The sequence below is a fragment of the Saccharopolyspora oryzae genome (assembly GCF_027853915.1).
Lineage (GTDB): Bacteria > Actinomycetota > Actinomycetes > Mycobacteriales > Pseudonocardiaceae > Saccharopolyspora > Saccharopolyspora oryzae.
This window is the reverse complement of sequence record NZ_JAQGLA010000015.1, coordinates 56362-112136: the sequence shown is the minus strand read 5'-3', so window position 1 is coordinate 112136 and position 55775 is coordinate 56362. Positions and strand designations below refer to the sequence as shown.

53 protein-coding genes (2 of these 53 only partly in view) are annotated in these 55775 nt (G+C 69.6%); 25 read left to right on the top strand and 28 right to left on the bottom strand.

Translation table 11 applies throughout. The features are described 5' to 3' along the window. Positions 1-31, bottom strand: partial view of an LVIVD repeat-containing protein gene (locus OU415_RS13375; RefSeq protein WP_270949029.1) — the 5' end (the start) only. 1409 nt of this gene lie to the left of the window's left edge; only the first 31 of its 1440 coding nucleotides appear in the window; its start codon is at positions 29-31; its stop codon lies beyond the left edge, outside the window. Between the two features lie 236 nt (positions 32-267). Between OU415_RS13375 and OU415_RS13370 the strand changes: the two genes are divergently transcribed. Continuing rightward, positions 268-915: a DUF305 domain-containing protein gene (locus OU415_RS13370; RefSeq protein WP_270949027.1), complete on the top strand. Its 648-nt coding sequence runs from the start codon at positions 268-270 to the stop codon at positions 913-915. Positions 916-924: 9 nt separating this feature from the next. Here the strand turns inward: OU415_RS13370 and OU415_RS13365 are convergent, their stop codons facing one another. Further along, on the bottom strand, positions 925-2085 hold the full coding sequence (locus tag OU415_RS13365) for a Cmx/CmrA family chloramphenicol efflux MFS transporter (RefSeq protein WP_270949026.1): 1161 nt from the start codon (positions 2083-2085) through the stop codon (positions 925-927). A 327-nt stretch (positions 2086-2412) separates the two neighbouring features. On the opposite strand from OU415_RS13365, the gene OU415_RS13360 reads away from it, so the two are divergent. Further along, a complete protein-coding gene (locus OU415_RS13360; protein ID WP_270949025.1) occupies positions 2413-3228 on the top strand; it encodes a maleylpyruvate isomerase family mycothiol-dependent enzyme in 816 nt (271 codons plus the stop codon). 2 nt (positions 3229-3230) lie between these two features. On the opposite strand, the gene OU415_RS13355 is transcribed toward OU415_RS13360, so the two are convergent. From OU415_RS13355 to OU415_RS13345, 3 genes are all read right to left on the bottom strand, one after another. Next, the gene (locus tag OU415_RS13355; protein WP_270949024.1) at positions 3231-3587 is read right to left on the bottom strand and encodes a GntR family transcriptional regulator; all 357 of its coding nucleotides are present in this window, start codon (positions 3585-3587) and stop codon (positions 3231-3233) included. A gap of 72 nt (positions 3588-3659) precedes the next feature. Beyond that, the gene (locus tag OU415_RS13350) at positions 3660-4295 is read right to left on the bottom strand and encodes a DUF4232 domain-containing protein (protein ID WP_270949023.1); all 636 of its coding nucleotides are present in this window, start codon (positions 4293-4295) and stop codon (positions 3660-3662) included. A 64-nt stretch (positions 4296-4359) separates the two neighbouring features. Next, a complete protein-coding gene (locus tag OU415_RS13345; protein ID WP_270949022.1) occupies positions 4360-4725 on the bottom strand; it encodes an STAS domain-containing protein in 366 nt (121 codons plus the stop codon). A 68-nt stretch (positions 4726-4793) separates the two neighbouring features. Between OU415_RS13345 and OU415_RS13340 the strand changes: the two genes are divergently transcribed. Then, positions 4794-6146 carry a pentapeptide repeat-containing protein gene (locus OU415_RS13340; protein ID WP_270949021.1) on the top strand — a complete coding sequence of 451 codons (1353 nt, stop codon included), beginning with the start codon at positions 4794-4796 and terminating at the stop codon, positions 6144-6146. Here OU415_RS13340 and meaB read toward each other — a convergent pair. Genes meaB through OU415_RS13325 form a run of 3 tightly spaced genes read right to left on the bottom strand, consistent with a single transcriptional unit; the run spans position 6143 to position 11186 of the window. Further along, on the bottom strand, positions 6143-7132 hold the full coding sequence (meaB, locus tag OU415_RS13335; RefSeq protein ID WP_270949020.1) for a methylmalonyl Co-A mutase-associated GTPase MeaB: 990 nt from the start codon (positions 7130-7132) through the stop codon (positions 6143-6145). The two genes, OU415_RS13340 and meaB, sit on opposite strands and share 4 nt — an antisense overlap. Positions 7133-7134: 2 nt before the next feature. After that, positions 7135-9339: a methylmalonyl-CoA mutase gene (scpA, locus tag OU415_RS13330; protein WP_270949019.1), complete on the bottom strand. Its 2205-nt coding sequence runs from the start codon at positions 9337-9339 to the stop codon at positions 7135-7137. Next, positions 9336-11186 carry a methylmalonyl-CoA mutase family protein gene (locus OU415_RS13325; RefSeq protein WP_270949017.1) on the bottom strand — a complete coding sequence of 617 codons (1851 nt, stop codon included), beginning with the start codon at positions 11184-11186 and terminating at the stop codon, positions 9336-9338. Before OU415_RS13325 ends, scpA begins: the two co-directional genes overlap by 4 nt. Positions 11187-11424: 238 nt before the next feature. Between OU415_RS13325 and OU415_RS13320 the strand changes: the two genes are divergently transcribed. Beyond that, on the top strand, positions 11425-11856 hold the full coding sequence (locus OU415_RS13320; protein ID WP_270949016.1) for a hypothetical protein: 432 nt from the start codon (positions 11425-11427) through the stop codon (positions 11854-11856). A 28-nt stretch (positions 11857-11884) separates the two neighbouring features. On the opposite strand, the gene OU415_RS13315 is transcribed toward OU415_RS13320, so the two are convergent. Beyond that, positions 11885-12082, bottom strand: coding sequence for a hypothetical protein (locus tag OU415_RS13315; RefSeq protein ID WP_270949015.1), 198 nt, complete (start codon positions 12080-12082; stop codon positions 11885-11887). Positions 12083-12359: 277 nt separating this feature from the next. Further along, entirely contained in the window at positions 12360-13847 is a 1488-nt protein-coding gene (locus tag OU415_RS13310) for a PucR family transcriptional regulator (RefSeq protein ID WP_270949014.1), read from the bottom strand. Between the two features lie 150 nt (positions 13848-13997). Between OU415_RS13310 and OU415_RS13305 the strand changes: the two genes are divergently transcribed. From OU415_RS13305 to OU415_RS13295, 3 genes are all read left to right on the top strand, one after another. Then, positions 13998-15431, top strand: coding sequence for a sodium:solute symporter (locus OU415_RS13305; RefSeq protein ID WP_270949036.1), 1434 nt, complete (start codon positions 13998-14000; stop codon positions 15429-15431). A 68-nt stretch (positions 15432-15499) separates the two neighbouring features. Continuing rightward, positions 15500-17149 (top strand): thiamine pyrophosphate-binding protein, encoded by a 1650-nt coding sequence (locus OU415_RS13300; protein ID WP_270949013.1) that lies wholly within the window; start codon positions 15500-15502, stop codon positions 17147-17149. Positions 17150-17231: 82 nt separating this feature from the next. After that, the gene (locus tag OU415_RS13295; protein ID WP_270949012.1) at positions 17232-17798 is read left to right on the top strand and encodes a GNAT family N-acetyltransferase; all 567 of its coding nucleotides are present in this window, start codon (positions 17232-17234) and stop codon (positions 17796-17798) included. On the opposite strand, the gene OU415_RS13290 is transcribed toward OU415_RS13295, so the two are convergent. Next, positions 17799-18452 carry a TetR/AcrR family transcriptional regulator gene (locus OU415_RS13290; protein WP_270949011.1) on the bottom strand — a complete coding sequence of 218 codons (654 nt, stop codon included), beginning with the start codon at positions 18450-18452 and terminating at the stop codon, positions 17799-17801. Between the two features lie 123 nt (positions 18453-18575). Here OU415_RS13290 and OU415_RS13285 point away from each other — a divergent pair, with 123 nt between their 5' ends. The 3 genes from OU415_RS13285 (at position 18576) to OU415_RS13275 (ending at position 22808) form a co-directional block, all read left to right on the top strand. After that, a complete protein-coding gene (locus OU415_RS13285) occupies positions 18576-19697 on the top strand; it encodes a serine hydrolase domain-containing protein (protein WP_270949010.1) in 1122 nt (373 codons plus the stop codon). Between the two features lie 86 nt (positions 19698-19783). Further along, the gene (locus OU415_RS13280; protein WP_270949009.1) at positions 19784-22294 is read left to right on the top strand and encodes a DEAD/DEAH box helicase; all 2511 of its coding nucleotides are present in this window, start codon (positions 19784-19786) and stop codon (positions 22292-22294) included. 100 nt (positions 22295-22394) lie between these two features. After that, on the top strand, positions 22395-22808 hold the full coding sequence (locus tag OU415_RS13275) for a universal stress protein (RefSeq protein WP_270949008.1): 414 nt from the start codon (positions 22395-22397) through the stop codon (positions 22806-22808). Between the two features lie 6 nt (positions 22809-22814). On the opposite strand, the gene OU415_RS13270 is transcribed toward OU415_RS13275, so the two are convergent. From OU415_RS13270 to OU415_RS13260, 3 genes are all read right to left on the bottom strand, one after another. Then, positions 22815-23666 (bottom strand): SAM-dependent methyltransferase, encoded by an 852-nt coding sequence (locus OU415_RS13270; RefSeq protein ID WP_270949007.1) that lies wholly within the window; start codon positions 23664-23666, stop codon positions 22815-22817. 449 nt (positions 23667-24115) lie between these two features. After that, positions 24116-24511, bottom strand: coding sequence for an MmcQ/YjbR family DNA-binding protein (locus OU415_RS13265; protein ID WP_270949006.1), 396 nt, complete (start codon positions 24509-24511; stop codon positions 24116-24118). 16 nt (positions 24512-24527) lie between these two features. Then, complete coding sequence (locus OU415_RS13260; protein ID WP_270949005.1) at positions 24528-26420, bottom strand: heavy metal translocating P-type ATPase; 1893 nt, start codon at positions 26418-26420, stop codon at positions 24528-24530. A gap of 106 nt (positions 26421-26526) precedes the next feature. Here OU415_RS13260 and OU415_RS13255 point away from each other — a divergent pair, with 106 nt between their 5' ends. Beyond that, positions 26527-26871, top strand: a complete 345-nt coding sequence (locus OU415_RS13255; RefSeq protein WP_270949004.1) for an ArsR/SmtB family transcription factor — start codon at positions 26527-26529, stop codon at positions 26869-26871. 58 nt (positions 26872-26929) lie between these two features. Then, the gene (locus OU415_RS13250; protein WP_270949003.1) at positions 26930-28366 is read left to right on the top strand and encodes a glycoside hydrolase family 76 protein; all 1437 of its coding nucleotides are present in this window, start codon (positions 26930-26932) and stop codon (positions 28364-28366) included. 22 nt (positions 28367-28388) lie between these two features. On the opposite strand, the gene OU415_RS13245 is transcribed toward OU415_RS13250, so the two are convergent. Then, on the bottom strand, positions 28389-29462 hold the full coding sequence (locus OU415_RS13245) for an alpha/beta hydrolase (protein ID WP_270949002.1): 1074 nt from the start codon (positions 29460-29462) through the stop codon (positions 28389-28391). Positions 29463-30097: 635 nt separating this feature from the next. Between OU415_RS13245 and OU415_RS13240 the strand changes: the two genes are divergently transcribed. Next, on the top strand, positions 30098-30538 hold the full coding sequence (locus OU415_RS13240) for a hypothetical protein (RefSeq protein ID WP_270949001.1): 441 nt from the start codon (positions 30098-30100) through the stop codon (positions 30536-30538). 131 nt (positions 30539-30669) lie between these two features. Here OU415_RS13240 and OU415_RS13235 read toward each other — a convergent pair whose 3' ends face one another. Together OU415_RS13235 and OU415_RS13230 are read right to left on the bottom strand one after the other, a co-directional pair. Then, positions 30670-30960 (bottom strand): hypothetical protein, encoded by a 291-nt coding sequence (locus tag OU415_RS13235; RefSeq protein WP_270949000.1) that lies wholly within the window; start codon positions 30958-30960, stop codon positions 30670-30672. 903 nt (positions 30961-31863) lie between these two features. Then, complete coding sequence (locus OU415_RS13230; RefSeq protein ID WP_270948999.1) at positions 31864-32163, bottom strand: hypothetical protein; 300 nt, start codon at positions 32161-32163, stop codon at positions 31864-31866. A 377-nt stretch (positions 32164-32540) separates the two neighbouring features. On the opposite strand from OU415_RS13230, the gene OU415_RS13225 reads away from it, so the two are divergent. The 3 genes from OU415_RS13225 to OU415_RS13215 are packed head-to-tail and all read left to right on the top strand — an operon-like array spanning position 32541 to position 33857. After that, positions 32541-33395 (top strand): helix-turn-helix domain-containing protein, encoded by an 855-nt coding sequence (locus tag OU415_RS13225; RefSeq protein ID WP_270948998.1) that lies wholly within the window; start codon positions 32541-32543, stop codon positions 33393-33395. A gap of 4 nt (positions 33396-33399) precedes the next feature. Continuing rightward, complete coding sequence (locus OU415_RS13220; RefSeq protein ID WP_270948997.1) at positions 33400-33597, top strand: DUF397 domain-containing protein; 198 nt, start codon at positions 33400-33402, stop codon at positions 33595-33597. A gap of 44 nt (positions 33598-33641) precedes the next feature. Further along, positions 33642-33857 carry a DUF397 domain-containing protein gene (locus OU415_RS13215; protein WP_270948995.1) on the top strand — a complete coding sequence of 72 codons (216 nt, stop codon included), beginning with the start codon at positions 33642-33644 and terminating at the stop codon, positions 33855-33857. Between the two features lie 67 nt (positions 33858-33924). On the opposite strand, the gene OU415_RS13210 is transcribed toward OU415_RS13215, so the two are convergent. From OU415_RS13210 to OU415_RS13190, 5 genes are all read right to left on the bottom strand, one after another. Continuing rightward, positions 33925-35622 (bottom strand): formate--tetrahydrofolate ligase, encoded by a 1698-nt coding sequence (locus OU415_RS13210; RefSeq protein ID WP_270948993.1) that lies wholly within the window; start codon positions 35620-35622, stop codon positions 33925-33927. Then, positions 35619-36461: a methylenetetrahydrofolate reductase gene (locus tag OU415_RS13205; protein ID WP_270948992.1), complete on the bottom strand. Its 843-nt coding sequence runs from the start codon at positions 36459-36461 to the stop codon at positions 35619-35621. Before OU415_RS13205 ends, OU415_RS13210 begins: the two co-directional genes overlap by 4 nt. Positions 36462-36591: 130 nt before the next feature. Then, complete coding sequence (locus OU415_RS13200; protein ID WP_270948991.1) at positions 36592-37794, bottom strand: glycine cleavage T C-terminal barrel domain-containing protein; 1203 nt, start codon at positions 37792-37794, stop codon at positions 36592-36594. Between the two features lie 99 nt (positions 37795-37893). Then, a complete protein-coding gene (locus OU415_RS13195; RefSeq protein ID WP_270948990.1) occupies positions 37894-38811 on the bottom strand; it encodes a glycine cleavage T C-terminal barrel domain-containing protein in 918 nt (305 codons plus the stop codon). A 428-nt stretch (positions 38812-39239) separates the two neighbouring features. Next, complete coding sequence (locus OU415_RS13190) at positions 39240-39896, bottom strand: GntR family transcriptional regulator (RefSeq protein ID WP_270948988.1); 657 nt, start codon at positions 39894-39896, stop codon at positions 39240-39242. Positions 39897-39995: 99 nt separating this feature from the next. Here OU415_RS13190 and OU415_RS13185 point away from each other — a divergent pair, with 99 nt between their 5' ends. The 4 genes from OU415_RS13185 to OU415_RS13170 all read left to right on the top strand — a co-directional run bounded on the left by OU415_RS13185 (position 39996) and on the right by OU415_RS13170 (position 44980). Beyond that, positions 39996-41216, top strand: coding sequence for a sarcosine oxidase subunit beta family protein (locus OU415_RS13185; RefSeq protein ID WP_270948987.1), 1221 nt, complete (start codon positions 39996-39998; stop codon positions 41214-41216). A gap of 89 nt (positions 41217-41305) precedes the next feature. Beyond that, positions 41306-41563, top strand: a complete 258-nt coding sequence (locus OU415_RS13180) for a sarcosine oxidase subunit delta (protein WP_270948986.1) — start codon at positions 41306-41308, stop codon at positions 41561-41563. Then, complete coding sequence (locus tag OU415_RS13175) at positions 41560-44376, top strand: 2Fe-2S iron-sulfur cluster-binding protein (protein WP_270948985.1); 2817 nt, start codon at positions 41560-41562, stop codon at positions 44374-44376. Before OU415_RS13180 ends, OU415_RS13175 begins: the two co-directional genes overlap by 4 nt. Then, positions 44363-44980, top strand: a complete 618-nt coding sequence (locus OU415_RS13170; RefSeq protein WP_270948983.1) for a sarcosine oxidase subunit gamma — start codon at positions 44363-44365, stop codon at positions 44978-44980. Before OU415_RS13175 ends, OU415_RS13170 begins: the two co-directional genes overlap by 14 nt. Before the next feature lie 50 nt (positions 44981-45030). On the opposite strand, the gene OU415_RS13165 is transcribed toward OU415_RS13170, so the two are convergent. Beyond that, on the bottom strand, positions 45031-46215 hold the full coding sequence (locus tag OU415_RS13165) for an NAD(P)/FAD-dependent oxidoreductase (protein WP_270948982.1): 1185 nt from the start codon (positions 46213-46215) through the stop codon (positions 45031-45033). Positions 46216-46431: 216 nt separating this feature from the next. Between OU415_RS13165 and OU415_RS13160 the strand changes: the two genes are divergently transcribed. Further along, on the top strand, positions 46432-47175 hold the full coding sequence (locus tag OU415_RS13160) for an IclR family transcriptional regulator (RefSeq protein ID WP_270948981.1): 744 nt from the start codon (positions 46432-46434) through the stop codon (positions 47173-47175). A gap of 52 nt (positions 47176-47227) precedes the next feature. Here OU415_RS13160 and OU415_RS13155 read toward each other — a convergent pair whose 3' ends face one another. Then, positions 47228-48793: a Na+/H+ antiporter gene (locus OU415_RS13155; protein ID WP_270948980.1), complete on the bottom strand. Its 1566-nt coding sequence runs from the start codon at positions 48791-48793 to the stop codon at positions 47228-47230. A 91-nt stretch (positions 48794-48884) separates the two neighbouring features. Here OU415_RS13155 and OU415_RS13150 point away from each other — a divergent pair, with 91 nt between their 5' ends. Further along, positions 48885-49157, top strand: a complete 273-nt coding sequence (locus OU415_RS13150) for a UBP-type zinc finger domain-containing protein (protein WP_270948979.1) — start codon at positions 48885-48887, stop codon at positions 49155-49157. 457 nt (positions 49158-49614) lie between these two features. Here the strand turns inward: OU415_RS13150 and OU415_RS13145 are convergent, their stop codons facing one another. Next, on the bottom strand, positions 49615-51114 hold the full coding sequence (locus OU415_RS13145) for an amino acid permease (RefSeq protein ID WP_270948978.1): 1500 nt from the start codon (positions 51112-51114) through the stop codon (positions 49615-49617). 97 nt (positions 51115-51211) lie between these two features. Next, positions 51212-51766: a TetR/AcrR family transcriptional regulator gene (locus tag OU415_RS13140; protein ID WP_270948977.1), complete on the bottom strand. Its 555-nt coding sequence runs from the start codon at positions 51764-51766 to the stop codon at positions 51212-51214. Positions 51767-51850: 84 nt separating this feature from the next. On the opposite strand from OU415_RS13140, the gene OU415_RS13135 reads away from it, so the two are divergent. Further along, positions 51851-52306: a nuclear transport factor 2 family protein gene (locus OU415_RS13135; RefSeq protein WP_270948976.1), complete on the top strand. Its 456-nt coding sequence runs from the start codon at positions 51851-51853 to the stop codon at positions 52304-52306. Between the two features lie 85 nt (positions 52307-52391). On the opposite strand, the gene OU415_RS13130 is transcribed toward OU415_RS13135, so the two are convergent. Both OU415_RS13130 and OU415_RS13125 read right to left on the bottom strand, forming a co-directional pair. After that, positions 52392-53165: an HAD-IIA family hydrolase gene (locus OU415_RS13130; RefSeq protein WP_270948975.1), complete on the bottom strand. Its 774-nt coding sequence runs from the start codon at positions 53163-53165 to the stop codon at positions 52392-52394. Between the two features lie 31 nt (positions 53166-53196). Then, entirely contained in the window at positions 53197-53985 is a 789-nt protein-coding gene (locus OU415_RS13125; RefSeq protein ID WP_270948974.1) for an IclR family transcriptional regulator, read from the bottom strand. A gap of 120 nt (positions 53986-54105) precedes the next feature. Between OU415_RS13125 and OU415_RS13120 the strand changes: the two genes are divergently transcribed. Continuing rightward, a complete protein-coding gene (locus tag OU415_RS13120) occupies positions 54106-54639 on the top strand; it encodes a thioesterase family protein (RefSeq protein WP_270948973.1) in 534 nt (177 codons plus the stop codon). Between the two features lie 9 nt (positions 54640-54648). Beyond that, positions 54649-55775, top strand: partial view of an acyl-CoA dehydrogenase family protein gene (locus OU415_RS13115; RefSeq protein WP_270948972.1) — the 5' portion only. 34 nt of this gene lie beyond the right edge of the window; 1127 of the gene's 1161 nt are visible here — the first part of the coding sequence; it begins with the start codon at positions 54649-54651; its stop codon lies beyond the right edge, outside the window.

The following is a 55775-nucleotide window of genomic DNA, read 5'->3' as shown; positions in this document are numbered from 1 at the left end:
TGCGCCACCTGGGAGTACGTCTCAAAACCATCCACCCCTGCTGCTCGGGTCGGTCACCGCCCCTGGTGAGGGCAGCTGCGACCAGCGGCGCATCGAAACCGCCGCCGGAGATCAGTATTGTTTTGCCCGGTTCTGGACCCAATAGGCCAGTTGGCCGCTTTTGCCGCCGGATCCCATCTGGCGGACTCGTTTTGCGCGACGGCGCCGCTGGGCTAAACGCCTTCGGTGCTGGAAGGTGGACGAGATCGTGGAACTGAGGAGGACTGGATGCGCCGGTTGACCGCCGCGTTGCTGATCGCGGTTGCTGGACTCGCCGGATGTTCGGCCGAGCAGCCGGAATCGCCGAAGGTGGTGCTGCCGGGCGCACCGGGGGACCAGCCGCGGGTGGTGTCGAGCGTCGAGCCGGAGGCCGGCGTCCCGGTCGACGCGGAGGCGGACTACCTGCGCATGATGATCGCGCACCACCAGCAGGCGCTGGAGATGACAGCGCTGGCACCGGATCGCGCCCAGCACCCGAAGGTCCGGGCGCTGGCGGAGCGCATCGGTGGCTCGCAGGGGCCGGAGATCGGTGCCATGCAGGGCTGGCTGGCCAGCCGCGGTCTCGACGAGCAGCCCGGCCATGACGAGCACAGCGGCCACGGCCAGCACGGCCAGCCGACCGGGCACGACCACTCGACGATGCCGGGCATGGCGACGCCGGAACAGCTCGCCCAGCTGGGCAATTCCACCGGCGCCGACTTCGACCGGCTCTTCCTGCAGCTGATGATCGCCCACCACGAAGGCGCCCTGACGATGGCCACCGACATCATGACCAAGGGCCGCGAGGAACAGGTCCACGCGATGGCCCAAGACGTCCTGGTGACCCAACAAGACGAGATCAACACCATGCGAGGGCTGCAGGAAGAGGTCGGCTGACCAGTCGGCTCACCGCTCGACGAGCGCGTGTCCCGACAGGAGCGTGATGACGAGAGCTACCGCCGTCAGAACGGAAGCGACCCACACAGGAGCGAGCGTTCCCAGCCCGGTTGCGAGACCGAACGCACCGAGAGCAGGCCCAGCAGCGGCTCCGATGTTCAGCGCGGCGGTCGCGTACGAACCACCCATCGTCGGCGCGCCCGAGGCGGCGTAGAGGACCCGTGTGATCAGGGTGCTGCCGACACCGAACGACAGCATTCCCTGAACGAGAACCAGAACGATGAGGAGCACGGGATGCGACGCGAACAACGCCAGCACGACCCACCCCGCCAGCAGCAGCGGTCCACCGACAGCGAGCACGAGGCCAGGCCGTTGATCCGACAGCCGCCCTGCGATCGTGACACCGAGGAACGATCCGACGCCGAACATCACCAGCGCGATGGAGATCCACCCATCAGCCAGCCCCGCAATCCCGGTCACGACGGGTGCTAGGAAGGTGAAGGCTGCGAAGGTGCCGCCGTTGACCAGTGCGCCGAGCGTCATCGCGAGGACGAGCCGAGGCGAGCCCAACTGGCCGAGCTCGGCCAGGAGCTTCGGCGAGACGGCCTTGGTCGCCATCTGGCCGGGCTTGTTCGCGACTTCTCGAAGAATCCCGATGGCCGCAGGAATGCAGATGAGGGCAATTGCCCAGAACGTCGTGCGCCATCCCATCGCGATGCCGAGCAGCGCCCCGGCAGGCACGCCCGCGACATTCGCGAGCGTCGTGCCGGACAGCAGGATCGACAGGGCTCGCCCTTTGCGATTTCCGGGCACGAGAGCGGTTGCGGTGCTCAGCGCGACGGCGAGGAATCCGGCGTTCGCGAGCGCACTGATCACACGGGTGACGAGGAGGAGCGGGAACACAGGTGTGATCGCTCCAACGACGTGGCAGCTCGAGAACACGAGCAGGCAGACGAGCAACGTGAGCCGTGGCGGCCACCGACGAGCGAACGCGGCCATCATCGGCGCGCCGACGACCATTCCGATGGCGAATGCGGAGGTCAGCAGACCTGCTGTGCCGACGGTGACGTCGAGATCGGTTGCAATCGCGGGGAGCAATCCCGCGAGCATGAACTCCGAGGTGCCCATGACGAAGACCGCTAGGGCAAGCACGTGGAGAGCGAAGGGCATCGAGTGCTCCGAGGTGAGAGATCGAACGTGGTCTTCTCGTCACCACGGCCAGCGGCCCGGAGTACGCCAGACACCCCCGTGCGGGGCTGGGGCGCTTAGCAGTTCACGGGGCTGACGGTGTGACCGGCAGCCCCAGACGTGTCTGACTCGGGACTCGACATGGCGTGGACTCTACATGGGCTGGATGGCGATGTGCCTGGACGGTTGCCTGTGCGTCAGCGCGATGTCATTGCGCGCGGAGGAACGAAGTCCCTGGACACCACAGCTAATTCGATGGCTGTTGCGGGGCGGGGGTGGGAGCATCCCGGCATGACGAGATTCGGGCCCGTGCTGGATGTTCGTCGCTTGTTCGTCCGGGAGCGGGCGGAGCTGCTCGCGCTGCTGAGGTCGCTGAGTGCCGAGGACTGGGCGAGGGAGACGGTGTGCCCGGGTTGGGACGTGCACGACGTGGTCGGGCATGTCCTGAACGACTACGTGCGGCGGATTTCCGGGAGCCGGGACGGGTTCGCCGGGGCGACGTTCGCCAACGACGAGACCCTGCCGTCCTACTTGGCCCGCACCAACGACGAATTCGTCCGGGCCGCGCGCCAGTGCAGTCCCGAGTTGATGATCGAGCTGCTGGGGCACCTCGGCCCGGAGCTGGACCGGCTCTGGGCGGGCTTCGACCTCACCGCACCTGCTCCGCTGGACGTGTCCTGGGCGGGTCCGGGCCGGAGCCCGGCCTGGTTGGACATCGCCCGCGAGTACACCGAGTTCTGGGTGCACCAGCAGCAGATCCGGGACGCGGTGGGACGACCGGGCGCCGATCAGCCGGAGCTCGTGCACCCCGTGCTGGACACGTTCTTGCGAGGGTTGCCGCACGCGCTGCGCGAAGTCGAACGACCGCACGGCACGGCGGTCCGAGTCGTCGTCACCGGTCCGTCAGGAGGAACCTGGCACGCGGTGTCCGACGAGGGGCGCTGGCGGATGGCCGGTGACGAGACTGAGCTCAGCGCCGGGGCGACGGTCACCATGCGGCCGGACGATCTGTGGCGGCTCGGGACCAGGGGAATCACCGTTGCCGAAGCCCGCCGACGAGCAGACGCGGAGGGCGATCCCGCCCTGGTCGAGGCGGTGACGGCGCTGCTCGCGGTCGTTGCCTGAGCTCAGGCCTTCAACGCTGCTCGGACGATCGCGAGGGCTTCGTCGGCGGGGATTCCCAGGGCGTGGGTGATCTGGGCGTAGGTGGCTGCTGCTTCGGCCGCTCGGGCCGCTGACTGGTCGCCCGCGTCGGAGACGAAAGTGCCTGCGCGGCCCCGGGTTTCGATCAGGCCGACCTGCTCCAGCTCGCGGTAGGCCTTGGCCGCCGTGTTGGCCGCGATGCCCAGGTCCGCGGCGAGGGCTCGGACGGTCGGGAGCTTGGTGCCCACCGCCAGCTCGCCGCTGCGGATCTGCTCGGCGATGGTCGACCGCACCTGCTCGAAGGGCGGCACGTCGGAGTTGGCGTCAACGCTGATCCGCATGGTCCATCGCTTCCGGTCGAGGTCAGTGCGGTCCCAGTATCCGCTCCGGTCCCGAGTGGACTCCAGCCGGGATCACGCCCGCCCGTACGGGGAGATCGACACACCCTTGGCGCACACGCTGCCGCCGGTCCACGGGGTTTCCTTGGCGTCGGAGGTGTTCGGCGGGTACACGGCGACGGTCTTCGGCTCCAGGCAGGGCGAGGACTCCGGGCTCGACGACCAGCCCAGCGGTGCGGTGAACCGCTCACCGGGCTTGATCTCCAGCAGCTCCTGCGTCGAACCGCTCTGGCTGGTGGGGATGCTGAGCTGCTGGTGGCCCGCGTCGTAGAACGTCAGCTCCGGGAATCCGCCCAGGCTGCAGGCCTCGGTGCCGACGTTGGCGATGAACAGGTCGGCCTCGCGGGCCACGTCCTCGTCACCGCGGTGCTCGACGCGCACCGACAGCGCGTCGGCCGTGCACTTGCCGAAACCCGTTCCCTCACCGGGGTGTTCCTCGGGCTGCCCGTTGCCCGACTGCTCGGAGGATTCAGCGGACTCCGAGGTTTCCCGTTCCGGCTGGTTCGGGTTCGGCTCGCCGACGGCGATGCCCTGCTGCCCGTCGTTGGTCGGGGTGGGGGCCGAAGCGCCCGACGCGCAGGAGCTGAGACCGACGCTGAGCGCGACGGCGGAGAGCACGGCGATGGTGGTTCGCTGGTGGCGCACTTTCACCCTTCCGGACGTTCGAGCAGTCCACCGTGGGACGTGCGCCGGGGCACCGGGGTTGCTTCGGATCTCAGGATTTCCGGAACGCGTCGGGCGCGCGCCAAGAGCGCGCCGAGGGGAGATCGGGCACGATGGGGAGCACTTCGTTCAGGCGGGTGATCCGGAAGAGCCTGAGCAGCCGCTCAGCGGTGCACACCAGAACCAGATCGCCGTCGTTGGTGCGCATCCGCTTCAGGCCGCCGACCAGCACGCCGAGCGCGGTGCTGTCCATGAAGTCGACCCGGGTGAGGTCCACGATCAACCGGGTGGCACCGTCGTTCGCCGCGTCGATCAACCGTTCCCGCAGCGCGGGCGCGGTGTAGACGTCGATCTCGCCGCTGACGGAGATCAGCGCGACGTCGTCGGGCAGCCGCGTGCTGGTTGCGCTGAAGTCCATGTCGTCCACGGTATCGGCCGAACCCGATCCGGCGCCGTGCTCGCGCGGTCGGTGGCATGCTCATCGGCATGATCGGTTCGTGGTGGAAGTGGCCGGGGCGGGAAGTCGGGCGCGTTTCCGTGATGCCCGCCCGGTCGATCTGGATCGGGGCGCTGGTGCTGCTGGTGGTGGCGGCGGTCTCGATGTGGACGCTGCTCGCCCTGTTCGGAGCCGGAAGCCCGCAGGACAAGGTCCGCCTGGAGATCATCAAGCTGGCCGGCGGCATCGTGGTCGGCACCGGCGGCGCGGCAGCGCTGCTGCTCGCGGCACGGCGGCAACGCGCCACCGAACTGCAGCTGGCCCAGAACGAGCGGGATCTCGCGCAGAAGGAACGCGCCGCTGACGACGCCCGCCACGATGCCGTGGAAAGGCGGATCACCGAGCTCTACTCCTCCGCCGCGGAGCAACTGGGATCGGACAAGGCCCCGGTGCGCCTGGCGGCGCTCCACGCCCTCGAACGGCTCGCCCAGGACAATCCCGGCCACCGGCAGACGGTCGTGGACCTCCTGTGCGCCTACCTGCGCATGCCGTTCGCCAATCCCGACACGACCCGCGCGGAGGAACGGGACGAACAACGTCAGGAACTCCAGGTGCGGCTCACCGCACAACGCCTGCTCACCGCTCACCTCCGTCCCGGAGCGGATTCGAAGTTCTGGGCCGATATGGATCTGGACCTGACCGGAGCCATGCTCGTCACGTGGGGCATGGAGGCCTGCCGCATCCGCAGCGCTTTGTTCGACGGGGCGGTGTTCAGCCGCGACGCTTCCTTCCGGCAAGTGGAGTTCGGGGGTGCGGCTTCGTTCCGCAAAGCCAGGTTTCGCGGTGCGGCTTCGTTCGACGGAGCTCGGTTCCATGAGAGGGCCGGGTTCGGCGAGGTGGAGTTCCTCGGTGAGGTTTCATGCCGCACGGCGGAGTTCGACGGCGCGGTTTCCTTCGACGAGAGCGTTTTCCACGATCCGGCCTCCTTCTCCGAGGGGAAGTTCAGCGGTACGTGTTCGTTCCGGCAGGTTGACTTCCGAGACGTGATTTCGTTCCGGGAGGTGGAGTTCGGCGACGCGGCATCGTTCGGTGATGCGGAGTTCCGCTGCGGGGCGTCCTTCGCGGGAGCGCACTTCCAGGACACCGCCTCGTTCGGTCTGGCGCGGTTCCAGGGCACGACTTCGTTCTGCGAGGCGGAGTTCTGGGACGTGCCGTGGTTCGACCAAGCCCAGCTGGAGGAGCTGGACCTCTCCGAGGCCTGGACCCTCGCACCTGACCGTGCGACCGATCAGGATTGGCTGCGGAGATTTCCCAGGTGGCGGCTCGTCGACGGAGAAGTGCCGGATGAGCAGCAGCGCCGTTGGTGGCGATTCGTACCGGACACCCGGGAAGTCGCCGACTAGGAACTGCTCCGGAACGCGTCGAGCAGCCGCTCGGCGGCCAGGCCTGCGGTCAGTTCTCCCGCCCGCACCTGGGATTCCACCTCGCCGAGGATCTCGCGGACACCCGGGTGGTGCGTCAGCTCCGACATGAGCTGGTCGCGCACCAGCGCCCAGGTCCACTCGACCTGCTGGCGGCTGCGCTTGTCCGCGAACTCGCCGGTCTCGGTCAGCGCTTCCCGGTGCTGCTCGACCTGTTCCCACAGCGAGTCCAGGCCGAGGCCCTGCAGACCGCTGCAGGTCAGCACCGGCGGCGTCCAGCTGGCGCTGATCGGGGTGAGCAGGCGCAGGGCGCCGCGGAGTTCGCGGGCGGCCTTGCGGGCTTCGGCCGCGTGATCGCCGTCGGCCTTGTTGACCGCGATGATGTCGGCCAGCTCCAGGACGCCCTTCTTGATGCCCTGCAGCTGATCGCCGGTGCGCGCCAGGGACAGCAGCAGGAAGCAGTCCACCATGCCCGCCACCGTCACCTCGGACTGGCCGACACCGACGGTTTCCACCAGCACCACGTCGAAACCGGCGGCCTCCATCAGCACGATGGTCTCCCGCGTCGCGCGCGCGACCCCGCCGAGCGTGCCCGCCGACGGCGACGGCCGCACGAACGCGGCCGGGTCGCTGGCGAGCTTGCCCATCCGGGTCTTGTCGCCGAGGATGCTGCCGCCGCTGCGGGTGGACGACGGGTCGACGGCCAGCACCGCCACCCGGTGCCCGTTGCCGGTCAGCATCGAGCCGAGCGATTCGATGAACGTCGACTTGCCCACGCCGGGCACGCCGGTGATGCCGACCCGGTGCGCGCCGCCGCTGTGCGGCAGCAGCTCGACCAGCAGTTCCTGGGCCAGCGCGCGGTGGTCGGCGCGGGTGGACTCCACCAGCGTGATCGCCTGCGCCAGCTTGGTGCGGGAGCCGGCGAGCACGCCCTTGGCGTAGTCTTGGACGTCGATCTTGCGCGGCATGATCAGTGGCCGAGCCGGGTGCGGAGTTCGTCGAGCAGGCCCAGCGCGGCCTCGGCGATGACGGTGCCCGGCGGGAAGATCGCCGAGGCGCCGGCCTGCCGCAGCGCGTCGAAGTCGGCGGGCGGGATGACCCCGCCGACGACGATCATGATGTCCTCCCGGTCGATCGCGGCCAGCTCGTCGCGCAGCGCGGGCACCAGCGTGAGGTGCCCGGCGGCGAGGCTGGAGACGCCGACGACGTGCACGTCGGATTCGGCGGCCTGGCGGGCCACCTCGGCCGGGGTCTGGAACAGCGGGCCCACGTCCACGTCGAAGCCGAGGTCGGCGAAGGCGGTGGCGATCACCTTCTGGCCGCGGTCGTGGCCGTCCTGGCCCATCTTGGCGACCAGGATGCGCGGGCGGCGGCCTTCGGCCTCGGCGAAGTCCTCGACCTGCTGGCGCGCGGTCTCCAGCTGCTCCGACGGCCCCGATTCGTCCCGGTACACGCCGGTGATCGTACGGATCTGGCCGGAGTGGCGGCCGAACACCTTCTCCAGCGCGTCGGAGATCTCGCCGACGGTGGCCTTCGCCCGGGCCGCGTCCACGGCCAGCGAGAGCAGGTTGTGCGCGAGGTCGTTCGGGCGGTCGTCGGACATCGACGCCTCGGCCGCCGCGGTCAACCGCCGCAGCGCGTCCTCGCACTCCTGGCTGTCGCGTTCTTCCCGCAGCCGCCGCAACTTCTCCAGCTGCTGGGCGCGGACTCCGGCGTTGTCGACCTTGAGCACGTCGATCTGCTCGTCGCCGTCGTAGCGGTACTTGTTGACGCCGATCAGCGGCTGGCGGCCGGAGTCGATGCGGGCCTGGGTGCGGGCGGCGGCCTCCTCGATGCGCAGCTTCGGGATGCCCGCGTCGATGGCCTGGGCCATGCCGCCGGCGTCCTCGACCTCGGTGATGTGCGCCCACGCGCGTTCGGCGAGGTCCTGGGTGAGCCGTTCCAGGTAGTAGCTGCCGCCCCACGGGTCGATCACCCGCGTGGTGCCGGACTCCTGCTGCAGCACCAGCTGCGTGTTGCGGGCGATGCGCGCGGAGAAGTCGGTGGGCAGCGCCAGCGCCTCGTCGAGCGCGTTGGTGTGCAGCGACTGGGTGTGGCCCTGGGTGGCGGCCATCGCCTCGACGCAGGTGCGCACCACGTTGTTGTAGACGTCCTGGGCGGTCAGCGACCAGCCGGAGGTCTGCGAATGGGTGCGTAGCGACAGCGATTTCGGGTTCTGCGGGTCGAACTGCTTGACCAGCTTCGCCCACAGCAGCCGCGCCGCGCGCAGTTTGGCGACCTCCATCGCGAAGTTCATCCCGATGCCCCAGAAGAACGACAGCCGGGGCGCGAACGCGTCGGTGTCCAGCCCGGCCTGCCGCCCGGCGCGCAGGTACTCGACACCGTCGGCGAGGGTGTAGGCCAGCTCCAGGTCGGCGGTCGCCCCGGCCTCCTGGATGTGGTAGCCGGAGATCGAGATGGAGTTGAACTTCGGCATCCGCTGCGAGGTGTAGGCGAAGATGTCGGAGATGATCCGCATCGACGGCTGCGGCGGGTAGATGTAGGTGTTGCGGACCATGAACTCCTTGAGGATGTCGTTCTGGATGGTCCCGGCCAGCTTCTCCGGCGCGACGCCCTGCTCCTCGGCGGCGACGATGTAGAGCGCCATCACCGGCAGCACCGCGCCGTTCATGGTCATCGACACGCTCATCCGGTCCAGCGGGATGCCGTCGAAGAGCTGCCGCATGTCGTAGATCGAGTCGATGGCCACCCCGGCCATGCCGACGTCACCGGCCACGCGCGGGTGGTCGGAGTCGTAGCCGCGGTGGGTGGCCAGGTCGAAGGCCACCGACAGGCCCTTCTGCCCGGCGGCGAGGTTGCGGCGGTAGAAGGCGTTGGACTCCTCGGCGGTGGAGAACCCGGCGTACTGCCGGACGGTCCACGGCTGGTTGACGTACATCGTCGGGTAGGGGCCGCGCAGGAACGGCGCCAGACCGGGGTAGGTGTTCAGGAAGTCCAGGCCCTCGGTGTCGGACGAGGTGTAGAGCGGTTTGACGCCGATGCCCTCGGGCGCCTCCCACACCAGCGCGTCGGACTCCTTGCCGGTGGCGGCGAGCAGTTCTTCCTGCCAGCGCTGGGGGTCTGCGGGCTGCGGCGCGTCCAGCGGGATGTCGGCGAAGTTCGGGATCTGCGTCATCGTCGGACTCCCAACTGGTCGTGGACGTCGGTGAGGACGGCCAGCGCATCGCACCCGGCGAAGACGAACCCGTCCACCCCGGCCAGGTCGCTCGGCTTGCCGGCCAGCAGCACGTGCTGGGCCCCGGCCCGCTTCAGCGCTTCAGCTGTTTCCGCCGCGCGTTCGGCGTAAACCTTGTCGTTGGAGCACAAGCACACCACCGCGGCGCCGTCGTAGGCCTCGACGATGTCCTCAGTGGACTCGGTGGGGCCCGCTTCGGTGCAGTCGATGCCGCCTGCGGCGAAGAGGTTCCGCGCGAACGAGGCGCGCGCGTTGTAGGCAGCCAGCGGGCCGAGCGTCGCGAGGAACACCGCCGGTCGCGTGGGCTGCGCGTCTGCGGCGTCGCGCAGGCGCTCGAAGTCCTCGGCGTAGCGGTGGACGGGGAGGCCGCCCGCGGGCTGTTCGGGAGCGGGTTCGCGCTCCAGCGACGGCTCGTCGAGGTTCGGGAACTCGCTGACACCGGTGATCGCGTCCTCGCGGTGGGCGATCGCGGTGCGGCGCTGCTCCCAGGTGGCGGCCAGCTCGTCGCCGATCAGGCCGGACTCCAGCGCGGCCGGCAACCCGCCGGCGGCCTCGATCCGCTGGAACCAGGCCCAGGCCGACTTCGCCAGCTCATCGGTCAGCGACTCGACGTAGTAGGAGCCGCCCGCCGGGTCGATGACCTGCGCGAGGTGCGATTCCTCCAGCAGCAGCGACTGGGTGTTGCGGGCGATGCGCCGGGAGAAGTCGTCCGGCAGGCCGATCGCGGCGTCGAACGGCAGCGTGGTCACCGCCTGCGCCCCGCCGATCCCGGCGGCGAAGGACGCGATCGTGGTGCGCAGCATGTTCACCCACGGGTCGCGGCGGGTGAGCATCGCTTCGGAGGTCACCGCGTGCTGCGCCTGGCCCCGCGCGTGCTCGGACGCGCCGCTGGAGCGGGTCACCTGCTCCCACAGGCGCCGCGCGGCGCGCAGCTTGGCGATGGTGAGGAACTGGTCGGCGGTGGCGGCGTAGCGGAACTCCAGCAGCCCGGCGGCCGCGTCGACGTCCAGCCCGGCTTCGGTCAGCCACCGCAGGTAGGTGGTCGCGGCGGCCAGCGAGCAGCCGAGCTCCTGCGCGTCCGAGCCGCCCGCTTCGTGGTACGGCAGACCGTCCACGACCAGCGCCTTGAGCTCCGGGAACGCCGTGCAGCGCTCGGCGAGCGCGACCGCGGCCTCCCGGTCCCCGGGCTCACCGGTCCTGGCCTGCCAGCCCAGCGGGTCGGCGCCGAGGTTGCCGCGCAGCGCGCTGCCGCGCACGCCCTGCTCGTCGGCCAGCGCGAGGAAGGCGTCAGCGGCGGCGGCGAAGTCCGCGCCGGCGTCCAGCGTCACGCCGATCATGTCCAGGTGGACGCCTTCCAGTGCGTCCGCGAGGTCGTCGACGGCCAGGCCGCCGCGGCCCAGCCGCAGCCAGAGCGAGGACACGCCGTTGTAGAGGTCCGCCAAGACCTCGCGGTTGGTCTCGGCTGCGTCCGGGTGCTCGTGGCGCTGCCGCACGTCCCAGCCCTCGGCGACGCTGCCCTGCGCGCGGCTGCCCCGGACGAACGGCGTCAGCCCCGGCACGCCCTGCTCACCCGGGGAGCCGGTGTAGAGCGGGTGCACGGTGATGCCGTCGTAGGTGGTGGTGGCCAGCACGTCCTCGACCGGCCCGGTCGTGTTCTCGTCGACCAGGCCCGAGCGCTGCAGGACCTTCTGCACCTGGGCCTGCCACTGCTCGCGGGTCGGTTCCGGGAATTCGGCAGCCAAGGCCAACTCCGGCCCGACGCTGCTCGACTTCGAGTGCGCCACCATGGGAACAGATGGTAGGCCGGTGTCCGGATTTCGAACCCGATCAGATCTGTGACGCGCATCGCAAGCCGCAGGCGCCGCGGCGCGGTTGTGGGGTTCGGCGCTGCTGGCGCCCCGTTTTTGGCGACCGCCGACAATTGCGCTTCCGGGTTCGCGCGGCGGTGCTGATCGACGACTGCCGTCGGCCCGGTACGTTCGAACGGGTGAGCTGCGGTTACCGGGTTTCGGAGGGGGAGTGGAGATGCGGCTGGTCCTGCTGGTTCTCGCGGTCTTCGGCGTGATCGGGCTCAGCGGTTGCAGCGGATCTGGGGAGGCCGAACCGTCGGTGGACGAGGCCCTGGCGTTCACCGGGCTGGTCGTCCCGCAGGGTTCGGAAGTGGTCGCGTTCGACGCCGAGCACGGCATCGACTCCCGCTACCGGCTAGCGGTCGCCGTCAACGCCGACGCGGTGGATCGCCTGCTCGCGGATTCGCAGTTCAGCGCCCCGCTGGAACAAGGACGAGCAGCAATCCAGGCCTCGCTGCCGCAGGTCTCGATCGGCACCGACATCGCCTCGGCCACCGACGAACTCCCGCCGGGCCCAGGCCGACCGACCGAAGCGCACCGCGAACTCCTCCTGGACCGCTCGAACCCGGCCCGCCCGGTGATCCACGTCTGGGCCTTCACAACCTGACAGCATTGCTGTGCGGGCTTTGCCCGGGTCATGGTTCGCGACCGCAGAGGTGGTAGACCCAGCCCGCTTCGGGGGAGTAGTGGAGCTCGTAGTGGGTCTCGATCTTGGGGCCGTCGTGCAGGTGGATGTGCCGCAGCAGCCGGCCCGCGACGGCTTCCGAATCCCGGAGATCCTGCATCCGCCCGTCCAGCGGCCCGCCGATGAACCGCACGTTCCGGCTCGACATGGCACCCCTCCTCCCGCGCTGCTTCACCTTCGGCCCCAATCGTCCCCGATCCCAACCCCCCAACACCAGCGCGCGAACCGGTGGGTCGACCGATCCACCCCGTTCCGCCGTCCGCGTTCCGGCGGTCCGCAAATTCAATGGAAATCAGAGGTCCGATTTCCATTGAAATTGCGGAAGTTCTCCCCAGTCCGGGCCACTTGTCCACCCCCCCCCCCCACGCCCGGGGGGCCGCAGTTTCAATTGAAACTGCAGATCCCAGGCACGGCGGATCACAGTTTCAATTGAAACTGCGGGGTGGTTCCCAGCGGAGGGCGAACCAGAGCTCCATGCGGGTTTCCGGGTCGGCGAGGTCCGCGCCGAGGGCTCGTTCGGCCTGGCCGATGCGGTGGCGGACGCTGTTGCGGTGCACGCCGAGCGCAGTTGCCGTGCGCTCCCAGTTGCCGTGGTGGGCCAGCCAGACGCGCAGGGTGTCCCGGAGGCCCCCGGGTTGCCGGTCCGGGTCCAGCGCGCGCAGGGGAGCGAGGACTTCGGTGGCGAATGCGCTGGCCGCGTCGGACGGGACCATTGTGGACAGTCTGAGGTCGGAGTCGGCGACCACCGGGCGGCCGAGGGATTTGGCCCGGTCCAGGAGGTTCTCGACCTCCCGCACCGCGCTGGGCAGGGAGTCGGCCCGGTGCTGTCGGCTGACCACCGGCAACCAGCCCTGGTCGCGCATTCCGGAAAGGAGCTCCGGGGCGGGCGGGACGTTGACGATCGCGGTGAACCCGCCGTCGGCGAGCTGGACCAGCGGGGTGCGCAGGTGGGTGCTCAGCCAGTCGTGATCAGCGGCGTCGTCCGCCGCACGCCGTCGCACCGCGGTCCCCGCGACCACCCGGTACTCGCCGCCGGGGAGGAGCCGGGTCAGCACGTCTTCGGGCGGGCCGTCGTGCAGCAGAAGCGCAGTGGTGGCCGCGCTCAGCGGCGCGTCCTTCGCGCGACCGGCTAGCCCCAGCAGTCCGGCGCCGACCGCGACGATCGCCCGCTCGGTGGCGTCGAAGCGCCGCCGGCGGCCGAGGACGAGCAGGTGCGAAGCCGTCGCTTGCGGCGAAACAGGTTGTGCCAGCAGCGAAGTCCCGTCCGGGAGCTCGGTGGTCGCGCTGCGGATCCCGCGTCCTGCGCGCAGTTTCGCCAGCAGCTCCGACACCTCGGCCGGCCACTGCGCGGGCGCGCCGTGCTCGGCCACCGGCTCGTCGTGCTGCCCGGCCAGCGCTGCCCACGCATCCAGCTGCTGCGCGAGCTCCCGCACCAGCGGTCGCAGGCCCTCGGCCGCGGCCTTGATCAGCGCTTCGCGCGCCACCGCGACCCGCCGCTGGTCGCGTTGCGCGGCCTCCGCCAGCGCCACCGCAACCGCCCGGTTGATCGCCAGGAACGGCGTCCGGGGCGGGACCACGAGCAGCGGCAGGCCGTGCCGCACGCACGCCTCGCGCAGGGCGTCCGGCACCGCTTCGTGCATCGGAGGCGTCACGCCGAAGCCGAGAGCCGTGATCCCGGCACCCAGCAGGCCCAGCACGTAGCGCTCGACGTCTTCCGGTGCGGTGGCGAAGTCGACGCCTGCCGTGAGCAGCAGTTCGTCACCCAGCAGGTACGGGCCCGGATCGCGGAGCTCGCTGACGTGCGCCCAGCGGACCGGGCGCTCCAGTGCGCCGGGGCGGAGGCTGTCGGCCACGACCTCCAAGGCCAGCCCGGCGTCCTCGACGACCGCGCGCAGCGGGATCGCGAAAGTCATAACGACCACAGCGTACGTCGAACTGGGACGGATCGTCCCATGTCGCCCCGGTGGACGCGGGCCTACGGTTTCCGGAAACAGCGGTGCCCCAGCTCACCGCCGTTCGGGGTGAGCCCCGATGACCTGCACGTTCTGCACGAGGAGGCCGCCGTGGTCGGTGACTACGCGGTGATCGCGATCTACATCGCCGGGATGATCGGCATCGGCTGGGTCGGCATGCGGCTGGCCCGCACCAAGAGCGACTACCTGGTCGCCGGGCGCCGGCTCGGCTGGTTCATGTACTCCGGGACGATGTCGGCGATCGTGCTCGGCGGTGCGTCCACCATCGGCGGCATCGGGCTCGGCTACACGCACGGCATCTCGGGCGCCTGGCTGGTGCTGACCATCGGGCTGGGCATCCTCGCGCTGCACGCGTTCTTCGCGCGGCGCCTCGTGAAGCTGCGGGTCTACACCGTCTCGGAGATGCTCGACCTGCGCTACGGCGGCTCGTCGACGGTGATCGCCGGCGTGGTGATGTGGGGCTACACGTTGATGCTCACGGTCACCTCGACGCTGTCGTTCGCCACCGTCTTCCACGTGCTGTTCGGGGTGTCCAGCGCGGTCGGCATCGCGATCGGCGGTTCGATCGTGGTGCTGTACTCGGTGCTCGGCGGCATGTGGTCGATCACGCTGACCGACATCGCGCAGTTCGTCATCAAGACCATCGGCATCCTGCTGGTCCTGCTGCCGATGGCGCTGTTCGCGGTGGGCGGCTTCGACGGCATGGCGCAGCGGGTGCCGCCGGACTTCTTCGACCTGACCAGCATCGGCGGCGCCACGATCGTCACCTACGTGCTGACCTACGGTTTCGGCCTGCTCATCGGCCAGGACATCTGGCAGCGCGTGTTCACCGCGCGCACCCCGCGGGTGGCGACCGGCGGCGGCCTGGTCTCGGGCGTGTACTGCCTGGTCTACGGCTTCGCGGGCGCGCTGATCGGGATGGCGGCCAAGGTGCTGTACCCGAACCTCGGCAGCGCTGACGACGCGTTCGCCACCATCGTGTCCAACCTGCTGCCGACCGGTGTCCGCGGCCTGGTGCTGGCCGCCGCGCTGTCGGCGCTGATGTCGACCTCCAGCGGCGCGCTCATCGCCTGCTCGACCGTGACCACCACGGACGTCCTGGGCAAGCTGCGCGGCAAGTCGGGGGAGGCGGACCTCAAGACCAACCGGATCACCACCCTCGTGCTCGGGGTGCTGGCGATCGTCGTCGCGATGCTCGTCAACGACGTCGTCTCCGCGCTCACCGTCGCCTACAACATCCTGGTCGGCGGGCTGCTGGTGGCGATCCTCGGCGGCCTGGTGTGGAAGCGCGGCACCCGGGCCGGCGCGCTGACGTCGATGGTGGTCGGATCGGTCGTGGTGATCATCTCGATGGCGGTTCACGGACTGCTCGCCAACGAGCCGATCTACTACGGTCTCGGCGCGAGCCTGGTCTGCTACGTGGTGGTCAGCCTGCTGACCCCGCGCACCGACCCGGCCGTGCTGGAGACGTGGAACGAGCGCATCAGCGGCGCGCAAGCCGAACCCGCTGGTCAGTCGTCGTGAGCACTTCGGGGCGTTATGGCACCCCGAACTGCTCACGAGACCTGGCCAGGCACGACTGGAGGAACTGGATGATCGGCAGCAGGATCGGTGGCGACCTGGTCGTCGAGACGTTGCGCGCGCTCGGCGCCGACACCGTGTTCGGCCTGCCCGGGCAGCACGCGCTGGGTCTCTTCGACGCGCTGCGCCGAGCTCCGGACCTGCGGCTGATCAGCTCCCGCGTGGAGAACAACCTGGCCTTCGCCGCCGACGGGCACGCCCGCGCCCGGCTGGCCGCCGATCCCGCGAGCCCGGTGCCGGTCACGCCGATGATCGTCTCGACCGGTCCGGGAGCGCTGCTGACGCTGGCATCGCTGCAGGAGTCGCGGGCCTCCTCGGTGCCGGTGCTGGGCATCTCCAGCCAGGTCCCGGCGGCCGGGCTCGGCGGCGGGCGGCACGGCTACCTGCACGAACTTCCCGATCAGCAGGCCAGTTTCCGCGACGTGGTCAAGTCGGTGCACGTGGCGCGCACGGCCAGCCAGATCCCCGGCGCGCTGCGCGAGGCATGGGAATCGGCCGCGACCGCGCCGTACGGCCCGGTGTGGGTGGAGATCCCGCAGGACGTCCTGCTCGCCCCCGCCGGACTGCCCCCGATCACCTCCGCGACCGCGCGACCAGCGCCGCTGGAACCCCTGCCGGAGCTGATCGACGAAGCTGCGCGGCTGCTCGCCGACGCCGAGAACCCGGTGATCCTGGCCGGCGGCGGCGCGGCGCGCTCGGGTGCCGGGGCTGAACTGCTGGAGCTGGCCGAGGCGCTGCGCGCGCCGGTGCTGAGCACGTTCGGCGCCAAGGGCGTCTTCCCGTGGGAGCACCCGCTGTCCGGGCAGTCGTGGATGGAGGACTGGCACAGCACGGAGTTCCTCGCCGACGCCGACGTGCTGCTGGTCGTCGGTTCCGGACTCGGCGAGCTGACCAGCAACTACCACCGCTTCGCGCCGCGCGGCCGGCTCGTCCAGATCGAGGCCGACGCGGGCAAGCTCGAATCGAACCACCCGGCGCTGGGCGTCCACGCCGACGCCAAGCTCGCCCTGTCCGCACTGGTGGACCGGGTCCCGCGACGCGAAGCCGACGGCCGGGCCGAGAAGGCGGTCGCCGACCTGCTGGAACGGGTGCGCGCCCGGCTAGCGGCGCAGGACCTGGAGCTGGAGCAGCGGATCCTCGGCGAGGTCCGCGCGGCGCTGCCCGAGGGCACGCCGAGCTTCTGGGACATGACGATGCTCGGCTACTGGGCCTGGTCGGCCTGGAACGCCGACGGCGCGCCGATGCACACGGCGCAGGGCGCAGGCGGTCTCGGCTTCGGCCTGCCCGGAGCGCTCGGCGCGGCGGCGACCGGTCGTCCGGCGCTGGCGGTGTCCGGCGACGGGGGAGCGATGTACGGCATCGCGGAGCTGGCCACGGCGGTCCAGCACCGGCTCGACGTGACGTGGCTGATCGTCGACGACGGCGGTTACGGCATCCTCCGCGAGTACCTCACCGGCACCTTCGGCGAATCCACCGCCACCGAGCTGGCCCGCCCGGATTTCGTCGTCCTGGCCTCGGCTTTCGGCGTCCCCGCGGTCGAAACGACCCCGGACCGCCTCCGCCAGGACCTGGCCGACGCCTTGAACGCTCCGGGTCCGAGCGTCGTGGTCCTCCCGCAGCACCTCCGCCTGTTCGCCCCGACCCACCTCGACCAGGACTGACGGAAACCCGGTCGGCCGCGCGCATCGGATCTAGCATGGTGCGTCGCGGTCGACCCGACCGCGCGGGCGGAAGGACCCGGGCATGGCGTACGCGGTTCGGCCTCTGGACGCCTCGACGTGGACTGCGTTCGCCGAGCTCGTCGAGCGCAACAACGGGATCTTCGGCGGCTGCTGGTGCCTCGGCTTCCACCCGGAGCGCGGCCAGCGGGGGAGCGTGCGCCGCGAGATCAAGGAAGAACGAGTCCGCAGCGATCGCGCGCACGCCGCGCTCGTGCTCGACGACGACGGCCTGGTGCAGGGGTGGTGCCAGTACGGCAGCCCCGAGGAGCTGCCGGGCATCAAGCACCGGCGCGAGTACGACAAGGACGCGCCACCGCTCCCGGACTGGCGGATCACCTGCTGCTACGTCGACCCGAAGCACCGCGGCCAGGGCATCGCGCGGGCAGCGCTCGGCGGCGCGCTCGACCAGATCGCCCGGGCCGGTGGTGGTCTGGTCGAAGCGATTTCCGAGGTGACCACCGGCCGCGAGTCACCGGCCCGGTTCCTGTTCAGCGGGACAGTCGAGCTCTTCGAGCAGTTCGGCTTCGCCCGCGGGCGGCAGGTCGGCAAGCACGCGTGGCTCGTCAGCCGGACCGTCGACCCGGTGTGATCAGGGGATTGCGGCTTCGATCCGGTCGAGCTGGGCGGCGAGGAGCTCTTCGAACGCGTCGCGGCGGTCGGCTCCGACCGGGCGGATGTCGCGGCCGTAGTAGGCCAGCGCGGGGAAGCGCGCCGGATCCGCGCCCAGCACCGCGACGCGGAACAGCTCCATGCCCTGCTCGTGCTCCTCGGGCGTTCGGGTGCTGACCCCCGCATCGGAGGCGATCAGCGACACGATCAGGACCGCGATCCGGTGGTAGTGCGCCGGGATCTCCTCATCGGGCAGGCCTGACGCCCGCAGCGCTTCCAGCACTTCTTCGATGACCATCCGGGAACCGGTGCCGCCCGAGGCGTAGCGCCCCCAGATCCCGGCGAGCTGCGGCTGCTGCCCGAAGGCGTCCCGCAAGCGCAGGGCCAGGGTGGTGATGCGCTGCCTCCAATCGCCTTTGGGGAGGTATCCGTCCATGGCGGTGGTGAGGATCCGGTCGGCCACCGCGCGCAGCAGATCCGTCTTGTTGCGGAAGTGCCGGTAGAGGCTGGAGGAATCGGTTCCGAGCGCTGCGGCGAGCTTGCGCACGCTGAACGAGTCGGCGTCGCTCGTGCGGAGCAGCTCCGCCGCCGTGTCCAGGATCTCCTCGGTCGACCAGCGCCTTCGGCCCGTCATCTCGCCCCTCTCGTCGGAGGCCCAGCATAACTGATGCACTTGTTGTTGCACGCGGTGCGTGCATAATGGCGGCACGTGCTTGCTGAGCGGTCCGCACCGGGCGGAGGAGAAGGGGCGTGCGCTGTGACGAAACCGTTGGATCCAGCCGAGTTAAACGCCGCTGTCGAGGACGTCCACCGCGCCGGGGTGCCCGGCGTGTTCGCCGAGGTGCGCGCCGGAGACCAGGTTTGGCGCGGCGCGGCCGGCGTGGCCGATGTCGACACCGGACGTCCGGTCACCGCCGACATGCGGCACCGCGTCGGCAGCGTCACCAAGACCTTCACCGCCGTCGCGGTGCTGCAGCAGGTCGAGGCCGGCCGGATCGAGCTGGACGCGCCGATCGGCGGCTACCTCCCGGAGCTGGTTCCGGGGGAGCGCGGTGACGCGATCACGGTCCGGATGCTGCTCAACCACACCAGCGGACTCGCCGAATACCTCCCGGTCGCCTACCCGTCGCTGAAGGCGTTCCCGGACCTGGCGGGCACCACGCCGCAGAGCCTGGACGACCACCGGTTCACGCGGTTCGACGCCACCGAGCTGATCGAGATGGGGGTGACCTCGCCCGCCGTCGGCACTCCGGGCGGCACCCCGGGGGTGTACTCCAACACCAACTACCTGCTCCTCGGCGAACTGCTGCAGCAGGTGACCGGCACCCCGGCGGCCGAGCACATCACCCGCAACGTCATCGACCGCGCCGGGCTCCGGCACACCGAGCTCCCAGCCGAGCCGCGCATCAGCGGACCGCACTCCCGGCTCTACGAGTCCTGGTTCGGCATGATCGACCCGCCCCGCGACTACAGCGTCTTCGACATGTCGTGGGTGGGCCCGGCGGCGGCACTGGTGTCGACCGTCGCGGACCTCAACCGATTCTTCGGACTGCTGCTCGCCGGCGAACTGGTCAACCGGTCCTCCCTGGCCGAGATGCAGCGCACCAACCCGGTCATCTCCCAGGAGGGGGAGGTGATCGACTACGGCCTCGGCCTGCACCCGATGAACGCTCCGGGCCAGGACACCTTCTGGGGCCACGGCGGCACGGCCTGGGGAGCCGGTGCGCTCACCATGATCCGAGCCGACGGCGAACGCCAGATGTCGGTCGCGGTCAACCTGCAGCGCTGGAACACCCTCGACGCCACGGGCAAGCCGAAGCCGCACCCCATCGACGACGCCCTCAAAACCCTCCACCATCTCGCGATGCACGGCGGGTGATCACCGGGGCCCCGGGTCCGGAGGTTCGTGGTTTCGGACACCCCGGGTCGCTTCGGCTGGAGTTGTGCAGGGACGATGGGGGGACGATGAAGCTCACCGACCACCTCCCCGCGACCGACACGCCCGACCCCGATGAACTGCTCGAGGCGTTCGTCTCCTGGACCACCGATCAGGGCATCGAGCTCTATCCGGCGCAGGAAGAGGCGCTGATGGAGGTGGTGACCGGGGCGAACGTCATCCTGAGCACCCCGACCGGCTCCGGCAAGAGCCTGGTGGCCACCGGCGCGCACTTCACCGCGCTGGCCGCGGGCAAGCGCAGCTTCTACACCGCGCCGATCAAGGCGCTGGTGTCGGAGAAGTTCTTCTCCCTCGTCGACGTCTTCGGCGCGGAGAACGTCGGCATGATGACCGGCGACAGCAGCGTCAACGCCGATGCCCCGATCATCTGCTGCACCGCGGAGATCCTGGCCAACATCGCGCTGCGCGACGGCGAGCTCGCCGACGTCGACCAGGTCGTGATGGACGAGTTCCACTTCTACTCGGAGCCCGACCGCGGCTGGGCCTGGCAGGTGCCGCTGCTGGAGCTGCCGCGCACCCAGTTCGTGCTGATGTCGGCCACCCTCGGCGACGTCACCTTCTTCCAGAAGGACCTCACCCGGCGCACCGGACGCGAGACCGCGGTGGTCACCTCCGCGGAACGGCCGATCCCGCTGACCTTCCGCTACGCGAAGACGCCGCTGCACGAGACGATCGAGGAACTGCTGGCCGGGCAGCAGGCCCCGGTCTACGTCGTCTACTTCAACCAGGCCTCCGCGCTGGAGCAGGCGCAGGCGCTGATGAGCGTCAAGGTCGCCAGCCGCGAGCAGCGCGACCAGATCGCCGAGGCGATCGGCGACTTCCGGTTCACCGCAGGGTTCGGCAAGACCCTGTCCCGGCTGGTCCGGCACGGCATCGGCGTGCACCACGCGGGCATGCTGCCGAAGTACCGGCGGCTGGTCGAGCAGCTGGCGCAGGCCGGGCTGCTGAAGGTCATCTGCGGCACCGACACGCTGGGCGTGGGCATCAACGTGCCCATCCGCACCGTGCTGATCACCGGGCTGACCAAGTACGACGGCGTGCGCACCCGGCACCTGAAGGCGCGCGAGTTCCACCAGATCGCCGGTCGCGCCGGCCGCGCGGGCTACGACACCTCCGGGTACGTCGTGGTGCAGGCGCCCGAGCATGAGATCGAGAACGAGCGGGCGCTGGCCAAGGCCGGGGACGACCCGAAGAAGAAGCGCAAGGTGGTGCGCAAGAAGGCGCCCGAGGGCTTCGTGTCCTGGAGCGAGAAGACCTTCGAGAAGCTGGTCGGCGCCGAGCCGGAGCCGCTGCGCTCCAGCTTCACCGTCAACCACGCGATGCTGCTCAACGTCATCAACCGACCTGGCGACGCGTTCGCGGCGATGCGGCACCTGCTGGAGGACAACCACGAGGACCGGCCGACGCAGCGCCGCCACATCCTGCGGGCCATCGCGATCTACCGCGCGCTGCTGGCCGCCGACGTCGTCGAGCAGCTCGACGAGCCCGACGAGCAGGGCCGCCGGGTGCGGCTGACGATGGACCTGCAGTTCGACTTCGCGCTCAACCAGCCGCTCTCGCCGTTCGCGCTGGCCGCCATCGAACTGCTCGACGTCGACTCGCCCAGCTACCCGCTGGACGTGCTGTCGGTCATCGAGTCCATTTTGGACGATCCGCGGCAGGTGCTGTCGCAGCAGCAGTTCAAGGCCCGCGGCGAGGCCGTCAACCAGATGAAGGCCGACGGCATCGAGTACGACGAGCGGATGGAGCTGCTCGAGGAGATCACGCACCCGAAGCCGCTGGCCGACCTCCTCGACGCCGCCTACGAGACCTACCGCAAGGGGCACCCGTGGGTCGGCGAGCACGAGCTGTCGCCGAAGTCGGTGGTGCGCGACATGTACGAGCGCGCGATGAACTTCGTGGAGTTCGTCAACCACTACGGGCTGGCCCGCTCGGAAGGCCTGGTGCTGCGCTACCTGGCCGACGGCTACAAGACGTTGCGGCACACGGTGCCCGACGACGCCAAGACCGAAGAGCTCACCGACATCATCGAGTGGCTGGGCGAACTGGTGCGCCAGGTCGACTCGAGCCTGCTCGACGAGTGGGAGAAGCTGCGCCACCCCGGTGCCGAGCCCGCCGCCGTGATGCCGGTGGACGAGGGGCCGGAGCGGATCACCGCGAACAAGCGGGCCTTCCGGGTCCAGGTGCGCAACGCGCTGTTCCGCCGCGTGGAGCTGGCGGCACGTCGCCGCTACGACGAGCTCGGCGAGCTGGATGGCGACAGCGGCTGGGACGCCGAGGCGTGGGAAGACGCGCTGGAGGAGTACTTCGAGCAGCACGAGGAGATCGGGGCGGGCCCGGACGCGCGTGGCCCGGCGCTGCTGATGATCACCGAGGAGTCGGACCGCTGGCTGGTCCGGCAGATCTTCGCCGACCCCGACGAGGACCACGACTGGGGCATCAGCGCGGAGGTCGACCTCGCCGCCTCCGACGAAGCCGGCACGGCCGTCCTGCGCATCACCGACGTCAACCAGCTCTGACCCGCTCGCGCCATTTCCCGGCTCTGGACGGTGGCGCAACGGGTGGGGCTGGCCTACCATCCGGGCGAGATCGGCCAGCCCCGTCGGGAGGAGCCCCGCGATGCCGCAGACCGTCGTTGTCGGCGTGGACGGATCGGACGAGTCGGTACGAGCCCTGCGCTGGGCCGCCAACCAGGTCCGGGAGGTCGGCGGGATCGTGCACGCGGCCATGGTCTGGCACCAGCCGGTCCAGTTCGGCTACCGCCTGCCGACCCCGGACAGCGAGCTGGAGGACCGGGCGCGCAAGTCCCTGGACGCAGCGGTCGACAAGATCAAGGGCGAGTTCCCGGCCGTCGACCTCCGGGCCCGGCTCATCCGGGGCCACGTCGTCGACGAGATGGTCGGCCTCTCCAAGCAGGCGGACATCCTGGTGGTGGGCAACAAGGGCCACGGAGCCTTCACCGGCATGCTCGTGGGTTCGGTGGCGCTGAAGCTCGTCCACCACGCGGCCTGCCCAGTGGTGGTCGTCCGCTGAGCGCGTTCAGGTCCGGCCAGCGGGGAGTTCTGCGGTGAGCAGCGTGCCGACCTCGGTGAGACCGCGCGCGGTGGAGTTGAGCTCCCGGCCGTAGCGCTGGGCGACGGTGGCGAGCTCGTCGCACTCGACTGCCCAGCCGAGCTCGGCGAGCAGGACGTCGGGTGCGGGGCGGTTTTCGTGGCTGAAGATTTCGTCCAGGCCCACGCCCCAGCTCTGCGAAGCGCTGACCGATTCCTCGTCCAGCAGCTGCTTCGTGACCAGGTGCTCGACCGCGATCCGGCTGCCCGGTGCGGAGTTTCCGGTGACCTCGCGCAGCAACCGCTGCTCGGTCGCGGCGTCGAGGTAGGGCAGGAGTCCTTCCGCGAGCCAGGCCGTGCGCAGCGCTGGGTCGAACCCGGCTTCGCGCAGCGCGGCGGGCCAGTCGTCGCGTAAGTCCGCCCCGATGGCGTGGCGGGTGCAGTTGGGTCGGGCGTGTTCGGCGGCGAGGACTTCGTCCTTGTACGCAAGGACTTTCGGCTGGTCGATCTCGAAGACCCGGACACCGGGAGGCCACGGCAGCCGGAACGCCCGGGTGTCCAAACCGGACGCGAGGACGACCGCCTGCTCGGTGCCGGCCTGGACGAAGAAGTCGTCGAAGTAGCGGGATCGCAAGCCGATGTAGTCGACGGCGTCCCGGAACCTCGGGTCGAAATCGGACTCGGCGGTCGGCACCGCTGCTCCCGCCGCGCGCGCCAGCGCGGCCGCGTACGGATCGTCGATCAGCCGTGCATCGCGCGCGGACTCCAACGCGCGGGCGGCGGCGACCATCAGCGCGGTGACCCCGACCCCGGACGAAACATCCCACTGCTCCTGCGACATGTGCATCCCCTCCGCCCGAACTGTGCCTCACCGAACGCCCGGAAACCACGGCTTCGCCGGAAGAAGTCCCGCACGTGCCAGGAAGATCACAACCCCTCCGCGACCCCGTTCAACCGGGTGGTGTCGATTTCGCGCGAGAGTGACACCACCCGGTTGAACGGTCACTCGCGCTCCGGCTGCGGACGCATCGGCTCCGCCGGGGGAGTCCGCAGTTTCAATTGAAACTGCGGTTTCAACGGAATTCGGGTGCCCGACACGCCGACACCTGTGGACAAGTCCGGCTCCCTGTGGAGAACTTCCGCAATTTCAATGGAAATTGGATGTCCAATTTCCATTGAAATTCCGGAGCCCGGAGCCCGGAGCCCGGAGCCCGGAGCCCGGAGCCCGGAGCCCGGAGCCCGTGTGCGGTTGGAGGTGAGCTTCTTGCGGAGTTGACGCCGCGTCGGGGGTCAGGGGGTGGGGTGGTCGTACTCGGCGATCGCTCGTTTGGTTGCGCTCATTCGCCAGGCTTGTTCCAGGAGGGCGGCGATCTCGGTCCAGTCCGGGGCCGATTTCTCGTCCAGGTTCACCCCGACCCAGCCCCTCGGACCGAGGTAAGCGGGGACGAAGTAGCGGGTGTTGTCCGCGACGAGGGCTTCCTGCTCGCCGGGCGGGGCCTTGACCGCCAGGGCCAGGCGTCCGTCGCCGTGGTGGTCGGTGAGCAGCCAGGCGAACCGCTTGCCGCGCGACAGGAATCCGGTGTGACCGTGCGAATCGTCCACCTGCACACCGGGGAAGGCCGACACCAGCTCCACGAGCCGGGTGCGCACGCGGAGCCGGTCGTCCTCGTTCCAGGTGATCGTCATGCGGCCACGGTAGCGGTCAGCTGCGCCAGGCGCGTTCGCTGAGCAGGCGCAGGCCGTTGAGGCCGACGATGATCGTGGAACCTTCGTGCCCGGCCACGCCCAACGGCAGCGGGAGGTTGCCGACCAGGTCCCACACCACGAGCACGGTGATGAACGCGCCCGCGATCACCAGGTTCTGCTGCACCAGCCGTCGAGCCCGCCGGGACAGGTCGACGACCTTCGGCACGGCGGCCAGCTCGTCGCGGACGACCACCACGTCCGCGGTCTGCAGCGTCAGGTCCGAGCCCGCGCGGCCCATCGCGACCCCGCAGTGCGCGGCGGCGAGCGCCGGAGCGTCGTTGACGCCGTCGCCGATCACCATCGTCGGCTGCGCGGATTCCCGCACTGCCGCGACCTTGTCGGCGGGCAGCAGCCCGGCGCGCACGTCGGAGATGCCCACCTCGCCCGCCACCTGGGCGGCGGTGCGCTCGTTGTCGCCGGTCAGCAGGACCGGTTCGGCGCTGGTCAGATCGCGCAGCGCCGCCACCGCGCCTGCGGCGTCCGGGCGCAGCCGGTCTGCGATGCCGAGCGTTCCGACTACGGCGTCGTCCACGGTGACGATCACCGCTGTGTGCCCGGCGTCTTCCAACTCGGCAGCGGCTTCAGCACCTCGCGGGCTGGTCACGGCCACCTTCCGGCCGTCGACGGTGGCCGACACGCCGTGGCCGGGGGTGGCCCGGAAGTCCTCGGCCGCGGGGATCGCCAGCCCCTTCCCGTGGGCTGCTGCGACGATCGCGCGGGCCAGCGGGTGTTCGCTGAGGTGCTCGGCGCCCGCGGCCAGCGCCAGGACCTCGTCGGCGTCACGACCTGCTGCGGGGTCGACCCGGACAACTCGCGGCGCGCCTTCGGTGAGCGTGCCGGTCTTGTCCAGCGCCACCCGCTCGACCTGCCCCAGCCGCTCCATCACCACCGCCGACTTGACCAGCACGCCGTGGCGTCCGGCGTTGGCGATCGCGGACAGCAGCGGCGGCATGGTCGCGAGCACGACGGCGCACGGCGAGGCGACGATCATGAACGTCATCGCGCGCAGCAGGGCGCTTTCCAAGGTGTCGCCGAGCAGCAGCGGCACCGCGAACACCGCCAGCGTGGCCAGCACGACGCCGACCGAGTAGCGCTGCTCGACCTTCTCGATGAACAGCTGCGTCGGCGCCTTGGTCTCGCTGGCCTCGGCGACCAGCGCGACGATCCGCGCGATGACCGACTCCGAAGCGTCCCGGACGACGCGCACGCGCAGGGCCCCGGTGCCGTTGAGGGTGCCCGCGAAGACTTCGTCGCCGGGCTGCTTGGCCGCCGGCAGCGGCTCGCCGGTGATGGTCGCCTGGTCGACGTCGCTGCTGCCGTCGACGACCTCGCCGTCCGCGCCGATCCGCTCGCCGGGGCGCACCACGATCACATCGCCGACCTGGAGTTCCGCCGTGTGCACGGTCTCCTCGACGCCGTCGCGGACCCGGACCGCGGTCTCCGGGGCGAGGTCGAGCAGACCGCGCACGGAATCCTCGGTGCGGGCGGTGGCGAAGGCCTCCAACGCGCCGGAGGTGGCGAAGATGACGATCAGCAGCGCGCCGTCGGTGATCTGCCCGATCGCGGCGGCTCCGAGGGCCGCGACGATCATCAGCAGGTCCACGTCCAGGGTCTTCTCCCGCAACGCCTGGAGCCCGGCGTAGGCAGGTTCCCACCCGCCGGTGACGTAGCAGACCAGGTAGAGCGCCCAGTAGAGCCAAGTCGGGCCGCCGAGCAGCTGCACGGCGAGGCCGAGCAGGAACGCGATCAGCGCGGCAGCGGCCCACCGCGCTTCGGGCAGCGCGAGCAGGCCGCGGCGGGTCGGTGCCGCCTCGGTTCGGGTCGGTGTTCGGTCGGTGACTGCGGTCATCACGCGCCCTTCCGGCGTCGGGACAGCCGGCGTGCTGTCGGAGGAGGACAGTACATGAACATCTGATCAGTCATTCATATGTCCCTCGGTCGTTAGACTGCCGGGCATGGGTCATGTGGTCAAGCGCGAGGAAACGCCCGCGGCGCGGCTGGATGCAGCCTCGGCGAACTCCGTCGCGGAGACCCTCCAGGCCCTGGCCACCCCGTCCCGCCTGCTCATCCTCAGCGAGCTGCGGCAGCGCGAGATGGCGGTCGGCGAGCTGGCCGAAGCGGTGGGCATGGAGCAGTCCGCGGTGTCCCACCAGCTGCGCCTGCTGCGCTCGCTGGGGCTGGTGGTCGGCAACCGCTCCGGCCGCAGCGTCGTGTACTCCCTCTACGACAACCACGTCGCCCAACTCCTCGACGAGGCCGTCTTCCACATCGAGCACCTGCGCCTGGGCATCCGCGACTGAACCCCGCGATACCCGGCGCGCGTGGTGGAGGCGGCTGGTTCTCGAGGCAGGAGGGTTCATGGGGGCAGTGATCCGCAGGGCTTCGCTGGCGATGGCCGCCGCGGTGCTCGCCGCTTTCCCTTTCGCAGAAACGGTTTCGGTCGCACGCGCGGACTCCGAGGTGTGCAACAGGGAGTGCGACGCGCTCGATCCGTCGAAGGCCACTGGTGACCGCACCCCGGTCAGCACGACGCTGCACGGCCGGACCATCGGATTGCACGTCGACGACGGCAATGCGATGGGCTGGGCCACGATCGACGACGCGAGCGCCGGCGACGAGATCTGGCTGGACCGGTCCTTCGACGGCGGGAAGACGTGGGACGGCAGGCTCGGCGTCACCGAGGCGCCGGAGGGGAATCCTGGCTGGCGCAGCCAGATGTACAACGTCGACGACTGGGCGAACCGCGGGATCGGTGCGCTCCGCGCGTGCGGGAAGGCCGCCGACCGCCCGGAGATCGCCTGCACCCAGTGGGCGCGCTCGGACTGGAATTCCTCCAGTCCGAGCAAGGCCGCCGCGACCGCGACGATGATGCTCTTCGACCGCGACACCGGGCTCTTCGAGGGCAACGCCTGGTGGAACGGTGCGAACGCGCTCACCGCCGTCATCGACAACATGCGGGTGACCGGCATGCGCAGCTACGAGTACGCGATCGCCGAGACCTACGACCGCAACATCAACAGCCACGGCGGCAACTTCACCAACGAGTTCCTCGACGACACCGGCTGGTGGGGCCTGGCCTGGGTGGCGGCCTACGACCTCACCGGCGACAGCCGCTACCTGGAGACGGCGAAGGTCGACGCCGACCACATGAACGACCACTGGACGTCGGACTGCGGAGGCGGGGTCACGTGGAAGACCGACAACGGCTACAAGAACGCCGTCACCAATGAGCTGTTCCTGCAGCTCAACGCGGCGCTGCACAACCGGATCCCGGATGACACCCAGTACCTGGAGCGGGCCCAGCGGGAGTGGGACTGGTTCCGGGGCAGCGGGATGATCAACGATGACAAGCTGGTCAACGACGGCCTGGACGCTTGCAAGAACAACGGCCAGCAGACCTGGAGCTACAACCAGGGAATCCTGCTCGGCGGACTGGTCGAGCTGAACCGCGCGACGGGTGACGACGGTCTGCTCGAGACCGCCCGCGAACTCGCCGACGCCTCGACCAAGGCCGAGGCCCTGCACAAGGACGGCGTGCTGACCGAACCCTGCGAGTCGGGCGACTGCGACCCGGACGGCCCGTCCTTCAAGGGCGCTTACGTTCGCGGCCTGGGCGTGCTCAACGACGCCCTGCCCGACCACCCCTACGCGGGATACCTCAAGCACCAGGCCGAAGTCGCCTACGAGCACCGCAGTCCGCTGGACATGTACGGCGTGCACTGGAACGGCCCCGTCGACAAGATCTCCACCGGCCGCCAGCACAGCGCGTTGGACCTGCTCAACGCGGCCCGCTGACTCCCGCTGCCGGCCGTCGGGATCAGCTCTTGGTGATCGAGTCCGCGAAGGCCAGCGCCGGTTCGAGCTGGGCGACGGCGACCCGCAGGTCGTGCCCGGCGTGCGGCACGACAGCCAGGGTGGTGCGCCCACCGGCCGCCTTGACCGCGCGGTACATGTCCTGCGTCTGCTCGTGCGGGACCACGCAGTCGGAGTCACCGGCGGCGAAGTTGATCGGCGGGAGCTTGCTCGCGGTGGGCAGGTAGGTGGCCGGGTTGGCTTCGAAGGACTTCTCCAGCGTGCTCTGCAGCGGACCCCGGAACCAGATCGACTCGGGCGAGTTCGCGACGTCGTGCTTGAGCACCTTGCCCTTGCACGCCTTCGGGGTGTCGGCCTCGAACTGAGCGCCCATCTTCCCGAAGTCGTACGGGCCGTACCAGGCGACGGCCCCCTGCACGGCGCTGGACACCCCGGGGTTGCCGAGACTGTCGTCGTCGAACTGGGTGCGCTGGTCACCGGTGACGGCGAGCAACGTGGCCATGTAGGCACCCGAGGACGGGCCCCAGGCGATGAACCGGCCGGGATCGATGCCGTACTCGGGAGCGTGCACCCGCAGCCAGCGGACCGCGGCCTTGACGTCCTGCGCCCCGGCCGGGAAGGGGGCCTCGCAGCTGAGCCGGTAGTTGAGGCTGGCGACCGCGTACCCCCGCGCGAGCTGCGACGACACCACGTGCAGGTTCACCGGGTGCGACTTGTCGCCCTGGATGAACCCGCCGCCGTGGATCAGCACGATGAGCGGTGCGCCGCCGGGATCGGCGTGCGCCGGCAGGTAGAGGTCGAGCTTCTGCGCGGCTGAGATGCGGGCGTACGCGAGGTCCCGATGTGCCGGCCGGGGCGCCTGCGCCGGGATGGGCAGCGGCCGGTCGGGTGGCGCCAGGTCGGAAGCGGTCAGCGGATTGCAGTGCTCGGAGAAGGACGACGTGCTCGGCGAGATGACCTCGGCTTCGGAGTGCGCCGAATCGCCCGCCCCGTCAGCACAGGCGGTCACCAGCAGGACAGCGGCGAGCAACCCCGCCCGGCGAGCGAAGCGCCTGGTCAACCCGTCTCGAGCACCCACAGGACGAATCCTCCCCGCTAACCCGTGCTGGTGAAAACCTAGCCACCCAGCACCCGATCCGCCCAGTACCAGCGGCCAAACGGAGGGCAGCTGTGACGGAACCGACCAAGCGGCGTGGGTCTGCTGGCTGGTCAAGCCTGCTGTGTCGGGAGGCTACGAACGCCGGGATGCGAACTTGCGCTGTGCTTCGGTCACCGATAACCAGCGCGCTTCGAAGCGAGCTTTCTCATCACGCACGATTGCGCCGAACCCAGAGAAACTGCACCTCACGTCAGACACTTGCGATGATCTTATGCCTGGTGGACGGGGATATCGTGCAAGATTACCTGCATGATTCACGTTGATCACGCTTCGCCACAGCAGAAGATCCACGACGTCGGTAACACGTGGTCGCGCTCCGACCGGGACCTCTCCGACGGCACCGTCAGCGATGGTGACGGCACCGATTGGCGAGTCAACCAATGAACCCAGGCGGGCCAGGCGTACCACCACACCGTTATCACGTTCCGGTCGGCAGACCGATGTATCACGAGTTTATGGCGATACCGTCGCGGCTCGCGCAGAAAATCCAGGTTTCGTCAGTCGTAATTGGATCATCGTCGATCGCTTTGAGTGTCCTCATCGGAGTTCTGATCGTGGCGATCGGCTACCAGCTACCCACAGCGACCTGGGCGACAACCGGACTCGTAACCGCGATGGGCGGCATCTCGTCGTTCTTCTGCTTCTTTTCCGGTCTTACCTTGACGTTCACACCGATCTATTTGAAGAACGGGCACCTCAACGTGACCTTCACTGCCAGGGCGCGGCGAGTGCTCGTCACGCTGTGCGGTGGTACGACATTCACAGCGATCATCTCCATCCTCTTCTTTGCTGGCACCGTAAACGCATCGGTCAAGAGCGCCGGGGATCCCATTTATCGCAAGTTGATCGGTGACCAACCAGTCGGCTACACCCCATCTGCTATCGGCTACATGATCCTGCTCGGAGTGCCGTTTATGCTCTCGGTCTTCAATATGGTCATCGGCTGGCGGCTCCTTCGCCCGGCCCCAGCACTACTGCGCAAATACGTCACATGATGGCCATGTCCTTTGAGAGGCTCCAAAGGTCCCGGACAGGAACCGACCAGGCGGCGCAGCGGGGGAGGCAGTTTCAACTAATACTGCGGACCTGCCGGAGAAGCTGGTGTTCCTGCCTGGGGGTTTCGCGGTCAGTTGGTTCCGGAGAACGCGACCACCACACCAACGAAGAGCAGCAGCAGGTAGATCCAGAACAGGATTTGGGTGACGGTGTGCCGAACGCCCATTGCTGCTGCGAGAAGTCCTAGGCCGATCGCGGCTGCAAAGCCGTAGATGATGACGCCGAACCCCACGAGGCTCTGGTCGATCTGGAGCAGGTCAGCTCCCTGCGCTTTCCAGGCCGCGAACGGCGCGACTGAGATGCCCCACGCGCCGAGCCCGATGATGAACGCCGGCCAACCGAGGGCGTGTCCGAGGGCCACGGTGGCTTTGTCCGAACGACGCGGAGGTTGGGAGGGGTTGCTCATGGGGCAGCTCAGTCCGTCGGTGGGTGCTGTGTGGCGGCAGTGTGGCACGGTCGAAGCGGGGTGATCAGAAGTCGTCCGCGTGCGTCGCAATCGCCCCGCCCGGCAAGATCGGTGCTTAGCCGGGCGCCCCACTCCGAATCCCTAACGAGTTCGGTGTGGGGCGCGTCGCAATAGAAGGTGCGGGTGACCGTTCCTAGTTCGAACGTCCAAGTCCGATTATCAAGAAGACGACACCTACGATTGTGGTTAGTACGCCTGTGGCCAAGGCGATCTTGCCAAGAAGGCTCTTTCGTCCGAAAGCAGCGCCGAGGATCGCGACAGCTGCCCAGCAAGGAACCAACCAGACCACGGTCCAGAACATCGCGAAGGGAAGAGCGACGCCACCCGATCCGTGTCGAAGGTTGCTGTCGATCATCGCCGCCCAGACCGTGAGTCCAGCCAGTGCCAGCACCCCAGCCGCAACCGATCCCATGGTGCGAGCAAGCGTCGACTGCCAACCTGAGCGAGTGCTGTTCACTCGATTGCCTCCCTGAACCGGATTGGCTCACCCTCGGGGTCCTGTCTGGCCCGTGACGACCCTGGCGATGCCATCAACCGTATGTGCCTAGCGTGGGATGTGACTTGGCGTCGGTCTCCGCGTAGGGAATCTCTGAGTTGACATCGAGCTCCTGCGCCTAGGATTTCAAGACTGGTGAACGACGCCTCGATTCCTGGATGGGGTAGATCCGATTTCAGGCCAATTCGGCCTTTGGCCGACGAGGATGGGACCGACCGGACGACGCGGCGGGGGAGTCGCGCCGTCCGGTCGGGAAGGCCCGGTGCTGGGTGTCGGGGAGGGGCGACCAGCACCGGGCCGGTCTACAAGCGCCGCAACCCGGCGAGGATCCGCCGCAGGACCGCGGGGTTCGGGGCTTCGGGCGGGAGTGAGGGCCTGGGAGTTTCCGAGGTCTCGTGGTCGTCCACAGGTGTTCTGAGCCGGTGGCGACCACTGCTGGTCTCGGCTTCGACTCGGGCGATCAGATAGCGCACCGTCAGTGCGCCTTCTCCGCCTCCGGCGTGTTGCGGCCGACGTGAGAAGAAGTAGACCGTGCAGCAGAGCGAGAGTGCGGCGGCAGCCAGGACGGCGATCGCCCAGACTGCGACGACCTGCGTGCTCATCCCTTCACCGCCTTCAGCTCGGAGTTGCAGAGCTGGCACGATGGGGCTCGTATCCAGTCCACTTCGGATGGTTCGGCGAGAGCGAAGAGGTTGCCGCAGAAGGACTCCCCGTTCGCTCCCAAGTCGATGCGTCGGCCTCGGAAGGCGTGGCGAACCAGTCCGTAGTCGCTGGAATCGTCCACGACCGGAAGCCAGTGGTAGCGAAGCTGGCTGCTCATCGGCGTCATGGCGGCTCCCATTCCTGATGCGTTGGGTGATCGCTTGGTGACCGTGAGTTAGACGGTAATTGTTACCCGGTAACGATGTCGATGTTCGCGGCTCCGATCCGCCTGAACAGGTGATCTCAGGAGTTCGATCTCCCGTGCGAAGCTGTGCGCATGGCAGGAACCGCACGGCAAGTGCACTTGGGGCGCCAGCTCCGGCAGCTGCGGACCAACGCGGGTTTGTCCCTGGATGAAGCGGCTGCGCACCTGGAGAGATCGCGGGCGACGGTGGGACACTGGGAGCGCGGGCACTCCAGGGTGTCCGCGAAGGACCTCGATGCGCTGCTCGAGTTCTACGACGCCCCGGAAGACCTGGTCGAACAGCTCCAGCAGCTTCGCCGGGAGAGCGGACAGCGTGGCTGGTGGCAGAGCTACAAGCTCCCGGCCTACCTCGCGCCGTTCGTCGGGTTCGAAGCCGAAGCCAGCGAAATCTTCCACTACGAGCTGGGTGTTGTCCCCGGATTGCTGCAGACCGAGGCGTATGCGCGTGCCGTGCACGAAGCGGGACGCCTGGCGTTGACCGAGTCCGAGCTGCAGAACTGGGTGAACGTTCGGCTGAAGAGGCAGGAGCGGTTGGACGAGGGCGGTGGGCTGGCGCTGCACGTCGTGATCGCCGAAGAAGCACTTCGCCGTGTCGTCGGATCGCGAGCGGTGATGGCTGAGCAGCTGCACCACCTGGCCGACATCGCGAAGCGACCGACCGTGAACATCCAGGTGCTGCCCTTCGACTCCGGTGCGCACGAAGGGATTCACGGCCCGATCCTGCTGCTGCGGTTTCCGGACTCGGCCCAGAGCGATGTCGCCTACAGCGACACGGTACTCGGCGGGCATGTCATAGACGACCTGCGCGACGTTGCCGAACTAGCGCGTCTCTTCGCATCGTTGCAGGCCCGAGCACTTCCTGAAGGAAATTCATCCGATCTGCTGCGTAGCATCGCCCACGAACACGACCAACGTGCGAAGGAGTAGTGCGATGCGCCCGGAACCCGTGTGGAAGAAGGCAAGTCGTTCCGGACAGGCGAACGCCTGCGTCGAAGTCGCGACGAACTTGCCCGGCTTAGCCCTCGTCCGCGACTCGAAGTTAGGTGCGTCGTCGCCGATCCTCAGCACGACCGACGCCGCGTTCGCGACCTTCATCAGCGAGGTGAAGGCCGGTACTTTTGAAATCTGAGCATGGCCGGCAGACGTTCCAAGGAAGCTTTCGAAGGAGCTGACGTGAACCACGTTGACCGGGCATCCGACTTAGCAGTCCAGTGGCGCAAGAGCAGCCGTAGCGCTCAAGGCTCTGAGTGCGTCGAGGTCGGTGGTACCGCTGAATTCACCGCGGTCCGCGACTCGAAGGCTCCGGCCGGTCCTGCACTGCTGCTGGCCCCTAGCGTCTTCGGGAGCTTCGTCGGCTCGGTGAAGTCGGGGCGCTTCGACCTGGTTTGAGGTGCACCTCTGCTCGAAGGGCCCCTCCGGCCGCTGGTCGGAGGGGCCCTTTCGCCTTTCGGGTCGGTCAGCTGAGGCCGGTGATCTGGCCGTGTTCGTCGATGTCGATGGACTCCGCTGCCGGGTGGGAGCCCAGGCCCGGCATGGTTCGCATCTCTCCGCAGATCGGGTAGATGAAGCCCGCGCCGACCGAGGCCCGGACTTCGCGGACCGGGAGGGTCCAGCCCGTCGGGGCTCCGAGCAGCGTCGGGTCGGAGCTCAGGGACAGGTGGGTCTTGGCGATGCAGACCGGGAGGTTCCCGTAGCCGTTGGCCTCGTAACCGTCCAGGGAGCGGGCTGCTGCTGGGAGGTAGGAGACCGCTGCTGCTCCGTAGATCTTCGCCGCGATCGTCTCGATCTTGGTGCGGAGGTCCGCCGAATCCGGGTAGAGCAGCTGGAAGCCGCTGGGCTCTTCGGCGGCTGCCACGACCGCTTCGGCCAGTTCGACCGCGCCCTTGCCCCCTTCGAGGAAGTGGTTGCTGACCGCCACCCGGGCGCCTTCGGCCTCCGCGATCTCGCGGATCGCCTCGTGCTCGCTGCGGTAGTCGGTGGGGAAGGCGTTGATCGCCACCACCGGGGACACGCCGTGCAGGCGGATGTTGTCGATCTGCTTGCGCAGGTTCGCCGCGCCCGCTCGCACGTCGTCGGGGTTCTCCGCCAGCATCGCCGCAGGCAGCGGCTTGCCCGCCACCACCTTGTAGCGACCGGAGTGCGCCTTCAGCGCGCGCACCGTCGCCACCAGGACCGCCGCATCGGGGCGGAGACCGGAGGTGCGGCACTTGATGTTGAAGAAGCGCTCGGCTCCCATGTCCGCGCCGAAACCCGCCTCGGTCACCACGTAGTCCGCGCAGCGGCTGGCGATCCGGTCGGCCACCACCGAGGAATTGCCGTGCGCGATGTTGCCGAACGGGCCCGCGTGCACCAGGACCGGCGTGTTCTCGGTGGTCTGCATGAGGTTCGGCTTGATCGCCTCGCGCATGATCACCGCCATCGCCCCGCCCGCGCGCAGCTGCTCGGCGCTGACCGGCCGCCCGTCGCGGGTGTAGCCGACCACGATCCGGCCCAGCCGCTGCCGCATGTCCTGCAAGGACGTCGACAGCGCCAGCACCGCCATCACCTCGCTGGCCGCGGTGATGTCGAAACCGGTCTGCCGGGGCGTTCCGTCGACCCTGCCGCCGAGGCCGGTGACGATGTTGCGCAGGTCGCGGTCGTTGACGTCCAGCACCCGCCGCCAGGTGATCCGGTGCGGGTCGATGCCGAGCGAATTCCCCTTGTGCAGGTGGTTGTCCAGCATCGCGGCCAGCATGTTGTGCGCCGCGGTGACGGCGTGCATGTCGCCGGTGAGGTGCAGGTTCAGCGCCTCCATCGGCACCACCTGGCTGTAGCCGCCGCCGGCCGCGCCGCCCTTGATGCCGAACGTCGGGCCCATCGACGGCTGCCGGATCGCGACCGCGGAGCGCTTGCCGAGATGCCGCAGCGCCTGGCCGAGACCGACCGTCGTGGTCGTCTTGCCCTCGCCCAACGGGGTGGGCGTGATCGCCGAGACCACGACGTAGCGGGCCGTCGGCTCTTCGGGCAGCTCGTCGAGGGCCTCCAGGGAGATCTTCGCGACGCTGCGCCCGTACGGCTCGAGCAGGTGCGCGCCGATGCCCAGCTGCGCGGCGACCTCCTCCAGCGGCTTGAGTGCGGTAGCGCGGGAGATGTCCAGGTCGGAGGGGATGTTCATGCCGGTACCTCCCGCAATCTGGCGACCAGGTCGTGGCGCCACTGCAACGTCTTCGCGATCTCGTTGAAGGTGAAGAAGTGCCAGCCGGCGATGCCGTAGGAGGGGTCGACGAGGTGGGGGGAGAGCTCGTCGAACAACTCCTCCGGGGTGTACCGGGTCAGCAGCTTCGTCACCATGCCGTGCTGCTTGCGCAGGTACCGCATCGATTCGCCCAGGCCGATCTTCAGCGAGATCCGCAGCAACCGGTGCGCGTCCACCACGCCGGGCACCCCGACGTGGATCGGCAGCGACACCCCGCGGGCGCGCACCGCCTTCACCCAGGACGCCACGGTGTGCGGGTCGTAGCAGATCTGGGAGACGACGTAGTCGGCGTAGCGGGACTTCTCGTTCATGGCCCGGATCGCCGAGGCGTCGCAGATGAACGCGTGGCGTTCCGGGTAGCCGGTGATGCCCACCCGCGCCGGACGCCGCCCGAGCTCGTCCATCGCGCGCAGCATCGCCAGGGCGTCCGGGAACTCCCCGCGCGGTTCGGGGGAATCCCCGGCGATCGCGAACACCTCGGTGATGCCGAGCGCGTCGATGCGGTCCAGCAAGGCGGTCAGGTGCGCGCGGTCGCGGATCATCCGGGCGGCCAGGTGCGGCACCACGTGCAGGTCGCGCTCGCACAGCTGGGCGGCCAGGTCCATGGTCGCGTCCAGGCCCTTGTGCGGCGACGCCGTGACCGTCACGGTGGTCCCGTCCGGCAGCATTTCCGCTTGCGCGACAACACCTCTCAGCGGAATCACCTCGAACCGGGCGTGGTTCAAGGACTGCTCCAGAACTTCGGCGTTGGTCGTCATCGCAACCTCACCACCTCGTCCTGCCCGTGGTGTCGTTCGGCCTGGGCAGGTTCCCGTGAGTACTTTGGGTCGCTATAGCAGCCCAAAGTGCTCACGGGTCCGTGCCGCACTGCTGCGCCGGTCATGTCGGTCAACCTCCCTGCGCAGTGCGGACCAGGGACTTGGGGATGTCCTTGGTCGGGTCCAGGAACGGCTTCTCCACGACGACCGCCTCCTGCGGGCCGTGCTGGGTGTCCACCCTGAGCTCGGTGCCCAGCTCCTCGTAGGCGATCGGCACCATGGCGTAGCCGATGTTGCGCTCCAAGCGCGGCGAGTAGCAGGCCGAGGTGACCTCGCCGATGCGCAGGCCGTGCGGGTCGTGCACGTCGAAGACGTCGACCATCTCGCCGTCGTTGAACGACCCCACGCCCGGTCCGCCGATCTCCACGCCGACCAGCTTGCGGCTGATGCCCTCGGCCTTGATCCGCTGCAGCGCGGCCTTGCCGATGAAGTCCGCTTCCTGGTCCAGGTCGACCATCCAGGTCTTCTCGAAGCCGTAACCCACTTCGAACGGGTTGGTGTCGTAGGTGATGTCGCAGCCCCACGACAGGATCCCGGCCTCGATGCGCCGGATGTGGCACGGCCCGATCACCCGCATGCCGTGCGGTTCACCGGCCTCCCAGATCGCGTCCCACAGCTGCACGCCGTCGCGGCTGGCGTTGTGCAGGTAGATCTCGTAGCCCAGCTCGGCGGTGTAGCCGGTGCGCGAGACCACCACCTGCATGCCGTCGAGCTCGCGCTCGACCGCGTAGTAGTAGGGCACGTCCAGGATGGACTCGCCGAACAGGTCCACCATCACATCGCGCGACTTCGGGCCCTGGACCTGCACCGGTCCCACGTCGGGCTCGCGGATCTGCACGTCCATCCCGAGGTTGTGCGCCAGGCCCTTGGCCCACAGCAGCACGTCGCTGTCGGCCAGCGACAGCCAGAAGTGGTTCTCGCCGAGCCGCAGCAGCACCGGGTCGTTGATGATGCCGCCGTCCTCGGCGGTGACGAACACGTACTTGCACTGCCCGACCTTGCACTTGGTCAGGTCCCGGGGCACCAGCATGTTGGTGAACTCGAACGCGTCGGGGCCGGTGATCTCCACCTGCCGCTCGACGCCGACGTCCCACAACGTCACGCCCTCCAGCAGCGCCCAGTACTCGCCGATCGGATCGCCGTAGTGCCGCGGGTGGTAGGTGTGGTTGTAGACGCTGTACAGGCCGACGCCGTGCCGCCGCGAGGCGTAGAAGAACGGCGACTTGCGGATTCGCGGGTAGAGCAGGACTCCGGGGTTCGGGTTGATGCTCATGGCTGGCTCCTAGAGGTCTCCTGTGGTGGGTAGCCGGGACCTGCACCGCGGGTCGTTCAGCACGGCCGGGCGTGTGGAGGTCTTGCGGGAATGTGCTGATCAGCAGCGCATTCTGATCATCTCGGGGTCGGACACGGGGTCAGCGGTGGCCGTCGCCGGATGCCGCTGGTCGAAGTAGGACACCCGCCCCGGGGTGCCCGGTCGGGCCGGCTCGGCGGGCAGCCGGGTGCGCCCCGGGCTGTCGTCGATGCTGCAGCCGGTGCTCGTGGTGGCCCCGACGGGTGCACCGTCGGAGAACACCGGCTCGGAACCCGACAACGCGGTGCCGTCGTCGATCGGCAGACGGCACAACCGCCGCCGCGGCGCGGTTTCCCGGCGTCGCAGCAGCGCGTCCCAGCCGATGAAGTCGCCCCCGTCGGTCTCGAGATCGGCTCCATCGGGATCGTGCAAGCTCCACATTTCCGCCCCCCAGGTCCGGTTTTCCTTCTCCAGCAAGTCCCACAACCGGCGGCCGAACTCCGCGGAGGCGTGGAGCTCCCAACCGAGACCGTCCATATAGGACAGACGTAGCGCCTCGTGCGAGCCGGCCTGGAAGGTATCCCGGTCCAGCTGGGGCGCCGCGATGTCCGCGCGGATCTCGGCCGCGGGCTTCAGCGGCAGCGTGCAGGTCGCGTAGCCGGGTGGCTGGTTGGTGGTCGGCCGCTGCAGCAGGTCGAGCGCGCCGCGCTCGGTGACTTCCGCCCTGGCCAGGGAAGTCATGTCGTACATCGCAACTCGCTCGCGGGTGGCCTGCTGTTCGGCGCCGGCGATCGGGGACCAGCGGCGCCCTGCCCACGGGTCAGGCTGAACGATGTACCGGCCTTCGACCAGGGACTTGTTGCTCTGATGTGGCCGCGCCCGGCCATCGGCTTCCAGCGGCCCTCGCTCGATCACGAGGACGAGGCGCGCAGGGTGGTGCGCGGTGCTGCATCCCGCGATGCCCGCGCCGACGGGGCGTACTTGGGCGCTGGAATCCATAGCTGCCGCCTTGTTGCGTCTACGACAACTCCCTGCGTCTACCGCAACAGTGCGCCTCCGGGAGGGTGCACGTCAAGGACACGTCGGGACCAATTTGGCCGTCGACCGAAACGGGGGCGAGAACCCCTTCGGCGTCGACGAGCAGTGGCCCCTGGCTGGCCTGTCCGAGTGACGATCGACTCGAACGGACTAGTCCGATTTCCGTTCCTCCGGAAGGGAAATCCGCCGCTCCGCAGGGCGATCAGCGCCCCGGTGATCGCCGGGATCCGGAGGTTCGGCGGTAGTCGATCAGGCCGCAGCGCGGAACAGGCGGTCGAGGCGGGCTCGTGCGACGTTCGCAACACTCTCCGTATTTGGCCGGATACGTTGCGGAGTCGGGGTGGGATGCGGAGAACGTGCTTGCCCCGCCTCGGTAAATCGCGTGCCGCTCAGATGGCTTGGCGGATGGACTGTTCGAAGTCGTCCACGTGGGCGACCGCGATGCGGTCGGCCCCGTCGGCATCGGCGGCGATGATCGCCTTCAGCAGCTCCGAGTGCTCGGCGACGTGGTCCGAGACGTTCGGCAGGCGGTCGAAGAACAGGTGCCAGATCCGCAGGGCCAGGTTGTAGTACTGGCCGAGCGTGCCTTCGAGGTAGCGGTTGTGGGTGCAGTGGTAGATCGTCCGGTGCACCCGGGCGTCGACGTCCATGATCACCGACTGGTCGTTGCCCAGGTCCTCGGTCAGCGTGCGCAGCTCGTCCAGCTCGGACCGCTCGGCGTCGGTGGCGCGCTCGGCGGCGCGGCGCGCGGCGTGACCTTCCAGGCGGCGGCGCACGTCGGCGATCAGCGCGTGGTCGGTGATGTTGACCTCGGTGACGAAGGTGCCGCGGCGCGGGTAGATCGCCACCAGCGACTCGGCCTCCAGGCGCTTGATGGCCTCCCGGAAGGGGGTGCGGCCGATGCCGAGCTCACCGCTCAGCGGCTCCTCCTGGACGGGAGCGCCGGGCGGCAGCTGCAGGGTCAGGATCAGGTCGCGCAAGGTCAGGTAGGCGCGCTCGGCCTGTGAGGGCTGCTCTCCGGATCGGGAATTGACGGCTGCGGACACGTCTCGTAGCCTACCGCACAGACTGATATATCAGTTCGCCGAACACTTTCACTCCATCAGTCCCACTGGTCGCTCCCGTCTTTCGCGTTGGAGGTCGCGGTGGTTTCCACCCCCTTGCCCGAACCGCCGCCGAGGCTGTGGCGGACCCCGGAACCGAAGCGGCACTACGACGTGGTGATCGTCGGCTCCGGTGGTCACGGCCTGGCCACCGCCTACTACCTGGCCCGCAACCACGGCATCACCGACGTCGCGGTGCTCGAGCGCGGCTGGCTCGCCGGCGGCAACATGGCCCGCAACACCACGATCATCCGCTCCAACTACCTCTTCGACGAGAGCGCCAAGCTGTACAACCACGCGCTGGACCTGTGGGAGCAGCTGCCCGCCGAGCTGGAGTACGACTTCCTGCTCAGCCAGCGCGGGGTGCTCAACCTGGCGCACACCGAGCAGGAGGTGCGCGATTCGCGGCGGCGGGTGTTCGCCAACCAGCTCAACGGCGTCGACGCCGAATGGGTCGAGCCCGACGAGATCGCCGAGCTGTGCCCGATCCTCAACCTCTCCAGCGACGTCCGCTACCCCGTGCTCGGCGCGACCTTGCAGCGCCGCGGCGGGATCGCCAAGCACGACCACGTGGCCTGGGCGTTCGCGCGCAAGGCCGACGAGATGGGCGTGGACCTGATCCAGGGGTGCGAGGTGACGGGCTTCCAGCTCGACGGCGATCGGGTCACCGGGGTGCAGACCTCGCTCGGCCCGATCGGCGCGGGTCGCGTCGCGCTCGCCGCGGCCGGCCGCACGTCGCTGCTCACCGATCAGCTCGGCCTGCGCCTGCCGCTGCAGAGCCATCCGCTGCAGGCGCTGGTGTCCGAGCTGCTGGAGCCGATCCACCCGTGCGTGGTGATGTCCAACCACGTGCACGTCTACTGCAGCCAGGCGCACAAGGGCGAACTGGTGCTGGGCGCGGGTGTCGACAGCTACAACGGTTACGGCCAGCGCGGTTCGGTGCACGTGATCGAGCAGCAGATGGCGGCGGCGCTGGAACTGTTCCCGATCTTCGAGCGCGCCCACGTGATCCGGACCTGGGCGGGCACTGTCGACGTCACGCCCGACGCGTCACCGATCATCGGGCCGACGCCGTACGAGAACCTCTACCTCAACTGCGGTTGGGGCACCGGAGGTTTCAAGGCGACGCCGGGTGTGGGCTGGGTCTACGCGCACACCATCGCCACCGGCGAGCCGCACCCGATCAACGAGCCCTACGGCCTGGACAGGTTCACCACCGGCGCCCTCATCGACGAGCACGGCGCCGCCGCGGTGGCGCACTAGGTGTCCCCGCAAATTCCATTGAAATCGAACATCCGATTTCAATGGAATTTGCGTCAACGCGAAGGTCTTCCGCGAGTTTGGAGTTCCCGATGCTGTTGATCCACTGCCCCTGGTGCGGGGATCGGGACGAGACCGAGTTCCACTACGGCGGTCAAGCCCACGTCGACTTCCCCGAGAACCCCGCCGAACTGGACGACGCGGCGTGGGCGGAATACCTCTTCGTCCGCGACAACCCGCGCGGGTTGTTCCACGAGCGCTGGGCGCACACCGCGGGCTGCCGCCGCTGGTTCAACGTCGTCCGCGACACCACGACCAACGAGATGCGTCCCGAGAAGGTGCTGCCATGACACGCCTGGCCGAAGGCGGTCGCATCGACCGCGCCCGCACCCTGCGGTTCACCTGCGACGGCATCGAGCTCACCGGCCACCCCGGCGACACGCTGGCCTCGGCGCTGCTGGCCAACGGCCGCATCGAGGTCGGCTCGTCGATCTACCGGGACCGGCCGCGCGGCATCCTCACCGCCGACGGCACCGAGCCGAACGCGCTGGTCCAGGTGCTCAGCGGCGGTCCGGAACCGATGGTGCCCGCCACCACCCTGGAGCTGCGCGACGGACTCCAGGTGGCGAGCCTGTCCGGGGTCGGCTGGCTCAGCAACGCGCCGGATCCCACGGTCCGCGACAAGAAGTACGTGCACGTCGACGTGGTCGTGGTCGGCGGCGGCCCGGCCGGGATCGCCGCCGCGCTGGCGGCCGGGCGCAGCGGCGCGCGGGTGATGCTGGTCGAGCAGGGCCGCCACCTCGGCGGATCGCTGCTCGACGGCGACGAGCGCATCGACGGGCGCGACGCGGGGGAGTGGATTTCCCGTGCCGCGAGGGAATTCGTGGACATGCCGGAGGTCCGGGTGCTGACCCGTTCCGCCGCGATCGGGTACTACGACCACGACTACCTGCTCGTCGCCGAGCGCCGGGGCGACCGCGAGCGGCTGTGGCACGTGCGGGCGCGGCGGGTGGTGCTGGCCACCGGGGCGACCGAACGTCCGATGGTCTTCGCCGACAACGACCGGCCGGGCATCATGCTCGCCTCGGCGGTGCGCACCTACCTCAAGCGCTTCGCGGTGCTGCCGGGTCAGGACGCCGTCGTGGTGACCACGTCCGACAGCGCCTACCTGACCGCCGCCGATCTCGCCGCCGCCGGCGCGCGGGTCCGCGCGGTGGTCGACACGCGTCCGGAACCACCGCAGCGGCTGGTCGAGCTGGCGAATTCGTTGGGAGCGCAGGTGTTCACCGGTTCCGCCGTCGTCGGGACCACCGGCGACCGGCGCATCACCTCGGCGCGCATCGCGGGCCTCGAGGGCGGCACGCCGGTCGACGTCGACTGCGATCTGCTGGCGGTGTGCGGCGGGTGGAACCCCGCGGTGCAGCTCTACAGCCAGGCAGGCGGCTCGCTGCGCTGGGACCGGCTGGTGGCGGGGTTCGTGCCGGAGCAGGAACCCGGGCGCCCCAAGGTGGTCGGGTCCGCCCGCGGCACCTACGACCTCGCGGGCTGCCTCGCCCAGGGTCTGGCAGCGGGTGCGGAAGCGGCCACTGCCTGCGGTTTCCGGATCGCGGCCCCGCCGGTGCCGCCGGTGGCCGGGGACCGCCCGGTCGCCGGGCCGCGGCCGGTGTGGCTGGTGCCGGGCGAGGGCGAACCGTCGGAGTGGACGCAGCACTTCGTCGACCTGCAGCGGGATGCCACGGTCGCCGACGTGTGGCGGGCGGTCGGCGCGGGGATGCGCTCCGTCGAGCACGTCAAGCGCTACACGACCATCGGCACCGGCAACGACCAGGGCAAGACCTCCGGGGTCAACGCCATCGGCGTCATCGCCGAGGCGCTGGGCGCGGAATCGCCGGGCGAGGTCGGCACCACGACCTTCCGCCCGCCGCACGTCCCGGTGTCGTTCGCGCTGCTGGCCGGCCGCGACCGCGGCGAGCTGCACGACCCCGTGCGCACCACGCCGATGCACTCCTGGCACGTGGAGCACGGCGCGGAGTTCGAGGACGTCGGCCAGTGGAAGCGGCCCCGGTACTACCCGCAGCCCGGCGAGGACATGGCCGCCGCGGTGCACCGCGAATGCCTGGCGGCGCGCACCGGTGTGGCGATGCAGGACGTGTCCACGCTCGGCCGGATCGAGATCGTCGGGCCGGACGCACCGGAGTTCCTCAACCGCATCTACACCAACGCCTTCGCCAAGCTCGCGGTCGGCAAGGCCCGCTACGGCGTCATGTGCACCGCGGACGGGATGGTCTTCGACGACGGCGTGTCCATCCGGCTGGCCGAGGACCGCTACCTGATGAGCACCACGACCGGCGGCGCCGCGACGGTGCTGGAGTGGCTGGAGGAGTGGCTGCAGACCGAGTGGCCGCACCTGGCGGTGCACTGCACGTCGGTGACCGAGCAGTGGGCGGCGGTGGCCGTGGTCGGGCCCGACTCGCGGGACGTGGTGGCCCGGCTGGCGCCGGACCTGGACGTCTCGAACGAGGCCTTCGGCTTCATGGAGTTCCGGGAAACCGAGCTGTCCAACGGGATTCCGGCCCGGATCTGCCGGATCTCGTTCTCCGGCGAGCTGGCCTACGAGATCAACGCGCCGTCCTGGTACGGCCTGGCGCTGTGGGAGGCGGTGCACGAAGCCGGGCAGGACTTCGGCATCACGCCCTACGGCACCGAGACCATGCACGTGCTGCGCGCGGAGAAGGGGTTCGTGATCGTCGGCCAGGACACCGACGCCACCGTGACCCCGCACGACCTGGGCATGGACTGGGTGGTGTCCAAGCGCAAGGACTTCATCGGCAAGCGCTCCTTCTCCCGCCCGGACACCGCCCGCGAGGACCGCAAGCAGCTGGTCGGGCTGCTCCCGGTGGATCCCGCCGACGTGCTGCCGGAGGGCGCGCACCTGGTGGAGCCGGACGTCCCGCTGGTGCCGCCGGTGCCGATGCTCGGGCACGTCACCTCCAGCTACCGCAGCGCGGTCCTGGAGCGCGGCTTCGCGATGGCGCTGGTCCGCGGCGGCCGGCACCGCATCGGCGAAGTCCTGCACGTGCCGGTGGACGGCCGCCGCATCCCGGTCGAAGTGACCGAGCCGGTGTTCTACGACCTGGAAGGAGCCCGCCGTGACGGTCGTTAGCCCCGTCGACCAGGAGGTCGACACCCTCCGCCGCAGCCCCCTCGGCGCCCGCGCGACCGAGTTCGCGGCCCGCAGCGGACCGGCGGTCCAGCTCGTCGAAGAGCCGTTCCTGACCCAGGTGGACCTCCGGGTGCACCCGGGCAGCCCGGCGGTGGCCAGGATCGAGCACGCCCTCGGCCTCGCGCTGCCGCACCACGAGCCGAACCTCGTCTCGGGCGACGAAGACACCGCAGCCCTCTGGCTGGGCCCCGACGAATGGCTCCTGACCGCCCCGGACGGTCGGGCCCCCACCATCCTCGCGGCTCTCGACGACGCCCTCTCGGACTCCTTGGGGTCCACTGTGGACGTATCGGCGAACCGGACCGCGCTGCGCCTGTCCGGCCCGATGTCCCGGGAAGTCCTGGAGAAGCTCTGCTCCCTGGACCTGCACCCGAGGTGGTCCTTCACCCCCGGCCACTGCGCCCAGACCCTGATCGGCCGGACCCAGGCGATCCTCTGGCAGCTCGACCGGGAACCGACCTACCGCATCCTGGTCCGGAACTCCTTCGCGGCCTACCTCGCAGACGTCCTCCTGGACGCCATGCAGGAGTTCACCGCCGGATGAGCGCGAGGTGAACGGTCCGTTCGCACTCCTCGGTGAGGCGAACGGACCGTTCACTCCTGCTTCGCAGGTCCGGCCAGGGCCGTGGTGAGGCGGCGGCGGTGGGTGGCGAACTGCTTCGGGCTGTTCATCGCCAGGACCGCGACCGGGCGGCCGCCCCGGTGGTAGGTGGCCACGAAGCGGCGGGAGCCGAGGGATCCGTCGACCACGGTGATCCGGTCCTTCGGGCCTGCGTAGCCCGCGAACTGCAGGGTCGAGCCGTACTGGCGGGACCAGTAGTGCGGGATTCCGGTGTAGGGGGCGATGGTCCGGCCCGCGAGGAGGTTCCGGACCGCTACCGGTGGCTGGTTCATCGCCGTCGACCAGTGGTCGCTGCGGACCGTGTGCGAGCGGTGCAGCGGTTGGTAGCGGGCGATGTCGCCGACCGCCACCACGTTCGGCAACGCCGTGGCGCAGCCGGCGTCGGTGACCACGCCGTCGCGGAGCTTCAGGCCGGATCCGCGCAGCCAGTGCGTCGCCGGCTCCGCCCCGACCTCGACGACGACCGCGTCCGCCGGGAGCACCCGCCCGTCGGCCAGTTCGACGCCGGTCACGCGGTCCTCGGCGAGCACCCGCGTCGCGGGCGTTCCGCACCGCACCTTCACGCCGTGGTCCTCGTGCTGCGCGAAGTACAGCGGCGCCAGTTCGATGCCGAGCGTTCGCGCCAGCGGCAGGTGCTGCGCGTCGACGAGCGTCACCTGCGCACCCAGTTCCCGGCAGCTGGAGGCGATCTCGGTGCCGATCAACCCACCGCCGACCACGACCACGCGCGCGCCCGCGCGGATGTCGGCGCGCAGCGCGAGCGCGTCGTCGATGGTGCGCATCCGGTGGCTGCCGGGGGCTTCGCCGGTGCCGGGCAGGCTCAGCCGCGCCGATCCCGTCGCCAGCACGACCCCGTCCACGCGGACCTCGCTGCCGTCGGCGAGCACGACCGCGCCGCGCCGGGTGTCCAGCCGGACCGCCGCGGTGCCCAGCCGCCAGTCGGCGGCCAGGTCGGCCTCCTCCTGATCGCTGCCCAGCGCCAGCTCGTCCGGTTGCAGCCCGCCGGACAGGAATTCCTTGGACAGCGGCGGGCGGTCGTAGGGCCGGTGCGACTCCGCGCCGATGATCACCAGCCGCCCGTCGAAGCCCTGCTCGCGCAGTTCCTGCGCAGCGCGCCAGCCCGCCACCGAGGACCCGACGACGGCGACCGCCCTCATGTCTCGATCACGGCCGAGACGGCCTCGGAGAATGACAACAAGCCGACCTCCGTTGCACAATGAGGAACAGCACGTGGGATCCGCAACAAATCTGACCCTTCGGTTGCGAGAACGTCAAGAGGGACAACGGATGGTTCTGGAATGTGCACCTCGAACGGATACGGTTGACCGGTGGGTAGCGCAGCTGAATCACGCGGAAGGAGTTCTGGCGCTCTGGTGCAGTCCGTCGATCGGGCCGTGACCGTCTTGGAACTGCTGGCGCGCAACGGAGAAGCCGGCATCACCGAGATCGCCGGGGAGCTGGGAGTGCACAAGTCGACGGCCTCCCGGCTGGTCAGCGTGCTGGAAGCGCGCGGTCTGGTGGAGCAGCTGGGAGAGCGCGGCAAGTACGCCATCGGCTTCGGCATCGTGCGGTTGGCCGGGGCGGCGACCGAGCGGATGGACCTGCCACGCCTGGGCAGGCCGTTCTGCGAGTCGCTGGCCGCCGACCTGGGCGAGACGGTCAACATCGCGATCCGGGACCACGACGTCGCCATCAACATCAGCCAGGCGCGCGGTACCGCCGCGGTCACCGCGCACAACTGGGTCGGTCAGCGCACGCCGCTGCACGCCACCTCCAGCGGCAAGGTGCTGCTGGCGCACGCGCCGCGCGAGGACCAGAACGACCTGCTGATCCACCCCTTGGAGCGCTACACGACCCGGACCGTCACCAGCGCGGGCCAACTGCGCAAGGACTTCGAGCTGATCGTCCGCGACGGGTACGCGACGAGCTACGAGGAGCTGGAACTGGGCCTCAACGCCGCGGCGGTGGCCGTCTACAACCAGGAGGGCGAGGTCATCGCGGCGCTGAGCGCCTCGGGCCCGTCCTACCGCTTCTCCCGAAAGCGCATGCGAGAAGTCGTCGGAGCAATGCGCATAGCGGCCAAGGAGCTCTCGTCCCAGTTGGGTTTTCTGGCCTAGGGGTCGTGGGTGCGAAAGCCGGTTGCAGCCGGTTTTCGCACTCACGACCGCGTCAGTCCCGGGAGATCCAGAGCTCTTCCAGGTCCAGCTCGTGCATCACGCGGCGGAGGACTTCGTCGTCGATGCGGCGGTTGTCGCGGAACTGGACGAAGACCGCTCGCTCCGCCGCCAGCATCTCCCCGCGCAGCCGCCGGTACGCAGCCGTCGGGCTCTCGCCGACTTCGTCGGCGGATCGCCCCAGCCGCTCCCACGCCTGGTTGCTCCGCTGCTGCGCGGAGTTCCGCAGCCGCTCCACGACGTCGCTCGGCGGCCCGGTCTCCTCGGCCAGCTCGTCCAGCCGATCGCGTGCCGCGCGTGCGGCGTTGTGCTGGGCTTCGGCCTCGGCGAGCGCATCGGTGTAGTCCTCCGTGCCGCGCACGCCCAGCTTGTTGATGAGCCAGGGGAGCGTGCTGCCGTGCAGCAGCAGCGTCGCCAGCGTGACGAAGAACGTCAGGAACAGCACCTCGGCGCGGTGGGGGAACGGCGCGCCGCTCAACGTCGTCGTCGGGATTGCCGATGCCGCCGCCAGCGACACCACGCCGCGCATGCCCGCCCACGACACGACGACCTTGTCCCGCCAGTTCGGTCTGCGGCCGCGCAGCAGTTCCGGCAGGTACATCGCCAGGAACACCCACGCCACCCGTGCGAGCACCACTCCGGCGGTCAGCACCAGCCCGGCGACGAACAGCGGGCCGAGGTTGATCGACACGCTCTCCGCGACGCTGCGCAGCTGCAGGCCGATCAGCGCGAACACCACCGCTTCCAGCAGCGTGTCCGCGGCGTTCCACACCGCCCGGTCCTGCAGCCGGGTCGCGGCGCTGCCCGACGTCGCGTGGTGGCCCAGGTACAGCCCGGCCACCACGACGGCCAGCACGCCCGAGGCGTGCACCTCCTCGGCGAGCAGGTAGGCGAAGAACGGCACGATCAGCCCGACCGCGCTCTCCAGCAGGTCGTCGCGCAGCAGCCGGCGGATCCGCCGCACCACCCAGCCGATGGCGTAGCCGATCACGACCCCGCCCACCGCGGCGATCAGGAACATCCAGACCCCGGCCAGCAGCGAGGACCCGACGCCGACCGCAGCGGCCACGGCGACCCGATAGGCGGTCAGCGCGGTGGCGTCGTTGACCAGGCTCTCGCCGCTGAGCACCGTCATGATCTTGCGCGGCAGCCCGAGCCGTCGGCCGATCGAGATGGCCGCAACGGCGTCGGGCGGTGCGAGCACCGCGCCGAGCACGAGCGCCACGCTCAGCGGCAGGTCCGGCACCAGCCACCACGCGATGACCCCGGCGACGGCGGTGGTGAACAGGACCAGCCCGAACGCCAGCAGCCCGATCGGCCGCAGGTTCGCCCGGATGCCGATGGTGGAGCTGTTCAGCGCCGCCGAGTACAGCAGCGGCGGCAGGATCAGCAGCAGCACCACGTCCGGATCGATCGCGTAGTCCGGCACGCCGGGGATCGACGACACGGCCAGCCCGACCACGACGAGCGCGAGCGGGGCCGACAGGCCGATGCGGCGAGCGATCGCGGTCACCGCCAATGCCCCGGCTAGCAGGGCCATCAACTCGGGAAGGTCGTGCATGATCGCTCCGGGTGCTGCTGCGGGATGCTGGACCGCGCGGTTACGGTCGACACGACATTCTTGCGCGCGAGCGCTCATGGAGGGTTGTGAGATGTCCACCAGTTGTGCGCACCTGCGCGATGCGGTCGACCAGGCACCGGAGCCGAGCCGAGCGGACGGCTGCGAGGACTGCCTGGCCTTGGGCGAGCACGCGTGGGCGCACCTGCGGATCTGCACCGAGTGCGGCCACGTGGGCTGCTGCGACTCCAGCCCGCGCAAGCACGCGACCGCGCACTTCCGCAGCACGACCCACCCGGTGGTCCGCTCCTTCGAACCGGGCGAGTCCTGGACCTGGTGCTACGTCGACGAACAACTCCGCCCCTGACGCCCCCCCCAGTCGGCGTGTCGGCACCCAACACGCCGGTACCCGTGGGCAACTCCCGCAAATTCAATGGAAATCGAACGTCCAATTTCCATTGAATTTGCGGATCCCCAGGCGGAACCGAACGACGACGTACCGACGCACCGACTGGTCCACGTCGACCTTGAGTTATTTGTCCGTTCTATGGGGCTCTGGAGGGTGCAGTCTCTGTTGGGCCCTTTTCATCCTGTCCGGTCTGCGACTGCGAAGCACGACCGGCGCCGCGCGGTGAGGGTCGCATGCGCCGCAGGCGCATAACCCACCCCCGGCGCTTGCACCGCCGCGGGTTCTCAGCGTTCGCCTGGCGAGGACGGCCCGACTGCCGTGTATTGGCATACATCAAGTCGGGCACCCGGAGTCCAGGCGGTCGCTGAGGTTCCGCTACCCGCACCGCCACGCAGGACGAGGATGGAAGAACCTCTCAGAGGTCTTCGGCTGCTTGTTCGATGGTTTCGCCTTTGCCGAGGCGGCTGTTGCGCTTGCTGTAGACGAAGTACAGGGCCAGGCCGAGGACCATCCAGATGCCGAAGCGGATCCAGGTCCAGCCCTCCAGGTTCAGCATCAGGTAGATGCAGGCGATCGCGGCCAGGACCGGGATCACCGGCACCCACGGGACGCGGAACGCGCGCGGCAGGTCCGGGCGGGTCCGGCGCAGCACCAGCACGCCGACCGAGACCAGCGCGAACGCGGCCAGGGTGCCGATGTTGGTCATCTCGGCGAGCACGTTGATCGGGGTCAGCGAGGCGATGACCGCCACCACGATGCCGGTGATCACGGTGATCCGGTACGGCGTGCGGTACTTGCGGTGCACCTTGGCGAACCACACCGGCAGCAGCCCGTCGCGGCTCATCGCGAACCCGACCCGCGCCTGGCCCAGCATCAGGATGAGGATCACCGTGGTCAGCCCGGCGATGGCGCCCAGCGACACCAGCCCGACGGCCCACGGGGCGCCGATCGCCTGGAACGCGGTGGCCATCGGGGCCGCGGTGTCCAGCTGGTCGTACTTGACGATGCCGGTCATCACCAGCGACACCAGCACGTACAGGATCGAGCAGATGGCCAGCGAACCGAGGATGCCGATCGGCATGTCGCGCTGCGGGCGCCGGGTCTCCTCCGCGCCGCTGGCGACGATGTCGAAGCCGATGTAGGCGAAGAACACCAGCGCGGCACCGGCCACCAGTCCGCTGAGCCCGAACGAGCCGGTCTGCCCGAAGATCGCGCTGATCAGCGGCTCCTCCAGCGGGGCGCTGACGGCTCCGGGGGCCGGGGGCTGGTGCGGCGGGATGAACGGGGACCAGTTGGCGGCCTTGATGAAGAACGCGCCGAAGATGATGAAGAACAGCACCACGAGCAGCTTGATCCCCACGATCACGTTGGTGACCGCGGCGCTGAGCCGGATGCCGACCACCAGCACGACGGTGAGGATCAGCGCGATGATCGCCGCCGGCAGGTCCACGACGCCGCCGGCGCCGGGCGCCGAGGTCAGCGCGTCGGGCAGGTGCAGGCCCATCGCATCGAGCGCGTGCGCGAAGTACTGGGACCAGCCCACCGACACGGTGGCGGCCCCGATGATGAACTCCAGCATCAGGTCCCAGCCGATGATCCAGGCGAAGAACTCGCCCAGCGAGGCGTAGGAGAACGTGTAGGCGGAACCCGCGACCGGCACCACCGAGGCGAACTCGGCGTAGCACAGCGCGGCGAGTCCGCAGGCGATGCCGGAGATGATGAACGAGATGGAGATGCCCGGCCCGGCGTCGGTGGCCGCAGCCACGCCGGTGAGCACGAAGATGCCGGTTCCGATGATCGCGCCGATGCCGATGCCCAGCAGGTCCACGGCCCGCAACACCCGTCGCAGCCTGAACTCGGGTGCTTCCGCATCTCGGATGGACTGCTCGACCGACTTGACACGCATGATTGACATGGGTGGCCTCCTCACCCTTGTCCCGGCGGGTCGGGTTGGCCCGCTCGCGCCTCAACCAAGGATTGTGGCCCAGATCATGGGATTCGGTCGACTTCGCTCATAACGATGCAGCTGCGATCAACGCCGCCGCAGCGGAGCGCGCGGTGCGGGCCGCGTCGGCTCGCCCGCTCACGGCGGCGGTGGCGATCGCGCCGTCGACCAGGATGAGCAGCTGCTCGGCGAGTTCGCCGGGCTCGGCCACGTCGAGCTGGTCGACCAGGTCGCGCAGGTAGGCGTGCAGTTCCCGCTTGTGGTCCTGGGCGGCTTCGGCCACTGCCGGGGACACGCCGCCGAGCTCGCCGAACGAGTTGAGGAACGCGCAGCCGCGGAAGCCGGGCTCGCCGAACCACTCGTGCAGCCAGTCGAAGACCGCGAGCACTCCCTCGCCGCTGCGCTCGACGTGCGCGGCCAGCGACGCCCGCCAGCGCGCGTCGCGGCGTCGCAGGTAGGCCTCGACCAACTCGTCCTTCGAGGCGAAGCACTGGTAGAGGCGCTTGAGCGAGACTCCGGACGTGGTGCGCAGCTCGGCCATGCCCACGGCTTGGATGCCGCGTTCGTAGAACAGGGCTTCGGCGGTGTCCAGCAGCGCGTCCGCGGCCTGGTGGCGGTCCATGCGGTGATCTTCCGGGGTTGTTGGGAGAACGGCCGTTCTCTAGCCTACGTGGAGAACGCCCGTTCTCCACGAGGAGGCTCCGCCATGTCCCGCCCGCCCTTCCCGCCGGTCGACGAGCGCACCGCCGCCCAGAAGGTCCAGGCCGCTGAGGACGCCTGGAACACCCGCGACCCCGAGCGCGTCGCAGCGGCCTACACAGCGGATTCGGTGTGGCGCAACCGCGATCGGTTCATCACCGGGCGTGCTGAGATCGTGGGGTTCCTGCGGCAGAAGTGGGCGCGCGAGCTGGACTACGCGCTGCGCAAGGAGCTCTGGGCCTTCCGCGAGAACCGCATCGCGGTGCGCTTCCAGTACGAATGCCACGACGAGTCGGGGCAGTGGTGGCGCAGCTACGGCAACGAGCTGTGGGAGTTCACCGCCGACGGCCTGATGAGCCGCCGCGAAGCCAGCATCGACGACGTGCCGATCACCGCCGCCGAACGCCGCATCTTCGGCTCCCGCCCGGACGCCGAACGCGGTCAGCTGCTGCCGATCCGCTGACCAGCGGGCATCACGGCATCATGGCGGCGAGGATGAAAAAGGCTCACTTCGCAGTCGTTGCAGGTAGCCTGGTCCGTTCGCCGGTTCACCGGCGGAGGAAGCCGGGCAGATCGGCGAAGGAATCCAGCACGTGGTCGGGTTCGCCGGACGCGGCCGAGAGGGCCTCCGGGCTGAACTTGCCGGTGCGCACCAGGATTCCGGTGATGCCGTGCTGTTGCGCGCCGAGCACGTCGGACTCGACGTCGTCGCCGATCATCAGCGAGTTCGCGGGTTCAGCGCCGAGCTTGCCCAGCGCGGCGGCGAAGAACTCGGCAGACGGCTTGCCGACCACCGTCGCCGTTCGGTTCGCGGCCCTTTCCAGGCCGAGCAGGAATGCGCCCGAGTCCAGCTGCAGGCCCTGGTCGGTGCGCCAGTAGAGGCTGCGGTGCATGGCCACCAGCGGTGCGCCGCGCTGCAGGTGGGCGAAGGCGAGGTTGAGCGTCCGGTAGTCGAACTCCGGTCCGGCGCCGCCGAGGAGGACCACGTCCGCGTCGTCGTCGACCAGTTCCACATCACCCAGGTCGTCGCCGATGTCCCCGCTGTTCACCAGCAGGCACCGAGCGCCGGGGTGGTGCCGCGCGAGGTGTTCGGCGGCGGCCGCCGGTGCGGTGAGGATCTCGTCGGGGCCGACGTCGAACCCGGCCTCGACCAGGGCTTCCGCGATCGATGACCTGGTGCGGCTGGTGGTGTTGGTGACCAGCAGGACGTCGATCCCGTCAGCCCTCAATTCCCTGAGCGCATCGGCGGTGCACGGCAGCGGTCGCCAGGAGACGGTCAGCACGCCGTCGATGTCGATCAGCGCGGCCCGGAGTTCCACCATTCCCGCACGGTACGGCCTTGCGCGGCGGATATCAGGGCATCATGGCCGCGATGTCGGTGGCGGCCTCGCGGGCCAGGGCGCCCAGCTCGGGGAAGCGCGACTCCGGGACGCGGTCGCGCGGACCCCAGATGCTGACGATGGCGAACGGGTGGTCGCGCGCGTCCAGCGCCGCCGCCGAGATCCCGTGGACCTGGGGTTCCAGCTCGCCGATGCCGACGCTGTAGCCCAGCTCGCGGATCTCGGCGAGCTCGGCGCGCAGCGCGGTGCGGTCGGTCCGGGTGGTGGAGGTGTACTCCGCGAGCGGGCCGGCGAGCATCGACTCGACCTCGTCGTCCGGGAGCCAGGCCAGGAACGCCTTGCCCGCCGAGGTCGCGTGGATCGGCACCTGCCTGCCGAGCCAGCGGGCGCTGAGCACCACCGGCGGCGCCACTTCGTCCACGTAGGTCAGGCCGAGGTGTTGCACCACGGCGAGATTGGCGGTTTCGCCGGTCTCTCGGCTGAGCCGCTCCAGGACGTCGTGCGCGCGGCGCACCAGTCCGTCGACGCCCGCGGTGGCGGCCATCCGGCTGATCGCGAAGCCGATCGAGTAGCGGTTGGTCAGCGGGTTCCGCTCGACCAGCCCGTGGTGCTCCATGGTGGCCAGCAGTCGCCACGCGGTGGCCCGGTTGAGGTCGCACTCGGCGGCGAGTTCGGCCGCCGGTCGTCCCTCCGGGGCGCTCGACGAGACCGCGTTGAGCAGCGCGACGGCGCGGTCCAGGGACTGCACGCGCCCGGTCGAAGAACGGGGTTCGTCCTGGTTGCGGGCCGTTTCGACACTCATGACCCCACCCTAGTCCGCCCGGCCGCGGCGATCGGCCGGTCGGGTGGGCGGCCTTGACGCGGTCGCCATCGACTCCTAGCGTCGCACATCACGAACAGCCAACGCACATTGTGAGACGACATGGAGCGAGTGGTCACCCCCTACGAAGGCAGCGGGCACCGGCCCTGGGACGACGCCGCGGAGATCCCGGCGCCGCTGCGGCTGCACCGGACGCCGGTCAGCCCGAGCTGGGTCGATTACAACGGCCACATGAGCGAGTCCTGCTACTTGCTCGTGTTCGGCGACAGCTCGGACGCGTTCTTCCGCTACCTCGGAATCGACGAGCAGTACCGGGAAAGCGGCCGTTCTCTGTACACAGTGGAGACCCACATCCACAACCGGCGCGAGGCCGCCGAAGGCGAACCGCTGGAGCTGAGCCTGCGCGTGCTCGACCACGACGCCAAGCGGGTGCACGTGTTCCACGAGATGCACCACGGCGAAACCGGCGCGCTGCTGGCCACGGCCGAGCAGTTGCTGGTCCACGTGGACACGAACCTCGGCCGGTCCAGCGAAATGCCGGACGAGATCCAGCACCGCCTGACCGCGATCCACCAGGCGCACGCGGCCCTACCGATTCCCCGAACAGTAGGCCGCCCCATGGGCATCCGACGCTGAGGAGCAGACGTGGACTTCGAGCTGACCGCCGAACAGCAGATGATCGTCGACACCGTGCGCAAGTTCGTCGCCGCCGAACTGGAGCCGCACGAGGACGAGGTCGAGCGCCTCGACGAGGTACCGGCCGAGCTCGCCGAGCGGATCCGGGCCAGGGCGTTGGAGGCCGGTCTGTACGCCGCGAACATGCCCGCCGAACTCGGCGGCGGCGGCCTGGACGCCACCGGTGTCACGCTGGTCGAGCGCGAACTCGGCCGCACCGGCTACGCGCTGCAGATGCTCGTCGCCCGGCCGAGCAACATCCTGCAGGCGTGCGAGGGCGAGCAGCGCGAGCGCTACCTGCTGCCCGCCATCCGCGGCGAGCGCCACGACTGCCTGGCCATGACCGAACCCGGCGCGGGCTCGGACGTGCGGTCCATGACGACTCGCGCGGTGCGGGACGGCGGTGATTACGTGCTCAACGGGACCAAGCACTTCATCAGCCACGCCGACACCTCCGACTTCGTCGTGCTGTTCGCCGCCACCGGCGTCGAGGAGACCCCGCGCGGTCCGAAGAACCTGATCACCGCGTTCCTGGTGGACCTCGACGCCCCCGGGCTGGAGGTCCGGCGCGGCTCGGCGTGCGTGTCGCACCGCGGCTACCACCAGTGCGAACTGGTCTTCACCGACTGCCGGATCCCCGCCGCGCAGCGGCTCGGCGAGGAGGGCGCGGGCTTCGAGCTGATGGGCGAGTGGCTGGGCGCGAGCCGGCTCAGCGTCGCGGCGACCAGCGTCGGCCGCGGTCGGCGGGTGCTGGAGATGGCCACCCGGTGGGCCGCGGAGCGGCAGCAGTTCGGCCAGCCGATCGGCAAGTTCCAGGGCATCGGGTTCCCGCTCGCGGACATGGCCACCGAGCTCGACGCGGCCGAGCTGCTCACCCTGCGGGCGGCGGCGAAGCTGGACGCCGGCGGCATGTCCGACCAGGAAGCGGCGATGGCCAAGCTGTTCGCCTCCGAGGCGCTGGGCCGGATCACCGACCGCGCGCTGCAGATCTTCGGCGGCATGGGGCTGATGGCCGAGCTGCCGATCGAGCGGTTCTGGCGGGACGCCCGGGTCGAGCGGATCTGGGACGGCACCAGCGAGATCCAGCGGCACATCAT

Excerpts from the sequence above, each read along its gene's own strand:
- OU415_RS13165 (WP_270948982.1), bottom strand. The coding sequence starts at position 46,215 with ATGAGGGCGGTCGCCGTCGTCGGGTCCTCGGTGGCGGGCTGGCGCGCT.
- OU415_RS13195 (WP_270948990.1), bottom strand. The coding sequence starts at position 38,811 with ATGGATTCCAGCGCCCAAGTACGCCCCGTCGGCGCGGGCATCGCGGGA.
- OU415_RS13145 (WP_270948978.1), bottom strand. The coding sequence starts at position 51,114 with ATGTCAATCATGCGTGTCAAGTCGGTCGAGCAGTCCATCCGAGATGCG.
- OU415_RS13150 (WP_270948979.1), top strand. The coding sequence starts at position 48,885 with ATGTCCACCAGTTGTGCGCACCTGCGCGATGCGGTCGACCAGGCACCG.
- OU415_RS13270 (WP_270949007.1), bottom strand. The coding sequence starts at position 23,666 with ATGTCGCAGGAGCAGTGGGATGTTTCGTCCGGGGTCGGGGTCACCGCG.
- OU415_RS13265 (WP_270949006.1), bottom strand. The coding sequence starts at position 24,511 with ATGACGATCACCTGGAACGAGGACGACCGGCTCCGCGTGCGCACCCGG.
- OU415_RS13255 (WP_270949004.1), top strand. The coding sequence starts at position 26,527 with ATGGGTCATGTGGTCAAGCGCGAGGAAACGCCCGCGGCGCGGCTGGAT.
- OU415_RS13220 (WP_270948997.1), top strand. The coding sequence starts at position 33,400 with ATGCGCCCGGAACCCGTGTGGAAGAAGGCAAGTCGTTCCGGACAGGCG.
- OU415_RS13355 (WP_270949024.1), bottom strand. The coding sequence starts at position 3,587 with ATGCGGATCAGCGTTGACGCCAACTCCGACGTGCCGCCCTTCGAGCAG.
- OU415_RS13120 (WP_270948973.1), top strand. The coding sequence starts at position 54,106 with ATGGAGCGAGTGGTCACCCCCTACGAAGGCAGCGGGCACCGGCCCTGG.
- OU415_RS13175 (WP_270948985.1), top strand. The coding sequence starts at position 41,560 with ATGACACGCCTGGCCGAAGGCGGTCGCATCGACCGCGCCCGCACCCTG.
- OU415_RS13130 (WP_270948975.1), bottom strand. The coding sequence starts at position 53,165 with ATGGTGGAACTCCGGGCCGCGCTGATCGACATCGACGGCGTGCTGACC.
- OU415_RS13125 (WP_270948974.1), bottom strand. The coding sequence starts at position 53,985 with ATGAGTGTCGAAACGGCCCGCAACCAGGACGAACCCCGTTCTTCGACC.
- OU415_RS13155 (WP_270948980.1), bottom strand. The coding sequence starts at position 48,793 with ATGCACGACCTTCCCGAGTTGATGGCCCTGCTAGCCGGGGCATTGGCG.
- OU415_RS13135 (WP_270948976.1), top strand. The coding sequence starts at position 51,851 with ATGTCCCGCCCGCCCTTCCCGCCGGTCGACGAGCGCACCGCCGCCCAG.
- OU415_RS13275 (WP_270949008.1), top strand. The coding sequence starts at position 22,395 with ATGCCGCAGACCGTCGTTGTCGGCGTGGACGGATCGGACGAGTCGGTA.
- OU415_RS13295 (WP_270949012.1), top strand. The coding sequence starts at position 17,232 with ATGGCGTACGCGGTTCGGCCTCTGGACGCCTCGACGTGGACTGCGTTC.
- OU415_RS13200 (WP_270948991.1), bottom strand. The coding sequence starts at position 37,794 with ATGAGCATCAACCCGAACCCCGGAGTCCTGCTCTACCCGCGAATCCGC.
- OU415_RS13180 (WP_270948986.1), top strand. The coding sequence starts at position 41,306 with ATGCTGTTGATCCACTGCCCCTGGTGCGGGGATCGGGACGAGACCGAG.
- OU415_RS13310 (WP_270949014.1), bottom strand. The coding sequence starts at position 13,847 with ATGACTTTCGCGATCCCGCTGCGCGCGGTCGTCGAGGACGCCGGGCTG.
- meaB (WP_270949020.1), bottom strand. The coding sequence starts at position 7,132 with ATGCCGCGCAAGATCGACGTCCAAGACTACGCCAAGGGCGTGCTCGCC.
- OU415_RS13370 (WP_270949027.1), top strand. The coding sequence starts at position 268 with ATGCGCCGGTTGACCGCCGCGTTGCTGATCGCGGTTGCTGGACTCGCC.
- OU415_RS13250 (WP_270949003.1), top strand. The coding sequence starts at position 26,930 with ATGGGGGCAGTGATCCGCAGGGCTTCGCTGGCGATGGCCGCCGCGGTG.
- OU415_RS13340 (WP_270949021.1), top strand. The coding sequence starts at position 4,794 with ATGATCGGTTCGTGGTGGAAGTGGCCGGGGCGGGAAGTCGGGCGCGTT.
- OU415_RS13280 (WP_270949009.1), top strand. The coding sequence starts at position 19,784 with ATGAAGCTCACCGACCACCTCCCCGCGACCGACACGCCCGACCCCGAT.
- scpA (WP_270949019.1), bottom strand. The coding sequence starts at position 9,339 with ATGACGCAGATCCCGAACTTCGCCGACATCCCGCTGGACGCGCCGCAG.
- OU415_RS13140 (WP_270948977.1), bottom strand. The coding sequence starts at position 51,766 with ATGGACCGCCACCAGGCCGCGGACGCGCTGCTGGACACCGCCGAAGCC.
- OU415_RS13205 (WP_270948992.1), bottom strand. The coding sequence starts at position 36,461 with ATGACGACCAACGCCGAAGTTCTGGAGCAGTCCTTGAACCACGCCCGG.
- OU415_RS13300 (WP_270949013.1), top strand. The coding sequence starts at position 15,500 with ATGATCGGCAGCAGGATCGGTGGCGACCTGGTCGTCGAGACGTTGCGC.
- OU415_RS13260 (WP_270949005.1), bottom strand. The coding sequence starts at position 26,420 with ATGACCGCAGTCACCGACCGAACACCGACCCGAACCGAGGCGGCACCG.
- OU415_RS13290 (WP_270949011.1), bottom strand. The coding sequence starts at position 18,452 with ATGACGGGCCGAAGGCGCTGGTCGACCGAGGAGATCCTGGACACGGCG.
- OU415_RS13320 (WP_270949016.1), top strand. The coding sequence starts at position 11,425 with ATGCGGCTGGTCCTGCTGGTTCTCGCGGTCTTCGGCGTGATCGGGCTC.
- OU415_RS13230 (WP_270948999.1), bottom strand. The coding sequence starts at position 32,163 with ATGAGCACGCAGGTCGTCGCAGTCTGGGCGATCGCCGTCCTGGCTGCC.
- OU415_RS13365 (WP_270949026.1), bottom strand. The coding sequence starts at position 2,085 with ATGCCCTTCGCTCTCCACGTGCTTGCCCTAGCGGTCTTCGTCATGGGC.
- OU415_RS13315 (WP_270949015.1), bottom strand. The coding sequence starts at position 12,082 with ATGTCGAGCCGGAACGTGCGGTTCATCGGCGGGCCGCTGGACGGGCGG.
- OU415_RS13210 (WP_270948993.1), bottom strand. The coding sequence starts at position 35,622 with ATGAACATCCCCTCCGACCTGGACATCTCCCGCGCTACCGCACTCAAG.
- OU415_RS13225 (WP_270948998.1), top strand. The coding sequence starts at position 32,541 with ATGGCAGGAACCGCACGGCAAGTGCACTTGGGGCGCCAGCTCCGGCAG.
- OU415_RS13345 (WP_270949022.1), bottom strand. The coding sequence starts at position 4,725 with ATGGACTTCAGCGCAACCAGCACGCGGCTGCCCGACGACGTCGCGCTG.
- OU415_RS13325 (WP_270949017.1), bottom strand. The coding sequence starts at position 11,186 with ATGGTGGCGCACTCGAAGTCGAGCAGCGTCGGGCCGGAGTTGGCCTTG.